The organism is Bacillus sp. JK74 (assembly GCF_053663395.1).
The window spans coordinates 460,189-517,859 of sequence record NZ_JBSJQB010000001.1; the positions used below are offsets into that span (position 1 = coordinate 460,189).

General features: G+C 46.4%; 53 protein-coding genes and 2 pseudogenes (1 of these 55 running past the window's edge). 28 read left to right on the plus strand and 27 right to left on the minus strand.

The genetic code is table 11. The annotated features are described in order from the left end of the window. Positions 1-515 carry the start of a non-hydrolyzing UDP-N-acetylglucosamine 2-epimerase gene (gene wecB / locus ACWJJ5_RS02360; protein WP_015387618.1) on the minus strand. The gene continues 625 nt to the left of window position 1, outside the view, so the window shows 515 of its 1,140 coding nt (coding positions 1-515); its start codon is at positions 513-515; its stop codon lies off the left edge, out of view. A 228-nt stretch (positions 516-743) separates the two neighbouring features. On the opposite strand from wecB, the gene galU reads away from it, so the two are divergent. Then, a complete protein-coding gene (galU, locus tag ACWJJ5_RS02365; protein WP_025853545.1) occupies positions 744-1,628 on the plus strand; it encodes a UTP--glucose-1-phosphate uridylyltransferase GalU in 885 nt (294 codons plus the stop codon). Positions 1,629-1,666: 38 nt separating this feature from the next. On the opposite strand, the gene tagH is transcribed toward galU, so the two are convergent. The 5 genes from tagH to tagD all read right to left on the minus strand — a co-directional run bounded on the left by tagH (position 1,667) and on the right by tagD (position 8,534). Further along, positions 1,667-3,211: a teichoic acids export ABC transporter ATP-binding subunit TagH gene (gene tagH, locus ACWJJ5_RS02370; RefSeq protein ID WP_173612788.1), complete on the minus strand. Its 1,545-nt coding sequence runs from the start codon at positions 3,209-3,211 to the stop codon at positions 1,667-1,669. 20 nt (positions 3,212-3,231) lie between these two features. Continuing rightward, positions 3,232-4,059 (minus strand): ABC transporter permease, encoded by an 828-nt coding sequence (locus tag ACWJJ5_RS02375; RefSeq protein WP_003151365.1) that lies wholly within the window; start codon positions 4,057-4,059, stop codon positions 3,232-3,234. A 185-nt stretch (positions 4,060-4,244) separates the two neighbouring features. After that, a complete protein-coding gene (locus ACWJJ5_RS02380; protein WP_326355157.1) occupies positions 4,245-6,419 on the minus strand; it encodes a CDP-glycerol glycerophosphotransferase family protein in 2,175 nt (724 codons plus the stop codon). Positions 6,420-6,468: 49 nt separating this feature from the next. After that, complete coding sequence (locus ACWJJ5_RS02385; protein ID WP_014305939.1) at positions 6,469-8,007, minus strand: glycosyltransferase family 2 protein; 1,539 nt, start codon at positions 8,005-8,007, stop codon at positions 6,469-6,471. A gap of 137 nt (positions 8,008-8,144) precedes the next feature. Then, positions 8,145-8,534 (minus strand): glycerol-3-phosphate cytidylyltransferase, encoded by a 390-nt coding sequence (tagD, locus tag ACWJJ5_RS02390; protein WP_003151361.1) that lies wholly within the window; start codon positions 8,532-8,534, stop codon positions 8,145-8,147. A gap of 355 nt (positions 8,535-8,889) precedes the next feature. Here tagD and ACWJJ5_RS02395 point away from each other — a divergent pair, with 355 nt between their 5' ends. Both ACWJJ5_RS02395 and ACWJJ5_RS02400 read left to right on the plus strand, forming a co-directional pair. Further along, positions 8,890-9,660, plus strand: a complete 771-nt coding sequence (locus ACWJJ5_RS02395) for a WecB/TagA/CpsF family glycosyltransferase (protein ID WP_015387615.1) — start codon at positions 8,890-8,892, stop codon at positions 9,658-9,660. Positions 9,661-9,692: 32 nt separating this feature from the next. After that, positions 9,693-10,859: a CDP-glycerol glycerophosphotransferase family protein gene (locus ACWJJ5_RS02400; RefSeq protein WP_454021404.1), complete on the plus strand. Its 1,167-nt coding sequence runs from the start codon at positions 9,693-9,695 to the stop codon at positions 10,857-10,859. Between the two features lie 60 nt (positions 10,860-10,919). Here ACWJJ5_RS02400 and ACWJJ5_RS02405 read toward each other — a convergent pair whose 3' ends face one another. Both ACWJJ5_RS02405 and manA read right to left on the minus strand, forming a co-directional pair. Beyond that, positions 10,920-13,565 carry an N-acetylglucosaminidase gene (locus ACWJJ5_RS02405; RefSeq protein WP_454022164.1) on the minus strand — a complete coding sequence of 882 codons (2,646 nt, stop codon included), beginning with the start codon at positions 13,563-13,565 and terminating at the stop codon, positions 10,920-10,922. A 140-nt stretch (positions 13,566-13,705) separates the two neighbouring features. Then, positions 13,706-14,656, minus strand: a complete 951-nt coding sequence (manA, locus tag ACWJJ5_RS02410; RefSeq protein WP_077723181.1) for a mannose-6-phosphate isomerase, class I — start codon at positions 14,654-14,656, stop codon at positions 13,706-13,708. Positions 14,657-14,874: 218 nt separating this feature from the next. Between manA and ACWJJ5_RS02415 the strand changes: the two genes are divergently transcribed. From ACWJJ5_RS02415 to ACWJJ5_RS02425, 3 genes are read left to right on the plus strand one after another with little or no spacing between them, the layout of a single operon-like run. Continuing rightward, positions 14,875-16,326 carry a spore germination protein gene (locus tag ACWJJ5_RS02415; protein ID WP_003151354.1) on the plus strand — a complete coding sequence of 484 codons (1,452 nt, stop codon included), beginning with the start codon at positions 14,875-14,877 and terminating at the stop codon, positions 16,324-16,326. A 5-nt stretch (positions 16,327-16,331) separates the two neighbouring features. After that, positions 16,332-17,438, plus strand: coding sequence for a GerAB/ArcD/ProY family transporter (locus ACWJJ5_RS02420; RefSeq protein ID WP_025853554.1), 1,107 nt, complete (start codon positions 16,332-16,334; stop codon positions 17,436-17,438). After that, positions 17,435-18,565: a Ger(x)C family spore germination protein gene (locus ACWJJ5_RS02425; RefSeq protein WP_025853555.1), complete on the plus strand. Its 1,131-nt coding sequence runs from the start codon at positions 17,435-17,437 to the stop codon at positions 18,563-18,565. Before ACWJJ5_RS02420 ends, ACWJJ5_RS02425 begins: the two co-directional genes overlap by 4 nt. A 3-nt stretch (positions 18,566-18,568) precedes the next feature. On the opposite strand, the gene ACWJJ5_RS02430 is transcribed toward ACWJJ5_RS02425, so the two are convergent. Both ACWJJ5_RS02430 and ACWJJ5_RS02435 read right to left on the minus strand, forming a co-directional pair. Beyond that, entirely contained in the window at positions 18,569-19,981 is a 1,413-nt protein-coding gene (locus ACWJJ5_RS02430; RefSeq protein WP_454022165.1) for a glycosyltransferase, read from the minus strand. A gap of 93 nt (positions 19,982-20,074) precedes the next feature. Continuing rightward, a complete protein-coding gene (locus tag ACWJJ5_RS02435) occupies positions 20,075-21,451 on the minus strand; it encodes a sugar porter family MFS transporter (protein WP_094247445.1) in 1,377 nt (458 codons plus the stop codon). Between the two features lie 304 nt (positions 21,452-21,755). Here ACWJJ5_RS02435 and ACWJJ5_RS02440 point away from each other — a divergent pair, with 304 nt between their 5' ends. The 3 genes from ACWJJ5_RS02440 (at position 21,756) to ACWJJ5_RS02450 (ending at position 24,586) form a co-directional block, all read left to right on the plus strand. Beyond that, entirely contained in the window at positions 21,756-22,742 is a 987-nt protein-coding gene (locus ACWJJ5_RS02440) for an LCP family protein (protein ID WP_003151348.1), read from the plus strand. Positions 22,743-22,896: 154 nt separating this feature from the next. Further along, positions 22,897-23,754 (plus strand): Cof-type HAD-IIB family hydrolase, encoded by an 858-nt coding sequence (locus tag ACWJJ5_RS02445; RefSeq protein WP_025853558.1) that lies wholly within the window; start codon positions 22,897-22,899, stop codon positions 23,752-23,754. 106 nt (positions 23,755-23,860) lie between these two features. Beyond that, a complete protein-coding gene (locus tag ACWJJ5_RS02450) occupies positions 23,861-24,586 on the plus strand; it encodes a sunset domain-containing protein (RefSeq protein WP_454022166.1) in 726 nt (241 codons plus the stop codon). Positions 24,587-24,624: 38 nt separating this feature from the next. Here the strand turns inward: ACWJJ5_RS02450 and ACWJJ5_RS02455 are convergent, their stop codons facing one another. From ACWJJ5_RS02455 to pgsB, 5 genes are all read right to left on the minus strand, one after another. Further along, the gene (locus ACWJJ5_RS02455) at positions 24,625-25,860 is read right to left on the minus strand and encodes a C40 family peptidase (protein WP_454022167.1); all 1,236 of its coding nucleotides are present in this window, start codon (positions 25,858-25,860) and stop codon (positions 24,625-24,627) included. 149 nt (positions 25,861-26,009) lie between these two features. Then, positions 26,010-26,171, minus strand: a complete 162-nt coding sequence (locus ACWJJ5_RS02460) for a hypothetical protein (RefSeq protein WP_003151344.1) — start codon at positions 26,169-26,171, stop codon at positions 26,010-26,012. Positions 26,172-26,178: 7 nt separating this feature from the next. After that, positions 26,179-27,327 carry a CapA family protein gene (locus ACWJJ5_RS02465; RefSeq protein WP_017418784.1) on the minus strand — a complete coding sequence of 383 codons (1,149 nt, stop codon included), beginning with the start codon at positions 27,325-27,327 and terminating at the stop codon, positions 26,179-26,181. 18 nt (positions 27,328-27,345) lie between these two features. Continuing rightward, positions 27,346-27,795: a poly-gamma-glutamate biosynthesis protein PgsC gene (gene pgsC / locus ACWJJ5_RS02470; protein WP_003151340.1), complete on the minus strand. Its 450-nt coding sequence runs from the start codon at positions 27,793-27,795 to the stop codon at positions 27,346-27,348. A 14-nt stretch (positions 27,796-27,809) separates the two neighbouring features. Continuing rightward, positions 27,810-28,991 (minus strand): poly-gamma-glutamate synthase PgsB, encoded by a 1,182-nt coding sequence (pgsB, locus tag ACWJJ5_RS02475; protein WP_003151337.1) that lies wholly within the window; start codon positions 28,989-28,991, stop codon positions 27,810-27,812. A gap of 730 nt (positions 28,992-29,721) precedes the next feature. Here pgsB and ACWJJ5_RS02480 point away from each other — a divergent pair. The 10 genes from ACWJJ5_RS02480 to ACWJJ5_RS02525 all read left to right on the plus strand — a co-directional run bounded on the left by ACWJJ5_RS02480 (position 29,722) and on the right by ACWJJ5_RS02525 (position 39,740). Further along, positions 29,722-31,191 carry a spore germination protein gene (locus ACWJJ5_RS02480; RefSeq protein WP_172615027.1) on the plus strand — a complete coding sequence of 490 codons (1,470 nt, stop codon included), beginning with the start codon at positions 29,722-29,724 and terminating at the stop codon, positions 31,189-31,191. After that, a complete protein-coding gene (locus tag ACWJJ5_RS02485) occupies positions 31,181-32,272 on the plus strand; it encodes a GerAB/ArcD/ProY family transporter (protein WP_071392385.1) in 1,092 nt (363 codons plus the stop codon). The genes ACWJJ5_RS02480 and ACWJJ5_RS02485 overlap by 11 nt, the downstream gene beginning before the upstream one ends. Next, positions 32,262-33,395, plus strand: a complete 1,134-nt coding sequence (locus ACWJJ5_RS02490; RefSeq protein ID WP_077722949.1) for a Ger(x)C family spore germination protein — start codon at positions 32,262-32,264, stop codon at positions 33,393-33,395. Before ACWJJ5_RS02485 ends, ACWJJ5_RS02490 begins: the two co-directional genes overlap by 11 nt. 93 nt (positions 33,396-33,488) lie before the next feature. Continuing rightward, a complete protein-coding gene (locus tag ACWJJ5_RS02495; RefSeq protein ID WP_003151331.1) occupies positions 33,489-34,478 on the plus strand; it encodes a LacI family DNA-binding transcriptional regulator in 990 nt (329 codons plus the stop codon). Next, on the plus strand, positions 34,471-35,352 hold the full coding sequence (gene rbsK / locus ACWJJ5_RS02500) for a ribokinase (protein WP_003151330.1): 882 nt from the start codon (positions 34,471-34,473) through the stop codon (positions 35,350-35,352). The genes ACWJJ5_RS02495 and rbsK overlap by 8 nt, the downstream gene beginning before the upstream one ends. Next, positions 35,349-35,744, plus strand: a complete 396-nt coding sequence (gene rbsD / locus ACWJJ5_RS02505; RefSeq protein WP_003151329.1) for a D-ribose pyranase — start codon at positions 35,349-35,351, stop codon at positions 35,742-35,744. The genes rbsK and rbsD overlap by 4 nt, the downstream gene beginning before the upstream one ends. A 16-nt stretch (positions 35,745-35,760) precedes the next feature. Further along, positions 35,761-37,254, plus strand: a complete 1,494-nt coding sequence (locus tag ACWJJ5_RS02510; RefSeq protein WP_014305956.1) for a sugar ABC transporter ATP-binding protein — start codon at positions 35,761-35,763, stop codon at positions 37,252-37,254. Continuing rightward, positions 37,244-38,215 (plus strand): ribose ABC transporter permease RbsC, encoded by a 972-nt coding sequence (gene rbsC / locus ACWJJ5_RS02515; RefSeq protein ID WP_454022168.1) that lies wholly within the window; start codon positions 37,244-37,246, stop codon positions 38,213-38,215. The genes ACWJJ5_RS02510 and rbsC overlap by 11 nt, the downstream gene beginning before the upstream one ends. 13 nt (positions 38,216-38,228) lie before the next feature. Next, entirely contained in the window at positions 38,229-39,146 is a 918-nt protein-coding gene (gene rbsB, locus ACWJJ5_RS02520) for a ribose ABC transporter substrate-binding protein RbsB (protein WP_454022169.1), read from the plus strand. A gap of 60 nt (positions 39,147-39,206) precedes the next feature. Then, positions 39,207-39,740: an SH3 domain-containing protein gene (locus tag ACWJJ5_RS02525; protein ID WP_070082485.1), complete on the plus strand. Its 534-nt coding sequence runs from the start codon at positions 39,207-39,209 to the stop codon at positions 39,738-39,740. A 124-nt stretch (positions 39,741-39,864) separates the two neighbouring features. On the opposite strand, the gene ACWJJ5_RS02530 is transcribed toward ACWJJ5_RS02525, so the two are convergent. The 3 genes from ACWJJ5_RS02530 to alsS form a co-directional block, all read right to left on the minus strand. After that, entirely contained in the window at positions 39,865-40,389 is a 525-nt protein-coding gene (locus ACWJJ5_RS02530) for an NAD(P)H-dependent oxidoreductase (RefSeq protein WP_003151320.1), read from the minus strand. 102 nt (positions 40,390-40,491) lie between these two features. After that, the gene (gene budA, locus ACWJJ5_RS02535) at positions 40,492-41,259 is read right to left on the minus strand and encodes an acetolactate decarboxylase (RefSeq protein WP_003151318.1); all 768 of its coding nucleotides are present in this window, start codon (positions 41,257-41,259) and stop codon (positions 40,492-40,494) included. A 60-nt stretch (positions 41,260-41,319) separates the two neighbouring features. Next, the gene (alsS, locus tag ACWJJ5_RS02540; RefSeq protein WP_176283576.1) at positions 41,320-43,032 is read right to left on the minus strand and encodes an acetolactate synthase AlsS; all 1,713 of its coding nucleotides are present in this window, start codon (positions 43,030-43,032) and stop codon (positions 41,320-41,322) included. A gap of 156 nt (positions 43,033-43,188) precedes the next feature. Here alsS and alsR point away from each other — a divergent pair, with 156 nt between their 5' ends. After that, complete coding sequence (gene alsR / locus ACWJJ5_RS02545) at positions 43,189-44,097, plus strand: acetoin biosynthesis transcriptional regulator AlsR (RefSeq protein WP_007407528.1); 909 nt, start codon at positions 43,189-43,191, stop codon at positions 44,095-44,097. A gap of 194 nt (positions 44,098-44,291) precedes the next feature. Further along, on the plus strand, positions 44,292-45,623 hold the full coding sequence (locus tag ACWJJ5_RS02550) for an arsenic transporter (protein WP_070082487.1): 1,332 nt from the start codon (positions 44,292-44,294) through the stop codon (positions 45,621-45,623). Between the two features lie 48 nt (positions 45,624-45,671). On the opposite strand, the gene ACWJJ5_RS02555 is transcribed toward ACWJJ5_RS02550, so the two are convergent. The 3 genes from ACWJJ5_RS02555 to ACWJJ5_RS02565 all read right to left on the minus strand — a co-directional run bounded on the left by ACWJJ5_RS02555 (position 45,672) and on the right by ACWJJ5_RS02565 (position 48,498). Then, on the minus strand, positions 45,672-46,346 hold the full coding sequence (locus tag ACWJJ5_RS02555; RefSeq protein ID WP_007407530.1) for a hypothetical protein: 675 nt from the start codon (positions 46,344-46,346) through the stop codon (positions 45,672-45,674). A gap of 41 nt (positions 46,347-46,387) precedes the next feature. After that, positions 46,388-47,281 (minus strand): hypothetical protein, encoded by an 894-nt coding sequence (locus tag ACWJJ5_RS02560; protein WP_025853571.1) that lies wholly within the window; start codon positions 47,279-47,281, stop codon positions 46,388-46,390. Between the two features lie 122 nt (positions 47,282-47,403). After that, positions 47,404-48,498: a CotH kinase family protein gene (locus tag ACWJJ5_RS02565; protein ID WP_015387604.1), complete on the minus strand. Its 1,095-nt coding sequence runs from the start codon at positions 48,496-48,498 to the stop codon at positions 47,404-47,406. Positions 48,499-48,638: 140 nt separating this feature from the next. On the opposite strand from ACWJJ5_RS02565, the gene cotG reads away from it, so the two are divergent. The 3 genes from cotG (at position 48,639) to ACWJJ5_RS02580 (ending at position 50,491) form a co-directional block, all read left to right on the plus strand. Beyond that, positions 48,639-49,205, plus strand: a complete 567-nt coding sequence (cotG, locus tag ACWJJ5_RS02570) for a spore coat protein CotG (protein ID WP_096034907.1) — start codon at positions 48,639-48,641, stop codon at positions 49,203-49,205. 156 nt (positions 49,206-49,361) lie between these two features. Beyond that, positions 49,362-49,982 carry a flavin reductase family protein gene (locus tag ACWJJ5_RS02575; RefSeq protein WP_014419051.1) on the plus strand — a complete coding sequence of 207 codons (621 nt, stop codon included), beginning with the start codon at positions 49,362-49,364 and terminating at the stop codon, positions 49,980-49,982. A gap of 164 nt (positions 49,983-50,146) precedes the next feature. Further along, positions 50,147-50,491 carry a DUF4181 domain-containing protein gene (locus ACWJJ5_RS02580; protein WP_414094064.1) on the plus strand — a complete coding sequence of 115 codons (345 nt, stop codon included), beginning with the start codon at positions 50,147-50,149 and terminating at the stop codon, positions 50,489-50,491. An 11-nt stretch (positions 50,492-50,502) separates the two neighbouring features. Here ACWJJ5_RS02580 and ggt read toward each other — a convergent pair whose 3' ends face one another. Then, the gene (gene ggt / locus ACWJJ5_RS02585; RefSeq protein ID WP_454022170.1) at positions 50,503-52,080 is read right to left on the minus strand and encodes a gamma-glutamyltransferase; all 1,578 of its coding nucleotides are present in this window, start codon (positions 52,078-52,080) and stop codon (positions 50,503-50,505) included. Positions 52,081-52,287: 207 nt separating this feature from the next. Here ggt and ACWJJ5_RS02590 point away from each other — a divergent pair, with 207 nt between their 5' ends. From ACWJJ5_RS02590 to chrA, 3 genes are read left to right on the plus strand one after another with little or no spacing between them, the layout of a single operon-like run. Further along, complete coding sequence (locus ACWJJ5_RS02590) at positions 52,288-52,764, plus strand: Lrp/AsnC family transcriptional regulator (protein ID WP_003151298.1); 477 nt, start codon at positions 52,288-52,290, stop codon at positions 52,762-52,764. 13 nt (positions 52,765-52,777) lie between these two features. Next, positions 52,778-53,368, plus strand: coding sequence for a chromate efflux transporter subunit ChrB (chrB, locus tag ACWJJ5_RS02595; RefSeq protein WP_025853576.1), 591 nt, complete (start codon positions 52,778-52,780; stop codon positions 53,366-53,368). Next, positions 53,365-53,901: a chromate resistance efflux protein ChrA gene (chrA, locus tag ACWJJ5_RS02600; RefSeq protein WP_025853577.1), complete on the plus strand. Its 537-nt coding sequence runs from the start codon at positions 53,365-53,367 to the stop codon at positions 53,899-53,901. The genes chrB and chrA overlap by 4 nt, the downstream gene beginning before the upstream one ends. A gap of 26 nt (positions 53,902-53,927) precedes the next feature. Here chrA and ACWJJ5_RS02605 read toward each other — a convergent pair whose 3' ends face one another. Further along, positions 53,928-54,146: a hypothetical protein gene (locus tag ACWJJ5_RS02605; RefSeq protein ID WP_025853578.1), complete on the minus strand. Its 219-nt coding sequence runs from the start codon at positions 54,144-54,146 to the stop codon at positions 53,928-53,930. Further along, positions 54,143-54,688 carry a flavodoxin family protein gene (locus ACWJJ5_RS02610; protein ID WP_101562507.1) on the minus strand — a complete coding sequence of 182 codons (546 nt, stop codon included), beginning with the start codon at positions 54,686-54,688 and terminating at the stop codon, positions 54,143-54,145. Before ACWJJ5_RS02610 ends, ACWJJ5_RS02605 begins: the two co-directional genes overlap by 4 nt. A 122-nt stretch (positions 54,689-54,810) precedes the next feature. Here ACWJJ5_RS02610 and ACWJJ5_RS02615 point away from each other — a divergent pair, with 122 nt between their 5' ends. Next, positions 54,811-55,692, plus strand: a complete 882-nt coding sequence (locus ACWJJ5_RS02615) for a LysR family transcriptional regulator (RefSeq protein ID WP_077722959.1) — start codon at positions 54,811-54,813, stop codon at positions 55,690-55,692. A gap of 86 nt (positions 55,693-55,778) precedes the next feature. Here the strand turns inward: ACWJJ5_RS02615 and ACWJJ5_RS02620 are convergent. The 3 genes and pseudogenes from ACWJJ5_RS02620 to ACWJJ5_RS02630 all read right to left on the minus strand — a co-directional run. Beyond that, a pseudogene (locus tag ACWJJ5_RS02620) lies at positions 55,779-55,841 on the minus strand (endonuclease V); the annotation flags it as partial. After that, positions 55,834-56,265, minus strand: a pseudogene (locus ACWJJ5_RS02625) (DUF1963 domain-containing protein); the annotation flags it as partial. The pseudogenes ACWJJ5_RS02625 and ACWJJ5_RS02620, both read right to left, overlap by 8 nt. Before the next feature lie 63 nt (positions 56,266-56,328). Then, positions 56,329-57,654 carry a UDP-glucose dehydrogenase family protein gene (locus ACWJJ5_RS02630; protein WP_077722963.1) on the minus strand — a complete coding sequence of 442 codons (1,326 nt, stop codon included), beginning with the start codon at positions 57,652-57,654 and terminating at the stop codon, positions 56,329-56,331. Between the last annotated feature and the right edge of the window lie 17 nt (positions 57,655-57,671).

The window sequence follows — 57,671 nt, forward strand, 5'->3', positions numbered from 1 at the left end:
GTGATAAATATAGAATCCGGCTTTTTATTTTCAGCAAGCAGATTCTGTTCTGCCTGGCTTGTCGGCGCAAAATTCACATCAGCGATCACGCCCGTCATCTGCCGGTTGATTTCTTCAGGGAAAGGAGAGTATTTATTTTGCGTACGCAGACCGGCTTCCACATGGCCGACGGCGATTTGATGATAAAAGGCGGCAAGGCTTCCGGCGAACGTTGTCGTCGTATCTCCGTGGACCAAAACGATATCTGGTTTTACTTCTTGAAACAGCTTGTCCAGTTTCAGCAAAGCATGAGATGTAATTTCTGAAAGCGTTTGACGCTCTTTCATAATATTCAAATCAAAATCAGGCGTAATGCTGAATGCTTCAAGCACTTGATCCAGCATCTGTCTGTGCTGTGCGGTTACAGTCACCAGCGAATCAATTTCCTGATATTTTTCAAGCTCTAATACGAGCGGAGCCATTTTAATTGCTTCAGGTCTTGTACCGAATACGGTCATTACTTTTAGTTTTTTCAACGGTTTGTCTGCACCTCGTTTTATATGTCGGATATCCCTTCATGTTAACATATTTATGCCGTTTCTTAGATATTGTAAAGCTTAATGGCAGACAAAGCAAAAACCCTTATAAGACTCTTTGAAAGCGGATTAAAAGGTGTGAATTTTAATCAATTGTGGTAAAGTGGAAAAAGACTAGGTTATAGTTCTGAAAAAAAGATTTTGCAGAAACAAGGATGGTGTTATTCAGTGAAGAAAGTACGCAAAGCCATTATTCCGGCAGCAGGTTTAGGCACTCGTTTTTTGCCGGCTACAAAAGCAATGCCTAAAGAAATGCTTCCAATCGTTGATAAGCCGACAATTCAGTATATTATCGAAGAAGCTGTCGAATCCGGAATCGAAGATATTATTATCGTAACCGGAAAAGGAAAAAGAGCAATAGAAGACCATTTCGACAATGCCCCTGAACTGGAACGCAATTTAGAAGAAAAAGGGAAAATCGAACTGCTTCAAAAAGTGAAAAAATCGTCAAATATTGCGGATATCCACTATATTCGCCAAAAAGAGCCAAAAGGACTCGGTCATGCCGTTTGGTGCGCACGCAACTTCATCGGCGATGAACCTTTCGCCGTTCTTCTCGGCGATGATATTGTCCAGGCTGAAAAACCGGGACTTCGTCAGCTGATGGATGAATACGAAAAAACATTGTCTTCAATCATCGGTGTTCAGCAAGTTCCTGAAAGCGACACACACCGCTACGGAATTATCGATCCGTTAACAAATGAAGGCCGCCGTTACCAGGTCAAAAATTTTGTAGAGAAGCCTGAACCGGGCACAGCTCCTTCCAACTTGGCTATTTTAGGAAGATACGTTTTCACTCCTGAAATTTTCATGTACCTTGAACAGCAGGAAGTCGGTGCAGGAGGAGAAATTCAATTAACGGACGCCATCCAAAAGCTCAATGACATTCAGCGTGTCTTCGCTTATGATTTCGAAGGAAAACGTTACGATGTCGGTGAAAAACTCGGATTTATCGAGACTACGCTAGAATTTGCCTTACAAGATCAGGATATCCGCCATAAATTAATTCCGTTCATGAAGGATCTTCTTGAAAAAGAAGAAGCTGGCGAATAGAAAAAGCTGCCGAATCCGGCAGCTTTTTTATGTGTTTTTTACTTTTCAGACGTTACCGTCAGTGTTTTATCAGCATTGTTCACAGAAAAAGTATATTCCTGGTTTTTAAGCATGAGCAAATTCTGATTGATTTTGCTGCCGCCTTTTTCACTTAAAGCTGAGATGTCTGCGGGGCGCGATAAATGAAAAACCACTTCGGAGACTGTATCATTGTCAATCACTACATCCGTTTTTGCATCGGATGCTTTTAATACGTTCCGTCCGTCAGCCGTTTGTCCCGCAGCTGGATTTTTCAATTTACGCTGCACATCGTCCCGGCTTTTATTGAGATATGAGAGAAACTCTTCTGCTGTTTGGCTTGATAAACTGCCGCTGAAATCGCTGAGCTGAACATCCGTCTTTTTTAAAGCGTTCACTTTATGCAAATCAGTCTTTTTCATAAAGTACTCTTTATCGTCTAATTTCACTTTAGCCGCCTGGTTATTCTCGGCTTCTATCTGCACCTTCGTGCCGAAACTTACACTTGCGGAGGCTTTTCCTTTTATATCTTTTTCAGTGTAAAGGTCCGCCTTTTCAGCTTTTACCAAAGCAGGTTTATTCACAGACTCATAAAGGCCGGCATCGCTCTGTTTGACGTCACCGAAAGATGTGATCGCACGCAGAGGCTTGTCTGAAAACATCGAAGCGCCTGCACCGACAGCCAGCAATGCAAGCAGCGTAATCTGTATCGTATTGGCAATGAATTTAGGCTTCGCTTTCTTTTGCTGCGCCTGAGTGATTTTCTGTTCCTCGGCTGCCCGCGTTCTGCCTTCAATCTGCTCGTTTTGATATTTCTTTTTTTCTTTCTTTGAAAGCTTGTTGAACCAATCCACAAAAGCTTTATATTCTTTTACAACGGCTTTCGTTTCGTCGAACATACGCATTTCGCCGTAATGCATCCAAGCCACCCGGTCACACATTTTCTCAATCTGTCCGATGGAATGACTGACGAAAAAGATCGTTTTGCCGCGTTCTTTAAATTCCGTAATGCGGTCCACACATTTCTGATAGAAAGTCTGGTCCCCTACTGAGAGCGCCTCATCAATAATAAGGATGTCAGGGTCCATGTGCGCCGATATGGCAAAACCGAGACGGGATTTCATACCGCTTGAATAGCTTTTAACAGGCTGATCTATAAAGTCGCCGATATCCGCGAATTCAACGATTTTTTCATAAAGCTCGTCTATCTGCCGATTGTTGAGACCCATCATCAAGCATTTTAAACGGATGTTGTCCTTGCCGCTTAATTGATTGTTTAATCCGGCAGAAATCGCGATTAAAGACGGCTGCCCGTTCATATCAATCTCACCGCTTGTCGGCGGAATGATCTTTGCAAGCAGATTGGACATCGTTGATTTTCCCGAGCCGTTGATACCTACGAATCCGATCGTTTCCCCTTCATAGACGTCAAAAGAAACATTTCGGACAGCGAAAAAACCTTTTTGATTTCTGTTTGGGAAAAACAATCCTTTAATTTTGTCAGACTGTTTTTTATATAGAAAATACTGTTTTGAAACATTTCTGAACGAAACTTTTAGTTTCATCGTATAATCTCCTTACTATATTAAAGAAAGTCAACAAACTTATCTCTGAATTTCATATGAAGAAGTGAACCGACTGTTAACAGCAGCAGTGTGACGAACCAGAAATACAGCGTGTATTTCACATCATGGAAAAACCACTGCCCTTCCATAAAGCTGTCTCTGAAGCCCTCGATAATATAGAATAGAGGGTTTAACTTCAAGATGGTCAAAACTTCAGGTCTGTTTCCAAATTTCTCCGCAATGTCCCAGAAAATCGGCAGAAGAAAAAAGAGAAGCCTTGTGACGGCTTGAAGCAAAAACTGATAGTCCCTGATTAATACGCTGATGGTTGAATTAAACAGGCCGAAAGCAAACATAAAACTGATCATGCAAAACAAGTAATAAATATATTGCAGCCAGTGAAGCGTCGGAAACAGTCCGTTGCTCAGCAGCACAATAATATAAATCGCCATCATCACAAAGTAACTGAATAAATTCGATGCTATCACTACAGAAGGCAGTGAACTGATCGGAAAGTTCATTTTCGACACTAAATTTATCCGTTTAAAAACGCTGTTAGATGCATCCAGTATCGTCGGACTGATAAAGAACCAAGGAATTAAGCCGGCCAGCATCCAGACGATGAACGGTACGCTGTCTCCATTTCCAAGCACCATATCATGTCCGCCGCGAATCCCGAGACCAAATACGAACCAGTAAGCCAGCATTTGAATCATAGGGTTGAGAAACTGCCACAATATACCCAAATAGTTCACTTGATACTTTGATTTCGTTTCGTACACTGCAAGCCGCATAATCAGCGGAAATGAGTTGAATTGCTCTTTCAGAATTTTTACCAATGCATTCATTCTAATCTTCCTTAGTCGTAAGTTTTAGGTAATAGCTTTGACTTACAAAAGCACCGCTCATAATTGTAACAGATTACGATGTATTTTTCACTTCATAACAAGCCTGAGTCCCATGAGCGCAACATGCCGTCACTTAAGCAAAAAAGCATAATTAACGTGGTTAAATTATGCTTTTTTACACTTATTTACTTGTCCCCGAAAATCACTTTTACGGCTTTTTCAGACGATTCTCCGGTTTCTAAATAACAGAACTTCTCGTAAAAAGGTCCGAACGAATCCGGAAGCTTATAATCATCTGATTCCGTTTCATTGACCCATTTGATAACGTCACCTGTTTCTTTGACAAGCGGGCCGGGCGCTTCTTTTTCAAAGTCAAAGTAAAACCCTCTGAGTTTATCCCGGTACGTTTCGATATCAGGCACATAAAACAGCATCGGTCTTTTCAGATTCGCATAGTCAAAAAAGACAGAGGAATAGTCCGTTATGAGTAAATCAGAGACCATATACAGCTCACGGATATCTTCGTAGCTGGAGAAATCATACGCAAATCCTTCATACGGTCCGAGATCAAAGTTTTCCGCCACGAGATAATGCATCCGTAAAATAATGACATAACGGTCGCCGATCGCTTCTCTCAATTGGTGAAGGTCTAAATCAAGGTCAAACTTGTATTTTCCCTTCTTATAAAATTGGTCATCCCGCCATGTCGGTGCGTAGATAATCACTTTTTTATCTTGCGGAAGATTCATTTTTTCTTTCAGCGCTTTAATGACAGAAGGGCTGTTATCCGTTTGAAGGAAGTCATTCCGCGGATATCCCGATTCAATCATGGTTTTATTAAACTGAAACGCCCGGGCGAATATTTCGGTTGAATATGCGTTCGGTGAAATCAGGTAATCCCACTTTGAAGCCTCTGTCGTAAAGTTGCGCTTATATTTTTCAGTGTTTGTTCCGGGCATATGCACTTCATCCATATCTACGGCAAGGCGCTTTAAAGGCGTGCCGTGCCATGTCTGGACATATGTCGTATGCTCAGGTTTCGGAATCCACAGCGGCATACGGCTGTTGACAACCCAGTACTCGGCTCTTGCCATGGCAAACAGCCATTTGAACGTAAAGCGTTCGATATAAGGAATTCCTTTATCTTTAAATGTCTGTGAGTAAGCGGGGTTTACACTCCAGCAGAGACGGTATTCCGGCATCTCTTTGCTCATGTATTCATAAATCGCCCGCGGGTTGCAGCTGTACTGTTTTCCGGCAAAGCTTTCAAACATGACAAGTTTCTGTTTGACAGGCAGTTTTCCTGCAAATCTGAATCCTGCTTTGTAAGTGTTCTGTATTCTTTTCTCAATGAACTTTTTCAGCTTATTCTTTCTCCTGCGTACAAAGGAAGCGCCCCGTTTCAGCTTTCCTTTCACAAAATACTCCACGCGGGTGCTGAAGCTGTAATCGTTCATTCTCAGGTGGAGATTTTTCGTTTTCTTTTTCGTGAAAACGTGAAATCTGGCAGGCCCTTTTTCCGTTTTCAGAATCGTGAATTGGTTAGGGTTTACATGTTCAGATTTCAGAACCTTTAACGGTTTGCTGTTGGTGATAATCTCTTCAGCTGTCCCGGCATCTTCAAAAATGAATTGAATATGGAATTGAAAGATGAGCTGCTGATTCAATTCTTTATAAACGGCATTCAAATCAATTTTTGTATCAAAGCCTATCGTGTCAAGCATCGTTGTGTCCTGAACATATTCATCAAGGTCGTGTCTCGGCACGTCGTGAAGCGGATACTTCAGAATGAGAGGCTCCTCTTCTTTTCCTTTTTTCATTTTCAGAATCAGGTTTTTTTCTTTTATCTTTAAGGTTTCTGCCGCATTCAGCCGGAATGCAAAACCTTTCAGATGTAAGCTGCCGTCAGATTCGAGCTCCATTTCATCAATCCGCGTGACGAACTTTTTCTGCAGCAGCTTTAAGGAGAAATTCCCTTTCTTCGTCGTGTAAGGGAAAAAGTACATATGATGAGCCTCATCTTTATAAGAAGACAGTTCAATAGGTTCAAGGCTGGATTTTAACCGTTTTTTACTGATATCACTGTCATCATTGATAAAGGAGACATAGAAATCCAGACATCCTTTGCCGTCCGTATGGTCAGAAAGCAGATCCGTGCTCATGACAGCATGGTACTCTCCGCCCTCTCCGGCCAACCGTTTCAGAGGGACGGAAAGTTCCGCTTTTGTTTTACGATTTATAATCTGAAGAGAAGGCTCTTCCCCTGCAGTGACATTTTCACAGGATATCGTAATGCTGAATGTCTCTTCCTTTATGTTAAGATGTTTTAACTTGTATCTGACAGGATTTTCTATACCCATAAAATAAGTCTACTCCTCTGTTTCAATTAAACATATCCAATCACAATCATCATTTTGTTACTTTCAGTGAAAGGTTCTCCTTCACCGTCCGGTAGAATTGATATTGCAGTCCGTTCGCTTCTGCCGTCACCTTTTCACCGTCTTCTCTGTTTAACATGACACGTTCATAATCGTTATAAATGACATACATAATATAACCGCCAAGTCCGACTTTTTCAATGTCACTTAACGGGATTTCAAGGACGTACCGCCCGTCTCCCAGTGACTGAACCGGAAACTGGTGGTGTACTTTCATGTTATCTCTGTGCTGAAACTGAATATATTGGGCATTATTTCTGTCCTGTCCGAACAAGCGGAACGTAACGGTGAATTTATGATCGGCGAACACCGCGCTTTCCGTTTCTCCGTGCATGCGAAGTTCGACCAGTTTATTTTCTTCATCCGTCAGCGGGCTTTCTAAATAAGCCAGTCCGTCTTTCGTCACGATGTTTTTATCGGGCTCTTTTTTGGACCAGCGGAACAGCTTTTCGACCTCATCATACCGTTTTTGAGTCAGCAGACGGTAGGCTGTTTTATGAATCGGATGAAAAAATGTCTCGGAAATATCGTATTTCGTCTTCTTTAACACATTCAGAATTTCATTGAATTTATTGTAGTAGGCTTCTTTGTTTTCGCTTTTCAGGAAGTGCATCCGATCGAAAAGCCGCGTAATGGAATCGAATTCGATCAGGCGGTTCATCGCCATCTTCTCTTTTTCAGTATCTAATTTTTTGTTCAGAATATACTTCATTACGGCTATGTTCGTGTCGGTTTTTTCCATTATATTGGTCTGCTTTGTCAGCGACTCATTATTGTCCATTCTGTTCAGATAATAGACCGGTTCGGTTGACGTTGAAATATCTCCGCACGCCAAAAGAACATCCATAAAAAATTGCTTATCTTCAGCAAATTTCATTTCCGGATATCTGATATCATTATCTTTTAGAAATTGTAAGTTCATCATTCTTGCCCGCGGTCCCAGATGATAGAAAATATGCCGGATTGAAAAAGGCGATACCTTCGCTCTGTTCAGCGAAGACTCATGTTTCCCGATCGTTTTTTGACCGTTCACCTGCATTTCGATCGTTTTTCCGACCGCATAATTTACATGATCTCTTTCAAGCATGTCGAATAAGATTTTAACTCCGTTCGGCGCAAACCAATCATCCGCATCCAAAAATGTAATGTACTTCGCATTTGCCAGCTCAATTCCCAAGTTTCTCGGATAAGCCGGAGTTCCCGTGTTGTCTTTCAAAAAGACGACTGTAATATTTTCATACAATTCGGCGTACTCAGTCAGGATGTTTCTGGAATCATCGGTAGAGCAATCATCGACCAGAATTAAAGAAATATGCTGAAAGCCGATGTTTTGAAGGATCACAGAATCAACTGTTTTCCTTACATATTCTTCTGCATTATAAACAGGAACGACTACCGCTACCTTCTTCTCTTCCGCCAATGCTTCTTTGTTTAAAATGGTATATTCGCGTTCTTCTATGGACGGCTTGGACTCTTTTTTATTCAACTTAAAAAAGTTACTAAGATTCATCTTTAAATTCTCCTCTTATTGTCTAGCTTTTTTTCAAAAGCGCATAACAAATATAGCGAAAATAACCTTATATTACAAGAAGTACTCCCTATCCGGAGGGAGTACTTCTTTATCATCTGTATATCCGAATGTTTCAATTACACCCCGGCAATTTCTTTTTTAATCTGTGTGGTGGAAATGCCTTCGGTTCTAGGGAGATAGATGACTTCGCATTGATCTTTAAGGAAATCGAATTTGCCTTCCCAATCGTCTCCCATCACGAACACGTCGATGTTGTGATCTGCTACGTCACGTACTTTTTGATCCCAGCTGTTTTCCGGAATGACTTCGTCGACATAACGGATCGTTTCCAGAATCAGCTTTCTGTGTTCATAGCTGTGGTAGGCCTTTTTTTGTTTTTGCAGGTTGAACTCGTCTGTTGAGATGGCAACAACTAGGTAATCTCCAAGCTGCTTTGCGCGCTCAAGCAGTTTAATATGACCCCAATGCAGTAAATCAAACGTTCCGTAAGTAATGACCTTCTTCATGAAACAAAAGCTCCTTTCTATCATCATACGTATAACAAGCAACTGCCCTGAAATGCTGCGCAGCTGTATCCTTAATCACTAAAGTGCCAATTTCGTACTCATGGAACCTCATTATATCACATAGCCCTGAAAAGGTTAAGCCAATGTAAAACGAAGTTAAATTCCACTTATTAACAAATGTTATTACAATAGGAGTTTAGCAGGGTTTTTGCGCGGTTGAATAAAGAAATTGTTATCTTATTTATATTTTTGTAAAACTATTGTTAAGTTTATCTGAAGGTATTATGTTAAAATAAAGCTTAGCCTAAGTCACGAAAAAATGAAAGAAAATCCCGTACAAAAAGGAGGACGGCAGATGCAGACTGAAATGGTGCACAACCTTTCTTATGTTAATGGAAATTTACAGGAGTTTATTTCATATTTAGACACTTATTATATCGCACAGAAGCAAGGAGCCGTCATTGCGACGGTCAACCCTGAGATCGGATACGCTGCGGCGAAAGACAAAGGTTATCATCAAGTCATTTCTTCCGCGGATTTCGTCCTGCCGGATGGTATCGGCGTCGTGTTAATGTCACGTTTGACGCAGCACCCGCTGAAATCAAGAATTGCGGGATTCGATGTATTTCTGTCGCTGCTTGGTCTCGCAAACCGGCAGTCTAAAAAAATATTTTTATACGGAGCTAAGCAAGACGTGCTTGACGCCGTTTTGGACCGGATCGGCAAAGAGTATCCGAATATTGAGGTTGTCGGAGCCAGCAACGGTTATGAAGCGGATAAACGCTTCGTCGCCAAACAGATTTCCCGGGCGAAACCCGATCTCGTGTTTGTCGCCTTAGGATATCCCCATCAGGAACAATTTATTTATGAATACAAACATCTTTTCCCTCAGGCTGTATCGATCGGTTTGGGCGGAAGCTTTGATGTGTTCAGCGGAACGGTGAAACGCGCCCCTGAATGGATGATCAAAACGAATCTGGAATGGCTGTACAGACTGGTGACGAATCCGTGGAGATGGAAAAGGATGCTGAACATTCCGAAGTATGCTTTTACCGTTTTGAGAAATAATAAATCAAATAAAAGCCTGTATTCCGAGCAGGCAGAAGATCAAACGAAACAGCTTTAAACAAATAAAACAGCAAAAGAGATTGGTAATCTATGAACTTGCGATCTTTATTCGCCGCTTTTTATTCTATATATCTGTCTGTTCTGGGCGTTTTGTTCAAGCCTGTAAAGCCCAAGAACCATCTGACCCTGCTGGTATCTTTTGAAGAGAATGCACAGGCTCTCATCCGTTCTTACAAAGCGCACGCTGAATCGCTTTCTTATGAAGTGACGGTTTTGTATACGAGACACGCCGTCAGTCTGAAAAAAGAGCTGGAAGGACTCGGCTCTTTTTATCTGAACGAAAAACATCCGCTGCATCTTTTGAAGGCGGTTTTGATCCTTTTTAAGAGCAAAGCGGTGATAACGGATAACTATTTCCTCATGACAAGCGTCTTAAACCGCCGGCCGCAAACGACATGTATTCAAGTGTGGCATGCGAACGGCTCTTTGAAAAAGTTCGGCCTTGAGGATGTGACGAATCAAAACCGTCCGGCATCAGACATCAGCCGTTTTAAAAAAGTGTACCGCTCGTTTGACTTTGTCACCGTCGGTTCAGACGCGATGGCTGACGTTTTTAAAAAGTCGTTCGGCATACGGGACAGCCAGCTGTTAAAAACGGGTGTCCCCCTGACTGACGTGTATTATGAAGAACACAAGCCCGAACTGAAGCACAAATGGCCGAAAAAAATCATCCTGTACGCACCGACATTCAGGGATTATGATATGCAGTCCTTTCGGCTGCCATTCACCGAAGAACAGCTTACAAACGCGTTAAACGGAGAGTATATGCTGCTTGTAAAGCTTCATCCTGCCGTTTTGCATCATATTTCGGCTTCGTTTGAAAGCGAATTGATCAAGAACGTGTCTGACATGCGTCTTCATGATCTCTTGAAAGCGGCTGATATTTTAATTACGGATTACTCTTCCGTGCCTTTTGAATTCGCGCTCTTAAATAAACCGATTTTCTTTTTCACGTATGATCTGGAGGAATATGATCGAAAACGCGGTTTAATCGACAATTATACTTCCGTCATTCCCGGAAAAGCTTGTCATGACAGCGAAGCTCTTCTGGAGGAAATGACGAAAAAGCCATTTCGTGCAGAAGAAATGAAGCGGTTCTCGGACAAATGGAATATGTATTCAGATGGGAATTCGAGTGAAGCGTTATTGAAATTTGCGGAAACAAAAATGAAAAATTGTGCTGAAGCACCTGCCTGAATCTGAGGCGGGTGTTTTTTGCATGAAGAAAGGGCTGAAGTATACACTTCAGCCCTTTTTTTATACTTTCATATACACGGGAACATCATAGTAAAGCGTATAGTCATCCAGCAGTGAGTATAAGCTGTACATGCGGTTTACCTGCTTATACGCCCAGCCGATGTCTGTCGCATACTGATGAGCCGCGGCTGGAGACCATCTCATTTTATACAGCGTATCCTGCTCGTATGAGGGATTGTGAATATAAGACGCACCGATAAATTGGGCTCCGCCGATAATCGCGGCTTCCGGAGTAAACCAGCCTTGCTTATATGCGTATTGTGCGCCGTAGTAATTCGGGTTGCTGTCATAAGCCCCGATGCCGTACATGTTGTAAACCTTTTTACCATTATACATAATGCCGTTCGCAAGCTCTGACGTGCCATTGCCCGTTTCAAGCAAAGCATGCGAAATCAAATACACTTCATTGATGCTGTATTTGCCGGCGGCTGTAATAAAGGCCTGGCCTTTCCCTGTCAGTATTCCTTTATTGACCAGCACTTTTTGATTCAGTTCCGATGCGTTCAGTCCGGCTGTCTGAGAGAGCTTCAGAAATTGAAAGTAATACTTGCTGTCTTGTGCGAAGTGAGCCGGATTGACGTACTGCCCGACTTCGTCACTGCTGGCGTTTCTCCAGCCCATGCTGAGTTTGGCCCAGCCGTTTGTCTGGCCTGTGATGCTGACTTTATCGCCTTTTTTCAACTGCCCGATAATATTGCCGGAGCTGACTTCCGGGGTTGACCGGACGTTCAGGACGTCGGCTGTGACCGTTCCGGAGGCCGTATTGATGTACGTAAGCGATGCATAAGCCGCGGCATCAGTCTGCGGGCTGACTGTCATTTGTTTTTTGACCATATCTGCCAGCGAGATGTTGTAATTGGTATTCATGATTTGCGGTCCGTTTTTTATTTTCAGAATAGCCATCGTCCATCCGTACAGCTTTTTCAGCTTTTGGGAGGCGGAGTCCGCTGACTGCGCTCCCGTGAATTGATTGCGAATGCGGAGTTCATAAACCGGATGGCTTTCACTCGTATAGCCGGCCTGTAATTGTTTGGCGCTGAAAAAGCTCATGCTTTTATTTAAAACGGTTTTACTGCTGAATTTTTCGGTTTTGATGACGTATTGTGCAGAGCCGGTTTTCCCCGTCTCCTTCACAGTGCCGGCCGCTTTGTTTTGCTTGAAAAAAGCAGTCACGCGGTCAATGTCTTCCTTCTTAAGCAGCGGTGCCGTTTCAATTCTGAATTGTGTATACGCCGCTTCACCTGTTTTCTGTGCGGAGGCGGATACTTTTTTCCCTTTAAAAAAATCCAGCGATTGATTGATCTTTGCCGTATCAAGCAGTGATTCGGTTGTGACTTGGTACGTTGTGTCCGTCTGCTTGGATATCGTTTTTGAAATGGCAGTCAGTTTATATCCCGCCAGCAGATTCAATCCTTTTTTTATCTTCGACTGGTCTGCCGTCTGCTGAGAAAGCAGCTGATATTCGTTTTCTGCTGTTTTTCCCGCCGCTGTTCTTGCCGTCTTTACATGCTGCTGGCGGAAAAACGCCTCCGTTTGTTCTGCCTTTGCAGCGGTAAGCTGCCCTGCCGTGATCCGGTAAACGGACACTGATGCTGTCTTTTTGACAGGCGATGCGTCGCAATGCCATTTTTTCTTTTTAAAGAAAGCTTGCACGCTTTGCAGCTGTTTAGCCGTCAGTCCGCTCATCGCGACCGTGTAATTATTCTTCTTGCCGGCTTTTTGATAGCTTCCGCTGACACCCGTATTCTTCTTGATTTGGGTGATAGCATTTTGTACGGCGCTTACTCCGTTAAAATATCCTGACTGCACGTTATACACGGTTGCTGTTTTGCTTTGGGCATACTTTTGAACGTTCCCTTTGACGCCTGTTTTCTGCTGCAGCTGTTTCGCTAAACCTGCCGCATCAGTTGCATTTGAAATGCCAGAGGCTGTCACGGTGATATTCGGACTGGCCTTTGCCGTGACTTTCAGCGACGACTGCAATCCTGTTTCCTTTTGAAAATCAGTTTGAATTTGAGCGGCTTTTTGATCGCCGGAGATTGTTCCCGATTGGATCTGAAACCGGGCTGTTTCCCGTTTGATCTGACGGTATGACGCTTTCACGCCCGTCTGCTTCGTCAACGCTTGCGAGAGCGCTTTTGCATCCGCATCGGCCGCCATCTCAGAAGTCACGACCTGCATATACGGCTGTTTTGTCCCCGCCGGCTTGACGGCGCCGGTCACGCCCGTTTTTTTCGTCAGTTCGGCAAGAAGATTTTTCGTCTGCCGCTCGTCTGATAGAACGCCTGATGTGACGGTCACGTACGGCTGTTTGCTTCCGCTTGCGCTGTAAGTGCCGGCCACGCCCGTCTGCTTCGTAAAGTCTTTCAGCACGGTTTTCGCATCCGTTTCATCGTGTAAGCCTGAAGCTGAGATTTGATAAGTGAGCGGCGCATTTCCGGCTTTCTTTGCGTCAGCCTGCCACCCCGTATCCTTTTTCAATTTCGCTGCCGCTTGAAGCGCCTCGTTCTCAGAAGCAAATTGCTGCTTCGTTTCCAGCTCGTAAACGGAGTAGTCGCTGTATGCGGCCTCGGCGTGCTGTGTAACGGTGCTAAAGACAAGGAAAACGGCGGACAATAACATAGGTGCAACGAATCTCTTTTTCATTCCTTCTCCTCTTTCTGATTCAATTGGTTTCTATCAAACTAGTTTATTTATCGGCCCGCTTTCTTCATTTTTACAGAGAGAAATCATCCAATTATCCAAATAAAAAAAACTTAATCCCAGAGCTGGGATTAAGTTTGGTTTTATATATGAGAAACGATGATCGTGCAATCTCCGTTTATCGTAAAGTCAGGCATCTGATCCGGCAGTATGAAATGCGCGCCTTTTTCAAGCTTGGCGGACTTGCCTTCAAAGATGATGGAGCCGCTTCCTTCTGTGACGCTGCACAGCATAAACGGAGCGTCCTGGGTCATTTCCGCCGTCCCGCTGATATCCCATTTGTATACAGAAAAATATTCTCCCTGCACAAAGGTTTTAATGGTGATGCCTTTTCTCGTTTCAGTTGATTCATCCAAAAATCCATCCACATGAGGAACGGTGGCGGCGTTGACGGCATCGCGGATATGCAGCTCACGCGCCCCGCCGTTTTGATCTGTACGCCCGTAATCATATATCCGGTAGGCGGCGTCTGAATTCTGCTGTATTTCCAGCACGAGCGCCCCGGCGCAAATGGCATGGATGGTTCCGCTCGGCACATAATAAAAATCGCCGGGTTTGATCTTCACGCGGCGCAGCAGGCCTTCCCAGTCACCGCTGTTAATCATGGTGACAAGTTCCGCTTTCGAACGGGCCGTATGACCATATATGATTTCCGCATTTTCTTTACAGTCAATAATGTACCAGCACTCAGATTTCCCCGTTTCGCCCTGTCCATGCTCCTCGGCGTCATAATCGTCAGGATGGACTTTAACGGACAGATGATGTTTGGCGTCCAGTATTTTCGTCAGCAGCGGAAACCGATCCCCTTCCGTTCCGCCGAATAATTCTCTATGCTGATCCCACAGTTCCATCAAGGTTTTCCCTTGATACGGACCGCTTTTGACCGTGCTCATTCCGTGCGGATGAGCTGATATCGCCCAGCATTCGCCGGTTGTTTCTGAAGGTATGTCATATCCGAATCGTTCGCGTAATAACGTGCCGCCCCATATTTTTTCTTTACATACAGGCTGTAGAAAAATCGGCTCTTGCGTCATGTTCGTTCCCCTCCCCTTAAAAAGCGGCTCATATCCCATTCCCCCTGTGTCTTTTTTAAAACACGGAGGGAGCCGCGGTTAAAAACAATATGTATAAAATGGCTGACCTGCTCATTATACCATTCGGATGGGGCGGAATGCTCAGTCATTTCCTATTCCAGAATAAAATGCCTTGTTTGTCGCAAATTAAAATAACTGATGGAAAGGGGGGGAACATTATGACGATACATGCGGAGCTCGGCAAAAACCTTGAAGCGCTGAAAAAACGGATCGGCCAAAGCGATGACATGATGTTTTATTCGTTTACGTACGGAAACGGCAAATGTGACGCCTGCCTTATATATATAGACGGACTGACCGACAATCAATTGCTTGCGGAATATATTATTTCGCCCGTGCAGGCGGCCGCCCTGCATCAAGAGGAACCGGCTGAAATACCGCCGTCATCCATCTCTTTCGGCTATCGTCACACCCGGCTTTCTTCACTTAAGGACGCGGAGGCAGACATTTTTTCCGGCAAATCGGTTTTGCTGGCGGAGGGATGGGAGGAAGCCCTTTCGTTTGAAACGGAAACATTTAAAATGCGTGATATTGAAGAACCGGCTTCAGAAGTGCTTGAACGGGGGCCGAGGATAGGTTTTGTCGAAAAGCTCCGAACGAACACGGCGCTTTTGCGCGAGCAGTCCGGTGATCCTAACCTCCAGATCAAAGAGATCACACTCGGCGAACGGACAAAAAAGCGGATCGCCGTTGCCTACATTCGGGATATTGCGCCTGATGATGTTGTAAAAGAAGTGATGAAAAGACTGGATTCGATCACCATTGATGACATTCCGGAATCAGGAACGATCGAGCAGCTTATTGAAGATAACACGTATTCCATTTTCCCGACCGTCTTGACGACCGAACGGCCCGACCGGGTTATGGGCGCTCTTTTGGAAGGAAGGGTCTCCATTCTTGTAGACGGAACGCCTTTTACCCTTTTGGTGCCGGCTACCATTGATGAATTTATCCACTCACCTGACGATTATAATCAGCGGTGGGTTCCGGTTAACTTTCTCAGGCTGCTTCGGTATACATGCATTTTAATCACGATTTATTTACCCGGCCTTTACATATCGCTCGTTACGTTTCACACGGGGCTTTTACCGACGAGAATGGCGGTGACGATTGCCGGAAGCAGATTGAATGTTCCGTTTCCCCCTTTTGTTGAAGCGTTTATTATGATTTTTACGATTGAGATGATCAGAGAAGCCGGACTCAGGCTGCCGAAGCCGATCGGACAGACGATCGGCCTGATCGGGGGCGTGGTGATCGGGCAGGCCGCCGTTCAGGCGAACATCGTCAGCGCGATGATGGTCATTATCGTATCCGTTACGGCATTGGCTTCTTTTACGGCGCCCTCCTATGCGTTCAATTTTCCGCTGAGACTCATCCGTATTTTTTCGATGATTTTGTCGGCGATATTAGGTTTATACGGACTGATCATGTGTTATCTGCTTGTCGTCGGCCATCTGATGCGCCTGAAAAGCTTCGGCCAGGACTATCTTATTCCGATCATGGCGCAGCCGGGACAGGACTTAAAAGATACGATTGTCAGACTGCCGACGCCTCTTTTGAAAAAACGGCCGACCAGAAAAGAGACGAAAGATAAAATCAAGCAAAGGTGATCACCATGAAAAAACCGGAAGACAAGCTGTCGTTTATGCAGACACTTCTCATGGTAAGCGGAACAATGATCGGAGCGGGCGTGTTAACACTGCCGCGCTCCGCCGCAGCAGCGGACAGTCCGAGCGGATGGATCATTATTCTTGTGCAGAGTCTCGTGTTTATCGGCATCGTCCTGCTCTTTATGCCGTTTTTGCAGAAAAACAGCGGGGAAACCATTTATGAGCTGAATCAAAGCATCATGGGACGCGCCATCGGTTCTCTTCTGAATTTATTCATCAGCTGTTATTTTGTCGTCACCGTCTGTTTTCAAGCCCGTTTTCTCGGTGAGGTCATCAATTACTTTTTACTGAAAAATACGCCGATGGGTGTCGTTATATTCATCTTTCTGGCGGTCGGCATCTACCATGTCACCGGCGGGGTCTATCCCATTTCAAAACTCTATGCTTATCTCTTTCCGATTGCGATCGTCATTCTGATTGTGCTGCTCATATTCAGCCTGAGACTGTTTAAGCTGGATTTCGTCCGCCCGGTCTTGGATGGGGGCTACAAAAGCTTTTTTGAGCTGTTTCCGCGGACCCTTCTGTACTTTTCAGGACTTGAGGTGATTCTTTATCTGGTGCCGTTTATGAAAAATCCGAAGCAGGCGAAAAAGGCTGCCGTCTTCGGCATCGCATGCGCAGGCTTATTTTACAGCTTTACGCTGCTTGTCGTAATCGGCTGTATGTCGATCGCTGAAGCCAAAACGGTGACATATCCGACCATTTCCCTGATTCACGCCTTGGAAATCCGCGGTATTTTCATCGAAAGGTTTGATATCTTTCTTTTAATTACGTGGACATGCCAGCAGTTCACCTGTATGCTCGGTTCTTTTAAAGGAGCGCATCTCGGATTAAACACCATTTTCAAACTGAAAAATAAAAACAATGCCTGGCTGCTGGGGGGCTTATTGGCAGTGACATTCGGCCTTTCAATGTACCCCGATGATATCAACAGTGTGTTTGCATTCGCGAATATTCTCGGATATGCGTTTTTTGCCGTCATTATGATTCCTTTTCTCATTTGGTTTGTCAGCTGGATGAAAAAAATAGCCGGGAGGAAACAGACGTCATGACACATTTCGTAAAATGGGCGGCGGCGCTTTTCATACTGATGACGCTTTCAGGGTGCTGGGACGCGAAGGAAGTCGAAAAGCTGTCTTTCGCCCGTGGGCTGGCGATAGACGAGACGAGTGACCGCCGATATAAATTAACCTATCAAAACCTGCTGCCCCAAAGTGAAAACAGCCAGGCTTCCGGCCGGCCCGTGTTTGTCAATGTGACGTCGCGGGGGGATACCATTCTTGAAGCCGTCAGTGAAGTCGCTTTAAAAGATCCGCCCGTTTACAGCGATCATTTAAAAGTGCTGATATTCAGCGACAAATTGCTGGCCGACCAAAATATACTGCAGATGATGAATCATTTTATCCGCGATGATGAATTAAGGCGGAGCAGCTATCTCTTCGCGGCAAGAGGCAAAGCGTCCGATATTCTGACGGAGCCGACGCCGAATCAGCAGCAGCCCATGCCCGCGGAAAAGCTGATCGACCTTACGAACAACGGCGGCTACAACGGGAAGATTTTAAAACCGCTCCGAATCGGGAGAGCTTCGATTTACTGCCATAATAAACTCAGTTTTCTCATTCAGGCCGTCAGCAATCAAAAAGGAAAAACGGTGTATGACGGAGCGGCCATTATCAAAAACGCAAAACAAAACAGATTGGCGGGCTTTCTGTCATCATACGAAGTACAGAGCCTGAATTGGCTGACGGGGACGATACGGGGCGGCGTGCTGCCCGCTTTGGATAAAGGGGGGCACCCGATTACCTTCGAGATCAAAAAATCAACATCCTCCATCACCCCCCTGCTGAAAAACGGGAAGCTGTCATTTCATGTAGCGGTGAAAACAAAAGGCCTTTTGTCAGAGGATCAATATGCCGGAGAAGATTCATTCGATCAGCACTATTTAAACGGGCTGGAAAAGATTTTCGAAAAAAAACTGAAAAGCGATATGAAAGAAGTCATCGATAAGCTGCAGAATCAATATGAAACGGACCCTGTATTCTTTTCTGACAGAGTCCGCATTCAATATCCCGACTATTGGAAGAAAGTGAAGCACCGCTGGGATGAGACCTTCTCCGAAGCGGCCTTTGACTATGATGTTTCCATTCAGATTACCAACTTCGGAACGATGGGACGGTAGCCTTCAGCGTGTTTTTTCGACACGAAGGAGAATTTGATAAATCCTGCTTTGTTCGGGCAGCTGTGTCACCGGAAATTGCATCGATTGCGCCATTCGTGTGATTTCCTGTAAAAACAGCTGCACCCGCTCATCCACGTGAACATACGTATAGGACTGCTTTTTCACGTCAAATGTCTCTTCCGGAAAGAGCGTGCGCACCGTCTGCGGCGTAAAAAACCGCAAGTGGGTGCGGTCGAGAATGCCGGCGTCTCTGTATGTCCAGTCCCCGAGCAGAAGCGGGAACAGCGCTTCGGCGTGGGAAATATTCGGAATGCTGCAAACGATTGATCCGGCAGGCGACAAATAGGATGAGTACGTTTCAATGACGCGCCACGGGTCTTTTAAGTGCTCAAGGATGTCCGCGAAAATGATGCAATCAAAAAAGCCTTCCGGATAAGGCAGCTTCACTTTTTCGACATCTTCCTGCAGCACCGCTTCATAATGACCTTTTGCCGCTTGCGCCGCCAGCGGGTGCAGTTCTATTCCGTACAGTTCGCAAGGCTGTCTGTTTTGAAGTTCCAGCCCCGTAGCTCCCGCACCGCAGCCGACATCAAGTATCCGTTTCGCCTCCCGGGGAACGAGCTCCGCAATTTCCGGTCTCGGATGAGTAAAGTACGTAAAATCAGTGCCCCATTTTTCCGTAAAACGCTGGCGGTTCTCCGAATATAACTGATTGATATTGATATCCTGATTAGCCGTAAACGTCGCATGCCCGTGGTGATGCACAAAGGCATCGAGAGCGATGTGCAGGCTGTAGCCTTTTTGCAGGGCGCGCAGACATAGGTCATCATCTTCAAAAGAACCGTATCCGAATTGCTCATCGAACTGGCCGATGTCTTCAATGACGCTTCTTTTCACCAGAAGACAGAAGCCGACAAGGCGCAGCACCCGCTTTGTATGATGCTTTTCCCGTGCGCAATATGCCTCCGCGAATGACTCCAGCTCATCAAGCGATTGATACGCGTCATGGATCATTTGCGCGCCGCTGACATAGTTGCTGACGGGCCCGACCATACCGGTTTTTTCAGATTGATACAGCACCCTCAGCATGGGGGTGAGCCAATTTTTCGTGACCATCGTATCGTTGTTCAGAAACAGCAGATTTTCTCCCCCTGCCGCTTCGATTCCCTGGTTGCACCCCTTGGCGAACCCGAGGTTTTTTTCATTAAGGACGACTTTGACGTCAGGTAGATTTGATATGTATTCTCTCGTTCCGTCTGAGGAACCGTTGTCAACTATAATCAGTTCAATCTTATCTTTGTCGGTGTATCGTTCAATGCTGGCCAGACATTTTTTCGTCAGCTCAAGTTCATTATATGTAAGGATAATAATACTCGTTTTCACCGGCATCCCCGCCTTTATCGTGACTTTATACAACGTATGACATATCCCCGTCATTTATGTGACCGGGCGCCCGCTCGGCATCCGTTTTGAGGGGCCGGTGAATAACCGCCCCCCTAAAACTGAATATTACGGATGAACTGTCCGCCGATTTGATTCTGATCCCGAGCCTCCGTTACGGCTTTTCAGATCCTGCTCAATTTCTTCAAGGCTTTTCCCCTTCGTCTCGGTCACTTTAAACCGGACGAACAGGAATGCCAGTATCCCGATCACGGCATAAATGAGAAATAAATAGCTGATGCCGACTGCTTCCATTAACATCGGATAGGTTAATGAGACAATCAATGTTCCGGCATGCAGCATCAAAGTGGAGACACCCGTCCCGATACCCCGGACATGCAGCGGGAATAATTCAGGAAGCATGACCCACACGGCAGGCCCCCAGCTGACCGCAAACACAATGATAAACAGGCCTAAACAAATCACCGTTGTCCATGATGCGGCTGCTGAATGTTCAAAGAAAAGATTGACCGCAGCCAATACGAGCAGACTGATGACCATGCCCGCATTTCCGGCCAGCAGCAGCGGCTTCCGGCCGATCTTATCAATGACTTTAATAGCCGCAAGCGTCATGATGACATTGACGGCGCCGATTCCGACCGTTCCCAATATAGACGCGGAATTGCCGAACCCGACACTGGTAAATGTTTTCGGTGCGTAATAAATAATTGTATTTGTCCCGATGAATTGCTGCAAAAAGGCAAGTCCGAGGCCGGCAATCAGCGCGGGTCTCACCCACGGCTCAAACAATTCTTTCAAGCCGCCTTCGTTTTCCTTTTCCGCTTCTTTCATCTGATCAATCTCATCATCAATATTCTTCGTTCCCCGCAATGATGAAAGGATTTCTCTTGCTTTCTCTTCTTTGCCGATCGTAAACAGCCAGCGCGGGCTTTCCGGCATAAATAAGATTCCGATCAGCAGAATAACTGACGGCACAACCGCAAGTCCAAGCATCCAGCGCCAAGCCCCTGCATCGGCAAATATATAGTTCACGATATAAGAAACGAGGATTCCGACCGTAATCATCAGCTGATTCAGCGAAGAAAGCGCCCCCCGTTTATGCTTCGGAGCCAGCTCCGATAAATAGAGCGGGACGATCGTTGTAGATGTTCCGACAGCCAGTCCGAGAATAATCCGGAAAAGAACCATCACCCCTGTATTCGGGGCAAAAGCGACTCCTAATCCGCCTATACAAAACAGCAGCGCCGCTCCCATGATGGCCTTTCGTCTGCCGAACCGGTCGGTCAGTTTGCCGGCGAATCCCGATCCGAGAATCGCCCCCGCCAATAACGAACTGACGACGAGGCCTTCTGTAAAGGCGTTCAGTCCCAGTTCTTTTTTCATAAATAAAATAGCTCCGGAAATGACTCCGGTATCATATCCGTATAACGCGCCGCCGAGTGCGCCGAAAAAATAGAGCCATTTATTCGAGTGTATGCTTTTCATGTTATATAGACTCCCTTCATCCAACGCTGTATCCGCGCGGAATTGTTCTACTGCTTCTTTTGCCTGTTTCCGATCGTTTCAAACCTTCCGCACCGTTAACATCCATTATTTTACTGATTATTTTTTACAAAGCGCCGAAACATTTCCCGCTTCCTGCCGTCCAATATAATGTGAACCTGATGCAAAAATAACAGTAGATGTTGTCGAAATAGAGAGAAAGATTTAGAATTTTCTCATTTGCAGAGTTGCTCCAAGTCAACAATTATGGTACGCTTCACAAAGAATAGAAACGAGAGGTAATGATATGGAAGAACGATCTCAACGCAGAAAAAAGAAAAGACGCCTCAGAAAATGGGTGAAATTTGTACTGGTATTCGCCGCTTTCTTATTGGTGATCGCCGGTTCCGTCGGCACCTACGCATTTGTGAAATTGAATAATGCGACCAAAGAAGCGCACGTCAGCCTTGACCGCGGCGACCAGTCCGTAAAACGGATCAAAGAATTTGACCCGAAGAAGGATTCTTTCACCGTGTTGCTTTTAGGAATAGACGCCCGTGACAATAAGGGCGAATCAGTAGATGACGCAAGAAGTGACGCCAATGTGCTCGTCACCTTCAACCGGAAAAAGAAAACAGCGACGATGCTCAGCATTCCGCGGGATTCCTATGTCAACATTCCGGGTCACGGCTATGACAAATTCGCGCACGCACATGCTTACGGCGGTTATAATTTAACTTATAAAACAGTAGAAAACATGTTTGATATTCCGGTAGATTATGTGGTTGAGAGCAACTTCGACGCGTTCCGCGATGTCGTCAATGAGTTGAACGGCGTTACGGTAAACGTGAAAAGCCAGAAAATTGCCGATCGTATTAAAGTCGATACAAAAGGAAAAGTCGTGCTGAAGCCGGGCGTCCAGACGCTTGACGGTGAGCAGGCACTGGCTTATGTAAGAACACGCAAAGCGGACACCGATCTGATGCGCGGACAAAGACAGATGGAAGTGCTGAGCGCCATTATTAAAAAATCTAAATCGTTAAGCTCGATCCCATCGTATGACGATATCGTCGACAGCTTAGGGAAAAACTTGAAAATGAACTTATCTCTTAATGACGCCATCGGTCTGTTCCCGTTTATCACATCGCTGAAATCGGTGAATTCTTTGCAGCTGACAGGTTCAGACAGCTACATTTACACTCCTCAGTACGGCAAAAATATTTATTACTTCAAGCTGAATGAGGAAAACCTTCAAGAAGTAAAAACGAAATTAAAAAATGATTTAGACGCGTAAGATGTCACGGCGGGATTAGCAAATCCCGCCGTTTTTCTGTTGAAAAAAAGGACATGAAGGTATAGCCTTTTAACTGACGGCTTTCTGCTGATTTCGCACAAAGCTGAACATACTACATGAAGCAGCTTTATTTTTAAGGAGGGCATCCATACATATGAAATTGATAGCCATTGACTTAGACGGCACATTACTGAATTCGGACAGTGTGATTTCTCCGGAAAACAGAGCGGCTTTACAAAGAGCGGATGAAGCGGGCATTCTCGTGGCCATCTGCACGGGCAGAGCCACGTTTGATGTAAAAGCGCTCTTAAAGGATTTGGATATTCCGATCATTGCGGCAAACGGCGGGACAGTCCATGACAAAGGATACCGCCTCGTCAGCCGCCTCTTAATGGATCAGCAGGCCGGAAAGGATATCGCCGCTTATTTAACGAACAAAGACATTTACTTTGAGGTCTATACAGATGATCATCTGCTGTCCCCGTTTGACGGCGAGTCCAAACTGCAGGCAGAACTGGACATTCTGAAAAGCGCCAATCCCAAGGAAGATATTCAGACATTATGGGAGGGCGCAAAGACGCAGTTCAAACAATTCGGCATTAAACCCGTACAGGATATACAGGCGATTTTTAACGGAGACGAACATGTTTACAAGCTTCTTTGTTTCTCTTTTGATATGGAAAAACTGAGAAACGCCAAAGAAGAAATTACACATCATCCGAAATTATCCCAGACATCTTCCGGAAAACACATTATCGAAATCCTCCCTGCCGGTTCCGGAAAGGGACGTGCTCTGACGGAGCTTGCCTCACTGTACGGAATTGAAAAACAGGATATTTACGCCATCGGCGACAGCCCGAATGATTTCTCCATGTTTGAAGCGGCGGGAAACCGCATCGCCATGGGCAATGCGATTGATGAACTGAAAGAAAAAAGCACGTATATTACAAAAAGCAACGATGAAAACGGCGTCGCATATTTCATCAACCGGCTTCTCGACAACGGGCAATAAAAGGTAAAAGCCAGGTCTTTCACGGCCTGGCTTTTTCATGTTTTCTAAAAAAGAAATTTCCAAAATTGAAAATAAATTGTAAGATAAAGAAAAAAGGAGTTTCATGATGTCGAATGCAATCGCTATTATAGGATTTTTAGCTTTTCTCTGCGCAGTCGGATACGGAATGTTTCATCTCATATGCAAAGCGGCAAAAAAAGAAAAACATTTTTCAAAAAAGCTGTTTTGGCCTCTTCTCATCGGCGGATTTATCCTGCTTCTGACCGGTGCATCCCTCGCAGAGCCGGACGCCTCGGCCGTGAAGGCAGAGGAGAAATACAGCACCCTTGATACCGCTTATCAAAAATTGACGAAGGAACACCAGGCGCTTGAGAAAAAATATGAAAGCATCAGTGCCGCGGCCGAAAAGGAGAAATCCGAAGCTGAAGCTGGCAACGAAGAAAAACTCAGCAAACTCAGCCAAGAGATAAGCAAGCTGAAAAAAACAAACAAATCACTCAAACAAGACAATGAGAAATTAAAAAATTCACAAAAGAAGCTCGAAAAGACCGCTGAAACGCTTCAGTCAGAAAATAAAACTTTAAAGCGGCAGAAAGCAGAAACAAAAATATCCGAAAATGCGGAAACGGCGCAAAACAACGCCCCTTCCTCCGGAGGACATGCCGAAACGAAAGCAGCCGGCACCTCACAGGGATGCGACATTAAAGGCAGCCGGAACGGCATTTATCACACACCGGGAAGTACATACTATGACCGGACGACAGATCCCGCGGAAATGTTCAGTTCTGTAGAGGATGCGGTAGCGGCCGGATACAGAGCGCCGAAACGGTAAAAGAAAAAGACGTCAGAGACACTCTCTGACGTCTTTTTTTACGGAAGCCGGATGCCGCCCGCATATTTGTCCTTCCAATAAGCGCTTGTGTTCATATTTGTTATGGTAACGCCTGCGGACACGGTGACATGAATCACTTGTCCGTTCCCGATATAAATGGCCGGATTCAGGCTTTCCGCTTTAAAGAAGACCAGATCGCCGGGCTTCAGATCTTGTTTATCGACCGGAACGCCCGCCTGCATCTGCTTGTCGGCATAACGCGGCAGGCTGATTCCTTTCGCTTTTTGATAGATGTATTTAACAAATCCCGCCGTATCAAAGCCGGTTTCCGGTGAAGCGCCGCCTTTCAGATAAGAAATTCCGATATGATCGGCCGCTGTGGACACAACGGGGTTGTCTTTAGAAATGGCTAAATTGCTGAATCGGCGCACCCCTGTGAAATGTTTTTTCCAATAATCTTCCGCCAAGTAAGAAATGGTGACTTTTTCGGAGCGGCTTGCTTGGATGAACCTTCCCTCTCCCGCATAAATGCCCGCATGGGAAATTCCTTTTTTATACGTATCGCTGAAATAAATCACGTCCCCGGGCTTTATGTCGCTCAGCTTGATTTTCTCACCGACCAGCCACTGCTGTTCCGCAGATCTCGGCAGGTAAATGTGAAGCTTGTTTTCAAAAACATATTGGACCAGACCCGAACAGTCGAATCCCGCCTCGGGCGTGCTTCCGCCGAATACATACGGAATGTCGAGGTAACGGGCTGCCTCCTGAACGATCGGATCATCAGCCAGTTCCGGATCTTTTGTCATCCGCTTTGCGCCAAGATATAAATTCATCCAATAACTGCTTTTTTGAAAGCGTGTGACGGTTACGCCTTCTGACGGAGAACTGTGTATCATCTCTCCGTTTCCGATATACAGACCGTCATGGACAGGCGTATTTTGTGTTGAATCCGACTTTTTGAAAAACACAAGATCTCCCGGTAAAAGGTCATTTTCTTTGACGGCGGCTCCGACTTTCCATTGATCACTGACCGTTCTCGGCAGATGGATGTTCTGCCTGCTGAAAAGATAATGCATCAATCCGGACGGATCAAAACCGTCCTCAGGCTCTTCGCCTCCGTAAACATATTTATTTCCGACAAGTTTTTGCGCGTCTGAAACGATCAGGACAGAAACTTGAGAATCCGCTTCGGCAATTTCCGTTCTCGTTACTGCAGGTGCCACAAGACAAATCATAAGGCCGGCAAGGATGTACTTCCTCCAGCTTGTGAGCATGTTTTCTATTCACTCTCCTCATTTTTAGTAGTTTTTACATCGGTAACTTTTAACAAATGTTTAGGAGAGCACAAAAAAAAGAATGCCCGATATGGGCATTCTTTACTGGATTCGGAACAAACAATATGCCGGCAAGCGGAATCATGAGCTTATTTTGCGCCCGCTGTGTCCTCTTGCTGAATTTTTTGCATTTCCGTGTCAATTTTTTGTTTTTCCTGATCTGTGAGCTGATCATTGTATTTAAACGCAGACATAAACATAAATACCATAATGATCGCGGCAAACGGCCATCCCGCTTTAATGATTTTCATTTGTTTTTCACTCCGCTTTCTTTTTTAAGATATCGCTGTGATCCACATCAAACGTTAATTTTCCATCCTTGACGCTCCACTTGAAATTCGATTCTTTCGTCAGTTCACGTACGATCGTTTTATGATTGATGCTGCCTTTTTTAACCGGTGCAGGCGTTGCTTCATGAATGTTCATCGGCGTGACTTCAAAGCGTCCCGTGCCGTTTTTCTGCAGATGATATTGAACAAGCGCCGTGTCTCTCGTTCTTGTCCACCCTTGGTCAAATACGAAGTTGCCCAGGCTGTAGAAAATAACGGTGCCGTGGTACATTTCGATCGGTTCCAGCACGTGCGGATGGTGTCCGACGATAATATCCGCTCCGGCATCTGACATTGCTCTTGCCAATTGGCGCTGTCTGTCATTCGGATCATTATCGTATTCCTGTCCCCAGTGTGTTTGAACAATGACAAGATCGGCTTTCTTTTTGGCTTTAGAAATCATCGGAATAAACAGCTCTGGATCGGCCGGAAGCACACCCGGCGCATTTCGTTTAGCTGCAAAACCTTTTCCGGAAACATCAGTGAAACCCAGTGTTGCGATTTTGATTCCGTTTACATCTTGATAAGAAATGTTCTGCTCGGCTTCCTTCAGCGTGAGGCCCGCTCCGACAAGTTCAAGATTTTGCTTTGAAAACTCTTCAACCGTATCCCGCATTCCTTGAGGGCCGTAATCCATCGCATGGTTGTTGGCTGCCGTGAGAACGGTGAAATTCATGTCCTTCAATACTTTTACGGCATCTTTGTTTGACTGAAGGTGGATATTTTTTTCTGCTTCTTTGTAGTTCTTTTTATATGTAACCGGGTTTTCAAAGTTCCCCGACACATAGTCGGATGCTTCGAAGAATGGCTTTGCGTAACGGAAGACACTCTCCGTGCCTTTATGCTTTGTCACTTTCTCGACATTCCGACCCATCATAATATCTCCGACGAATGAAGCTGATACAAGGTCATCGGCATTTCTTTTCACACTCGGCGTTTCCGCCTTCCCTGTCAGGATGCAGACGAACATCAGGCAAAAGACGATCGGCAGCGCGATAAAAACGTGAAGATTGGTCTTCTTTTTCTGCTGTTTGGTCAGCTTCAGCAGTTTTTCTTGAAAGCTTAATTGTTTTTTCATCGTTTGACACACCTTACATTAGATTAAGTAGTAAGCAAACATAATGGCAAAAGTTGCGCCGCTTAAGAACAGCGTGCTGGCGAATGTAATCGTTAATCCCTGTTTCTGAATGGTATTGGCGATCAGACCCGGTACGATGATACCGATTCCGCGGAATTCTGATATCTCAAACGGTACGATCGGGTAAAGAAAATCAAGGGCGATTTTTAAGCAGATTCCCGTTATCAGCATAGCTGCGAATTTTCTGCGTCCGTACAAAATCATAAATCTGGATAAACCGTATTTGACGATCACGTATGTAAGAAGACTCACTAACAATACGAGTAAAATAAAGACCGGCTGGTTAAAAACGAGCCCTAAATAACCCGGCACGACTAAACCGGCAGGTACGATACCTGTTTTTTCCGCGAAAATTAAACTGATTAACACGCCTAAAATAAGTGAAATGTATAAATCTGATCCGAACATTTATCCTTTTCCTCCTAGCTAACGAGCTGTTTCACCTTATACTCTTGGATTTTTTCAATTAATGGTTCCGCTGAACCGTGGATATTGCCGACGCCATATATGACACGGTTTTGCATTCTTGTTTTCAGCACGTCCATGATTTCGTCTGTTGATTTATATTCCAGATCGTGCAGTGTATCGGCAGGAATCTTGCCTTCTTCATAAGCTCTGACGATCGGTTCTGTCGTTTCGCCGATGAGTATGAGTTCCTTCGTTTTAATGTACGGAAGCACGTCGTTTGCGAACTGAATCGTTCTGTCCACACGGTCGGCGCGGCAGTTCATGATGACGATCGGTTCATCTGTCGGGTAGCCGATTTCCTTTACACGTTTCCATATATTCAAAGTAGAAGATGCATCATTTGCGGCAAAGCCGTTTACGAAATGACCGGGCTCCTTCGTGCTGAGCAGCGGCAGGATTCTCATGGCGCCAGGATCAGGCGGCGCGTTCAGCATTCCTTTAAACGCCGTTTCTTCATCTATCCCAAGAGCCTGGGCAACGCCGAGCGCCAGGGAAGCGTTATCAGGAAAGACCATATATTCAAATTTTCGAAGGTATTCATCTGTAATTTTAGAGTTATCCGCAATAATGACTTCGGTATTCCGCTCTGCGGCTTTTTCTTTAAAGAAGTCTGTGTATTCACTGTCTGTAATGACAAGGTGACCGTTATACGGTATCGTCGCGGTAAAAGCTTCAGCTATTTCATCAAGCGTCGGCCCCATGACATCCATATGGTCTTCAAGCACATTCACGATGACGCCGATGTTGGCTTGAAGGAGTTCTTCCTGAAAGATAATCTGATAATCCGGGTTTACCGCCATACATTCACTGACAATGGCATTGGCGCCCCGTTCTACGGTTTCCTTCATTACTTCTTTTTGCTCGCCGATATTCGGGCCCTGCGGTTTCCGTTTGATCGGTTTCTCCTCAGGTGTATCCCAATAGATCATCCTTGCATCTGTTCCCGTCGTTTTTCCGACTGTTTTGTAGCCCGCCTCCATCAGTATTCCGGTCGTCAGCCTCGTTACGGTTGACTTTCCGCGGATACCATTAATATTGACGCGTACTGGCAGAGCATCGATATTCTTCTGATGCCGCCTTTTTTCAATGATTCCGATGATTAGTACGGCAGCACAGGCTATAATGAGTAACCACATTGATTTTTGACATCTCCTTCTGTATTGATAAATTCATTCATCAGTATATAGCTTCACTATGAATTCTCAATCGGCATTATGTAACATAATCTTCCCGCTTTCACTGAGCCAAACTTCTCTATTAGTGACGCTATTCTTCCTATGATCGAATTGCTTTTTTTGGGAATAGGCAGGACTTAAACCTTACTTCAATTTTTCAAAAGAAAAATGTATGCGTTTACATTCCCACGCAGAAATTCATTTGGACCAATGGGACTATACGCGTTCCGGAAGAAAAAGATGTAATGATAATCCATCTTTTACAGCCTGTTATATCAGCGTTTTCCGCACTGCGCATACGTTTCGGGACTCTATGTCCGCTGTGTGCAGACTGCCTGTTTTGTTAAGGATAAGGTCTTAAAGTCATTCATTTTTCCCCCGTATCCTGCTTTCAGTCCCATTCCAAAATAACTAGCGGAATGACTGGTACGTGACAGAAAAAGACGGGTCCGGAGTGTTTACAAGAAATACACATTTTATATGCGGAAAGCCTATCTCCTTTCAAAGCATTTACAGGACATTTATCACTCTTTTGAAATAATTTTAATAAATCTTTATATTCGTTCAAGAAATATTCATCCATAATTGTGAAGTTCTTGGTAAAACATCGAGAAACTCCTCTATTTTATAAAATGCATAAAAAAGGAATACCCGCTGAAAACTACAGATAACCGGGAAAGGAGGCGGTCTGATGTCTGCGGATAAACAAAACAAACGGATTCCCGGCGATTTTGAATCGGCTGTACGGAAAATGCAGGAGCTGATGTGTGTTTGCGGCGATTTTAAAATACGAAGGATCAAACTGCAGGACCGTCATACCGCTTTCTTTTATATTGAACAAATGATAGAAGAACAGAAGCTGAATGAGTTTCTGTTAAGCGACACCCTGCAGAACGGTCCGCTTGAGGAAACGATGAATGCCGTCAGCAGTGCGGAAACGGATGAAACCAGAAAACTCATTGACGGGATTTTGGCAGGCCAGGTTGTTTTTCTCAGCGATGCGTCAAGGAAAGCGAAGCTGTTTTCCGTCGGGCAGAATCCGCTGCGTTCCATTATGGAACCCGAATCTGAAAGTATCGTCCGCGGCGCCCATGACGGGTTTGTGGAAAGTTTGGAAACGAACATTCATCAGCTGCGGTTTCACATACAGGACCGCCATCTCTCCGTTCATTATATGGATATCGGGGAAAGAGCCAAATCAAAGGTTGCGGTTATCTTTGTTGAGAATATCGCCAATCCGGAGATTGTGGAGGAAGTGAAGCGGCGCCTGTCATACCTGCGTATAGACAGCGTGCTTGCGCCCGGGATTATCGAGGAATCAATAGAAGATAATTCGTTTTCCATTTTTCCGCAGATCGTTCATACGGAACGGCCGGATAAAGCAAAAGCATGCGTGATGGAAGGCTGTGTGCTGATCATGATGGATGGGAGCCCGTCGGCCTTGATTGCCCCGATCACGTTCTTTTCTTTTTTTCAATCGCCGGATGACTACAGCACGAGGTGGATTTCCGCCAGTTTTTTGAGAGTGCTGAGATTTTCCGCCTTTATGATCGCGATTACGCTGCCCGCTTTTTATATCGCGCTGATTGCGTTTCATTTTGAAGTCATTCCCAACGATCTGATTATCACCATGAAAAATTCGATAGTTGATATTCCCTTCCCTCCGCTGATAGAAGCCATGATTATGGAGATTACCATTGAACTGATCCGCGAAGCCGGTATCAGGCTGCCGAAACCGATCAGTCAGACGATCGGCATTGTCGGCGGTCTCGTGATCGGTGACGCGGTCGTTCAGGCGGGACTCATTTCTAATATGATGATTATCGTCGTAGCCGTTACGGCTGTTTCTTCTTTTGTGCTTCCTTCATATGAAATGAGCACGTCCATTCGAACGCTCAGATTTCCGCTTATGTTTCTGGCATCCTCGTTCGGTTTTATCGGCATCGGACTCGGCTTCGGACTTATTCTGATGAACCTGTGCAAGCTTGAATCCCTCGGCGTTCCGTATTTATCATCTCTGACGCCGTTTCATTTCAGTGACTTGAAGGATGCATTTATCCGGCTGCCGGCTTGGTTTATTAAAAGAAGGCCTTTTTATTTGAGACCGCAAGACTCAAAGCAGATGAAACATGTTCGGGGGTGGAGAAAAGATGAAGCCTAAAAAAATAAGCCGGCTTCAAGGCGTGTTTTTCATTAATCAGACGCAGATCAGCATCGGCATTTTGGCGCTGCCCCATTTACTGATGATGAAATCGGGAAGCAGCGGGTGGATTTCCATTCTGCTTACCGGATTGCTCGTCCAGCTTACATTCAGCCTGTATATGATATTATTCCACCGGTTTCCGAAGCTGAACCTGTACGAAATGCTGGAAGAGGTGTTCGGAACACTTGCCGGCAAAGGGGTGCAGGTGCTGTATATTTTATATTTCGCGTTCCTCTGCACGCTCATTCTTTCTGTATTTACACGGATATTGGATATCTGGGTGCTCCCTCAGACTCCGAATTGGGTGATCAGCTTAATGCTGATCCTCGGTTCTGTCTATATCGCCCAAGCTCCGCTGAATGCGATCGCGAGGTTCAGCTTTATTTTAACGCCGTTTTTGCTGCTGATCTCTCTGCCGCTTTTATACACGCTGGGAAAAGCCGATATCACATACATTATGCCGATTTTTCACGGAACCGCAAAAGACATGCTGACCGGGGTGCAGCAAACACTTGTCAGCATTACCGGCTTTCAGGCGGCGCTTGTGATCGGGCCCCTAATCAACTGCACCGTCAGCCAGCGCTACAAAATACTGACGATTTCAAACGGCTTGATTATCCTTTATTACCTGTATATCACTCTTACTTGCTTTGTCACCATCAGCCCCGAAGAAATAAAAATGATCCCGGAGCCTGTGCTGTACCTGTTAAAAACCGTTTCATTCAGAATTATCGAACGGACGGATCTGCTCTTTTTGACGTTTTGGTTCGTGACCGTCTTTTCAACGCTGGCCAACGTGTTTTACTTGGCAAGCACCGGCATCGCCAAGCTGTTCAATCAAAAAGATCACAGCCGGTTTGTTTATCCGCCGGCCCTGCTCGTCTTCCTTCTGTCTATTTGGGCCACAAGCACAGATAAAACGATACAGCAGCTGGATCAGTTTTTCCGCATTTCCGATATTGTGTTTGTGTATTTGTTTCCGTTGTTTATGGTATTGATTGTCCTTGTACGCAAAAAGGGTGTCCGCCATGCGCATTAAAAAAGCGGTTCTTATCAGTCTCATGTGCGCAAGCCTGACACTTGCCGGCTGCTGGGATCAAAATTTGCTGAAAGATATTTCTCTCGTGCTGACCGCAAGCCTTGATGTTGATCAGGACGGTAAAAATAAAATCGCCATCACCTATCGGAAGGTTCAGTCCTCCCAGGCGGAACAGGAAACGGGCGGCTCATTCATTACGACGGTGCTCAGCGCTTCCGGGCACACCATCCGTGAAGCGCGGTTTCAATTGGATAAGCTTGTCGACCAGCGCATTGACACGTCCAAGCAAAGAGTCTTATTAATCGGTGAGAAAATGGCGGAAAAACCGCTTTTTCCTTATCTCGATGTCTTTTACAGAGATCCGAAAAGTCCGCTTCTCGCTCATCCGGCGGTTGTAAAAGACGGCGAGGCGATTGAAGTGCTGAAGCTGATCGTCCGGCAGAAATTGATCGTCAGCAAGTATTTAACGAATTTATTAACAAGCGCTAATGCGGAATCAAATATCAGCATGGAAAATTTGCAATCCATCCGTTCAAGCATGCTGACGGCTGATAAGGATTTCGCCCTTCCTTATTTATCGATTAACGGACAGACGATAAAGGTAGAGGGTTCTGCCCTGTTCAGCGGCCAGCGGAAAGTGACTGAGGTGCTCGGTCAGGATTCGACCCTCCTGACCCTTTTAAGCGGGCAATTTAATAAATCGGCTAATATTAATCTGAAGCTGTGGGACAAATACAAAATGGATATTGAAAATCATCTTTCTCTCGGCATCACGGATGCCACGCGAAAGATTGTATTTATAGATACAGATCCGCAGCATATAAAAGTGAAAATCCGTTTAAAGCTGAACGCACGCGTCTTGGAATATCCGAAGGACAAGCTGAATTCTTATACGGCAATCAACCAAATGAACAAACAAGCATCAGCAAATTTGAACAGCCAGGCCAGATCGGTGATCAGCCATATTCAGGAGCACAACTCGGATATCCTCGGCATCGGCCGGAAATATCAAACCCATTATTATGAGCGGGGCAAGCGGCTCAATTGGCGTGAGGTCTATCCTTCCATCGAAATCGTCCCTGATATCAAAGTGAATATCTCGCAAATCGGCATCGTGAACTAAAAGAGACCCCGGTCTCTTTTTTTGTTGCCAACCGAAATGATTCGTGTTACTCTTTTTGTGTAAACGGTTACATAAATGAAGGAGGAGTGTTTGTTGGCAACGATTAAAGATGTCGCAGGCGCTGCCGGCGTCTCTGTTGCCACGGTCTCGCGTGTCCTCAATGACAACGGCTACGTGCATGAAGATACACGAACGAAGGTCATGCTTGCCATGGAGAAGCTGAATTATTATCCGAATGAAGTTGCCCGCTCTCTTTATAAAAGAGAATCCAGACTGGTCGGGCTTTTGCTTCCGGATATTACGAACCCCTTTTTCCCGCAGCTTGCCCGCGGCGCTGAAGACGAGCTGCAGCGGGAAGGATACCGGCTGATCATCGGCAACAGCGATGAAGAATTGGAAAAAGAACTCGACTACCTGCAAACATTTAAACAAAATCAAGTTGCCGGTATTTTGGCGGCCACCCATTACCCCGACCTTCCCGAATACAGCGGCAGCCTTTACCCGGTCGTATTTCTGGACCGGACAAAAGAAGGCGCCCCATCCGTATTCAGTGACGGGCGGGCAGGCGGAAAACGGGCGGCTGAGGAAATGCTTCGCGGCAAAAGCACAAGCATCACGCTTGTCAAAGGCCCAGGCCACCTTCCGACCGCTCAGGAACGTTTTAACGGCGCACTTGATGTGCTGCAAAAAGCGGGCGCGCAGTTCAATGTCATCTCCGCCGCTTCATTTTCCATCAAGGATGCCGCCGTTTTAGCAGAAGAATTGTTTGCAGCATACCCGGAAACCGACGGAGTCATTGCCAGCAACGATATTGCGGCGGCTGCCGTCCTCCATGAGGCGCTGCGGCTCGGCAAAAAAGTTCCGGAGGAGATTCAGATCATCGGATACGACGATATTCCGCAGAGCAGGCTTTTGTTTCCGCCGCTTTCAACCATCCGCCAGCCTGCATATGAGATGGGAAAACAAGCGGCAAACCTGCTGTTGCAATTGATAAAGAAAGAGCCGCCGAAAGAGACGGCCATTCAAATGCCCGTGACTTATATAAGAAGACAAACGACGAGAAAGGATGATCACCATGAGTGAAATTTGTGTTATCGGAAGCTGTTCTATGGATCTGGTCGTCACATCCGAACGGCGTCCGAAAGCCGGGGAAACCGTACTGGGCACAGACTTTCAAACCGTGCCCGGGGGAAAAGGCGCAAACCAGGCCGTAGCCGCTTCCCGCCTTGGCGCGAACGTATATATGGTAGGAAAAGCTGGCAGTGACAGTTACGGAAAAGCGATTATTGAAAACCTGAAGGCAAACGGCGTCAATACGGACTATATGGAAACGGTTACACACAAAAAAAGCGGAACGGCTCATATTGTGCTCGCAGAAGGAGACAACAGCATCGTCGTCGTAAAAGGCGCAAACGATGACATCTCACCCAATTATGCCAAAAGCGCGCTGGAAAAACTTCCCAGCATTGATATCGTGCTGATCCAGCAGGAGATTCCTGAAGAAACCGTTGAAGAAGTGTGCAGCTACTGCCGCGCGCAGCAAATTCCGGTTATCCTGAATCCCGCGCCGGCCCGGCCGCTGAAACAATCGACGATTGAGAATGCCGCATATCTTACGCCGAACGAACATGAAGCATCCATTTTATTTCCTGACCGGACGAAAGAAGAAGCGCTCGCCGGCTATCCCGGCAAACTGTTCATTACCGAAGGAAAACAAGGGGTACGCTACTCAGACGGCACCGCGGAACGGCTTGTTCCCGGCTTCCCTGCAGAAGCGGTCGACACGACGGGAGCCGGCGATACCTTTAATGCGGCACTTGCCGTCGCACTCGCGGAAGGACGGGACATCGAGCAAGCGCTCCTGTTTGCCAACCGCGCCGCCTCCCTGTCCGTGCAGCACTTCGGCGCCCAAGGCGGGATGCCGGCCAGAAAAGAAGTTGAGGAGCTGCTGTCATGAAAAAACACGGAATGTTAAACAGCCACATTGCCAAAGTATTAGCCGATCTCGGGCATACAGACCTCATCGCAATCGCCGATGCGGGTCTCCCCGTCCCTGACGGCGTCCCTAAAATTGATTTGTCTTTAACGGCGGGCGTTCCCGCCTTTCGGGATGTGACCAGCCTGGTAGCCGGGGAGATGGCAGTCGAAAAGGTGATAGCCGCTTCCGAGATCAAAGACGAAAATCCTGAGAATGCAAGTTTCATAGAAAGCCATTTCTCAGCGCAGACGATCGAGTACATGCCCCACACGGAATTCAAACGGCTCACACAGAAAGCAAAAGCCGTCATCCGAACGGGTGAAATGACACCATACGCCAACTGCATCCTGCAGGCGGGTGTGATTTTCTAGAAAGAAGGGATCCAGCATGCACATCGGCATGACAGACATTCATAAAGCATTCGGCAAAAACCAAGTGCTATCCGGCGTCTCATTTGAGCTTCTGCCGGGAGAAATCCACGCTTTAATGGGAGAAAACGGAGCGGGCAAATCGACGTTAATGAATCTGCTCACCGGGCTCTACCGGCTCGACAAGGGAAACATTACGATAAACGGAACAAATATGAATTTCTCCAATCCAAAGGAAGCCGAAAAGCACGGAATCGCCTTTATCCATCAGGAACTGAATATATGGCCGGACATGACGGTGCTTGAAAACCTTTTTATCGGCAAAGAGCTGACGACGGCGTTCGGCGTTTTGGAAACGAAGAAAATGAAAGCGCTAGCAAAATCACAGCTTGAAAAACTGGGAGTCTCTCTTCCTCTTGACCGGGAAGCCGGACAATGTTCCGTCGGCCAGCAGCAAATGATTGAGATTGCCAAAGCGCTGATGACAAACGCTGAAGTCATTATTATGGACGAACCGACCGCGGCGCTGACCGAACGGGAAATCAGCAAACTGTTTGACGTGATGACGGCGTTAAAACGGGACGGCGTATCCATTGTCTATATTTCGCACCGAATGGAAGAGATATTTTCAATTTGCGACCGGATCACCATTATGCGGGACGGCCTCACTGTCGATACGGCGCATATGAAAGACACTCATTTTGATGAAGTGGTCAAAAAAATGGTCGGACGGGAGCTGACCGATCGGTATCCGACCCGCACGCCGTCACTCGGCGATAAGGTGCTCGAAGTGAAAAACGCCTCAAAAAAAGGAAGCTTTTCACAGATCAGTTTCCATGTGAGCGCCGGAGAAATCCTCGGCGTTTCCGGCTTAATGGGTGCCGGACGGACAGAAATCATGAGGGCGCTGTTCGGAATTGACCGGCTCGATTCCGGAGAGGTCTGGATTTCCGGCCGAAAAACCGGCATTCGGGGTCCGTACGATGCCATCCGCAAGGGACTCGGCCTGATTACGGAGAACCGCAAAGATGAAGGGCTGCTGCTGGATACGTCCATTCGTGAAAATATCTCATTGCCGAACCTGACCAGCTTCTCTCCGAAAGGCATCATTGACCGAAAACGCGAGGCGGAGTTCGTTGAGCTGCTCATCAAGCGTCTGACCATTAAGACTGCATCTCCGGAAACCGCCGCCCGGCATTTATCAGGAGGAAATCAGCAAAAAGTCGTCATCGCCAAATGGATCGGAATCGGCCCGAAAGTTCTCATCCTTGATGAACCGACAAGAGGCGTCGACGTAGGCGCGAAAAGGGAAATCTATTCATTAATGAATGAACTGACCGATCGCGGAGTCGCCATCATCATGGTGTCTTCCGAGCTGCCGGAAATTCTCGGCATGAGTGACAGAATCATCGTCGTCCACGAAGGGCGCATCAGCGGAGAAATCAATGCGGCAGACGCAACACAAGAACACATCATGACACTTGCCACGGGAGGGCAGCAGTATGAAAACTGAACCAATAACATCAACTGAACAAAAGCGATTTTCCATTCATACCTTCACGCAAAAACTCGGTCCGTTTCTCGGCTTACTGATTCTTGTGCTGATCGTTTCCGTTTTAAACCCGAGTTTTCTTGAACCTCTCAATATTCTCAATCTTCTTCGGCAGGTTGCGATTAACGCTCTGATTGCATTCGGAATGACGTTTGTCATTTTAACGGGAGGCATTGATCTCTCTGTCGGAGCCATCCTCGCCTTATCGAGCGCATTGGTCGCAGGTATGATGGTATCAGGCATCGACCCGATCTTAGCCGTCATCATCGGCTGCGTGATCGGCGCCGTACTCGGCATGATAAACGGATTATTAATCACAAAAGGAAAAATGGCGCCGTTCATCGCCACTTTGGCGACAATGACCGTCTTTCGCGGACTGACCCTCGTCTATACGGACGGAAATCCGATTACGGGGCTCGGTACAAATTACGCATTTCAATTATTCGGGCGCGGTTATTTTCTCGGCATCCCCGTACCTGCCATTACGATGCTGATTGCATTTGCGGCCCTGTGGGTTCTTCTGCACAAAACACCGTTCGGCCGCCGGACATACGCCATCGGCGGCAATGAGAAAGCGGCGCTGATATCGGGAATCAAAGTGCCCCGCATCAAGATCATGATCTATTCTCTGACAGGTTTATTATCGGCGCTGGCGGGAGCGATTCTGACATCACGCTTAAATTCCGCACAGCCGACGGCCGGGGAATCATACGAGCTGGACGCCATCGCAGCGGTCGTTCTCGGCGGAACGAGCCTGTCCGGCGGCCGAGGGCGCATCATCGGTACGCTGATCGGGGTTTTGATTATCGGAACGCTGAACAACGGCTTGAACCTTCTCGGCGTATCATCGTTTTATCAGCTTGTCGTCAAAGGAATCGTCATTTTAATCGCGGTGCTGCTGGACCGCAAAAAATCGGCATAGTAGGAGGACCATTATGAAGAAAGCCATCATCACGATCGCGGCATTATCACTGTTTTTGCTGTCCGCCTGTTCACTTGAACCGCCGCAATGGGCAAAACCGTCAAACACAAAACATAAAACAGAATTCACTATCGGGCTCTCCGTCTCCACATTAAACAATCCGTTCTTCGTTTCATTAAAAGAAGGCGTTGTAAAGGAAGCCAAAAAACGGGGCATGAAGGTCATTATTGTCGATGCCCAAAATGATTCATCTAAACAGTCAAATGACGTAGAAGATTTGATCCAGCAGGGAGTCGATGCGCTGCTGATCAATCCGACCGATTCATCAGCGATTTCAACAGCCGTCGAATCGGCAAATTCCCTCGGCATTCCCGTCATTGCGCTGGATCGTTCAGCCGAACACGGCAAAGTCGAAACGCTTGTTGCCTCTGACAATGTCAAAGGAGGAGAAATGGCGGCTGACTACCTCGCCGATCAGCTCGGAAAAGGCGCCAAAGTGGCTGAATTGCAAGGGGTGCCGGGCGCATCCGCGACACGGGAACGCGGAACGGGCTTTCATCATATTGCCGACAAAAAGCTGGATGTCGTAACAAAGCAAGCGGCAGATTTTGACCGCACAAAAGGATTGACCGTCATGGAAAACCTGCTGCAGGGACATCCGGATATCAAAGCCGTGTTCGCCCATAATGATGAAATGGCACTCGGGGCGCTCGAAGCGATTAACAGCTCGGGCAAACACATTTTGGTCGTCGGTTTCGACGGAAACAAAGATGCGATTTCTTCCATTAAAAACGGGAAGCTGACAGCCACGGTCGCCCAGCAGCCGGAGCTGATCGGAAAACTGGCGGCCGAAGCGGCGGAGCAGGTGCTCAAAGGAGAAAAAGTCAAAAAAACCATTGCCGCTCCATTGAAACTTCAAACACAAAAATAATCGGCCGATGTTTAGACTTCCGGTAAAACGTGAAAGGATGAAGTAAAAGGAGAGATACAGATGAAGAAAACAGCCAAAGCGGCATCCATTCTGACCCTTGCAGCGGGAATATCAGCGGCTTCAGCTGCCGGAATAACGCCTCTTCCGGAGACACACGCGCAAGAAGCGGTCAAAATTGACGATCTGTACAGCTACCCGCTTGACTCTTATCTCGTTTCCGCGGAAGCATTGAACGTCAGAACAAAAGCATCAGCAGCCAGTCCGAGAGCTGATACCCTTCATTTAGGCGACAGCTTAAAGATCGTTTCATTCCAGAACGCTGACTGGGCAAAAGTACATTATAAAAACAGAAAAACAGGATTTGTATCTACTCATTATATTGTTAAAGAAGCAACAACCGTAAAAACGACGGCAAAAACAAAAGTATATACAGACAAACAAGCGGTCAAAGCTTCCCTTGCCAAAAACACGAGCGTTTCTTTCCTCGGATGGAAAAAGACAGCCGGCGGCGGCATTGATTTCGGCTGGGCGCTTGTCGATTACGGGGGCGCAACGGGATATATCAGCACAAAAGATCTGCAAAAACTGACATAATATCAAAACGGATTTCGCAAATTCAGCGCGAAATCCGTTTTTTCTTTCTTGAGCAGTCAGAAACGTCTAAGGTTCGAAATATTTCTCAGGAAATATTGTCGGATGAAGATGAATGTATACGACTCTAAAATGGCTTCTTTATGTAATCCGCCAGGCGTTTGGCATTGTCACGGATAGCCGCAGCATCGGCGCTGCTAACCCCGTACATCGCGAAAGCCGGCAAATAGGTCATTCCCGTAAAATTAGCCATTGCCTGAAACGGCCTTAAGAGCTCGCTCAGTGAAAAATGGTTGGACCCGCCTGCCTGATATGCATCCTCTCCGGCACCTACAGAAACAGCCAGCAGCAATTCTTTGCCGTGCAGCGCCTTTCCTTTGGAACCGTAAGCCCAGCCATACGCCAGCACATGATCCATCCATGTTTTTAAAAGCGGAGGCGCACTGTACCAGTACAGCGGGAATTGAAATACGATCCGGTCATACTGTTCACACAGCTGCCGTTCCTTTTCCCCATCTATTTTCCCGTCCGGATATTCTTTATAAAGCTCACGGACCGTGATGTCATCATGATTTTTTAATTCTTCTGTCCACGCCTTATTGACCGCTGAGTTGTCCATGTCAGGATGAACCGCTAATACCAATACTTTCACAGCTACCACACCTTTCCCTTTTGACTGTATTTTACCTAATCTTTGCCGGTTCAGCCAAATAAAAAGAAAGCCCCCGAGAAAAATGAGGCTTTCTTTTTTATTTTATTCCGGGCTTCCTTCGGTTGTTTCGATATCCTTCGCAAAATTCGGATTATCTAAATTTGCGTTGAAAAAGTCCGCCGTATTCGGAAGCTTGAGGTTCATATTCATTTTTTGAGAAATGGTCACTTTACAATCTTTAATGACATAGTCAAACACGTGTCCCCCGGAATTGCGTCCTTCATCAATGAAGTGCAGGTGATATCCGGAAACAGCGATGCCGTTTGCGTAACCCGGCGTCCAGAAGCCGGCGATTGTACCCTGAATGTCGTCAAAGTTGAACACAGGCTGTGTTTTCACCGCTTCGATCATCGGAACGTACGGTTTCTCCTGGCGTTCTACCGTTCTTGTCTGCACCTTTTTAAATACGCCGTCTAAACGGATCGCATAAAATAAGTTTTTACTAGGCAGAAGGCTGGCGATTTCCTGCTCGAATTCTTCACGGGTCATTTCGCCGTCGATCGTATGCGTCATGTCCGGCGTGAAAAATGTGAATGAGCAGAATGGTGACAGGTCTCCGCCTTTAACAGGCGTAGCCGTTCCGTCGCCGCGCAGACGGTAAAATTCGCCGTCAAATCCGATTAATTCGCCGTCCAGTTTGTTGAACGTGCCGATTCCGAAATCACCGAACTTCGGAATGTCAGCCATATCAAAATCTCCGTCATATACTCCGTCCAGCAGAGATGTCATTGTGGATACTTGATAGATCTGATCCTCAGGTGAGCCTTTTTCTCCGCGGCTCATCATATGGATGTCGCTTGCGTTTTTCATATTCCCTTCACTCCTTTTAAATTGGGCTGTTTTAGAAAACAGGTCATGGTGCGCAGAGTGCTAGAGAGCTTTTGCTTTCATTTTTTCTTTGAATTGCTTCGGAAGCATGTCGCTTGATAAATGGACATTGTCACTGTAATCGACAGGAATGTCAATGATGACAGGGCCTTCTGTGTTCAAGCCTTTTTGCAGCACGTCTGCCAGCTGTTCCGGTGACTCAACGCGCAAGCCGGTGGCGCCGAAGCTTTCTGCATATTTTACGATATCAATGTTTCCGAAATCTACGCATGATGTACGGTTATATTTTTTCATTTGCTGGAATGCGACCATATCATATGTGCTGTCATTCCATACAAGGTGAACGATCGGCGCTTTTAAGCGGACTGCCGTTTCCAATTCCATTGCAGAGAACAAGAATCCTCCGTCTCCTGAAACGGATACGACTTTTTCACCCGGATTCACCAATGTGGCGGCAATCGCCCAAGGAAGCGCTACGCCCAATGTCTGCATGCCGTTGCTGATCAACAGTTTCAGCGGCTCATAAGCGCGGAAGTAGCGGGACATCCAGATCGCGTGAGAACCGATATCGCAAGTGACGGTTACGTCGTCATCAATTGCACTGCGCAGTTCTTGGACGATTTGCAGAGGATGCACTCTGTCGGATTTATGATCGCTTGGCGCCTTCTCGCTGTCTGTGAGCATCTGTTTTAACTCGCTCAGCACTTCTTTTTCACGGCTGCCCATATCAAATGTCACAGCGTCGTGTTCAATTTGTTTAACCGTAGCGGCGATATCGCCTAATAATTCTAATTCCGGCTGATAGGCATGATCGATGTCGGCCTGGATTTCGTCAAGATGGATAATAGCACGGTCACCGTTTACGTTCCAGAACTTCGGATCGTATTCAATCGGATCATAACCGATCGTTAATACGACATCCGCCTGTTCAAGCAGAAGATCGCCCGGCTGGTTGCGGAACAGTCCGATCCGGCCGAAATATTGGTCTTCCAGCTCTCTGGACAATGTGCCGGCCCCTTGGTACGTTTCTACGAAAGGCAGTTTTGTTTTGGCAAGCAGTTTGCGGATTTGTTTTACCGCTTCCGGTCTTCCGCCTTTCATGCCGACTAACAGAACGGGAAGTTTCGCCGTCTGGATTTTCGCGATAGCCGCGCTGACCGCTTCTTCCGGTGCAGGGCCTTGTTTCGGCGCCGGCACGCTGCGTACGTTTTTCACATTTGTGATTTCATTCACAACATCCTGCGGAAAGCTCACAAAAGCCGCGCCTGCCTGACCTGCTGACGCTGCCCTGAAGGCGTTTGTTACCGCTTCTGGTATATTCCCTGTTTCCTGTACTTCTACACTGTATTTTGTAATCGGCTGAAATAGCGCCGCATTGTCCAATGATTGGTGTGTCCGTTTTAACCGGTCTGCGCGAATTACGTTACCCGCCAGCGCCACTACCGGATCACCTTCTGTATTAGCCGTTAACAAGCCGGTCGCCAAGTTGGATGCCCCCGGGCCTGAAGTAACGAGACAAACGCCTGGTTTTCCAGTCAGTCTTCCGACAGCCGCAGCCATAAATGCAGCGTTCTGTTCGTGACGGCATAAAACCAGTTCAGGTCCTTTATCTTTTAACGCATCAAATACTGCATCAATTTTTGCACCCGGAATGCCAAAAACATGTGTGACACCTTGCTCCACTAAGCAATCAACAACAAGCTCCGCCCCCCGATTTTTTTCAGAGGTTTTTAGTTCATTTGTTGCTTTTGCCAACACCCTCACTCCTTATTATGCATATTAAATATAAAATTTTAAGTAATTTGTGATATTATTCACTATACACTCTTTGGAAATTGACCTCCAATATCAATTCGCCGTATGATTAATATGTTTCACGAATAATTAACAAAGAGAAAGGAATGGATAAGGATGGAGCTTCGCCATCTTCAATACTTTATTGCCGTTGCCGAAGAACTTCATTTCGGCAAAGCTGCGCTTCGGTTAAATATGACACAGCCGCCTCTCAGCCAGCAGATCAAACAGCTTGAGAAGGAAGTCGGCGTGACCTTATTAAAGCGCACGAAACGGGTTGTAGAGCTTTCAGCTGCCGGAGAAAGTTTTTTAAAACACAGCCGAAACGCGATCGAAGAAATAGACAAAGCGATTGAAATGGCGCAGAGAACGGCGCGGGGAGAGCTCGGCCGCCTTGTCGTCGGTTTTGTCGGCTCGGCCACATATGAATTTCTGCCGCCGATCATTCGGGAATTCCGCGAAAAATTCCCCTCCGTCAAGCTTGATCTGCGTGAAATTTCTTCTTTCAGACAGCAGGAAGAACTTCTGAAGGGGAACATTGATATCGGCATCCTTCATCCGCCTTTACAGCATTCCGCGTTACATATGGAAAAGGTGCAGAGCAGTCCGTGCATTCTGGCTTTGCCGAAGCAGCACCCGCTTACCGCTAAACAGACAATCGACATTCAGGATTTAAAAAATGAACCGATTATCACACTGTCGAAAGAAACATGGCCGACTTTATACCTAGAGTTTGTAAACTACTGCGAGCAGGCGGGCTTCAAACCGAAAATCGTTCAGGAAGCGACGGAGTATCAAATGGTGATCGGATTGGTTAGTGCCGGTATCGGTGTAACCTTCGTGCCTTCTTCTGCTAAAAAGCTGTTTAATCTCGAAGTCGCCTACCGCGGCATTAATCAGGTGCAGCTCACTGCCGAATGGGTCATTGCCTACCGCAAGGATAATCAAAATCCGATTCTGAAACATTTTCTGGATATTATGAATAAACGCCAGGCTTTATTGCAGGCGGATAAGGAAAATGCATAAAAAAGAGGGCCGCCGAAAGCAGCCTCTTTTTTTGTGCTTTTATGGATTTTTACTAAATTGGTAGAAACGCTCAGTACACCTTACGACCTGTACCCGTATACATACAGTACAACTGATCAGGAGGGATAAAAATAACGGGGCGGCAATGACCCATCTAAAAGGAGGCAGAACACATTACACATATTACCGTCATTTTGACCCTGATTTCTTTCTTTGTGACCATTATTTTTATATTTTGGAGACCCGGGGGATTAAATGAAGCCGTTCCGGCGTCGCTGGGCGCCATTCTCGTTTTGTTATGCGGAACCGTTTCCTTTCATGATTTGGGGGATATAGGGTCAAAAGTCACCGGAGCATCAATAACCATTATCTCCACAATGATTATGGCGATCGCGCTGGAAAGCTTCGGTTTTTTTAACTGGGCGGCGGCCAAACTGCTTCACCGCGCCAAGGGATCGGGCATCCGGCTTTTTTGGCTGACCAACCTGCTCTGTTTTTCAATGACGCTCTTTCTGAATAATGACGGGAGCGTATTAATCACCACTCCTATTTTACTATTGGTCTTACAATATCTCGGACTTAAAAGACATCAGAAAACACCGTATTTAATAAGCGGCGTATTAATTGCGACGGCGGCAAGCACCCCGATCGGCGTCAGTAATATCGTCAATTTAATTTCTCTCAAAATGATAGGCATGGACCTTTATTTGTACACCAATATGATGTTTATCCCCGGCACGCTGGGACTGGTGTTTATGGCCTTTCTGCTGTTTGCCGTTTTTTACCGCCGTTTGCCGAAACAGCTCCCCGATATTCCGGTTCATTTTGATTCGCTGGAACACAAACGATATCATCCGCTTCAGCCTCCGCCGGACTTGAGCCAAAACAGCCGTACGAACATCATGTTTTGTGTTTTGGTATTTGTATTGTTCGTCCGGATCAGCCTGTTTGCAGCTTCTTACAACGGCATATCCGTTTCGCTCGTGGCTGTCATCAGTTCAGTCATCCTGCTTTGCTGGAGATGGTTTTATTTAAAAATCGGACCGGCAGACTTATTAAGAAAAGCGCCTTGGCATATCTTTATTTTTGCCTTCACGATGTACATTATCATCTACGGACTGCATAATATCGGACTGACGGCGCTGCTTGTTCAGTCTATTGAGCCTTATGTCTCACAAAGCATTGCCCACGCCGCAACTATTATGGGCATTGCTACATCCGTCCTCTCTAATTTGTTCAATAACCATCCCGCCTTAATGATCAGCACTTTGACATTAACTGAAATGTCCATCGACCCATTAACCGTAAAAATCATTTATCTGGCTAATATTATCGGCAGTGATATCGGATCATTGCTTCTGCCGATCGGGACATTAGCCACGCTGATCTGGATGCATATCATCAGACAGCACGGCGAAAAAGTTTCTTGGTCAGAATATATCAAAACGACCATTGTCGTTGTCCCTCTCACCGTCGTGTTTACCATTACCGTTTTATATGTTTGGATCAGTTGGATTTACCTTTAGCTCCGATGAAAAAAACTGCCTGCTGTATAAGAGAGGCAGTTTTATCATTTATGGCAGGTGCATGGTTTTTAAATGATTCAATTTCCAAAAAACAGTATCGCCGTCTGCATTGGTCAATTCAAGAATATTATCTGAGACATCCTGTAACAGCCCCACTTTATTCGGTATATCTCCTAAATCCAGAATAATCAGCTTCCCGATATATCTTTTTAATTGCTCCTCAAAATTCCGGACAAGGGGCACATTAGCGGGAACAACCGGCAGCTCTGAACTGTTTAAAGTATACGGCGTCTGCTCATCGGAATAGGGTGTCAGCCATTTCAAATGATGCATCGAGATGAAAAGAGTCTTATAAACCGGAGAGAAGAAAACAAAATAATCATTTAAAACACTTGTCACATACCCATGGATGGAACGGTCTCCCGTGACGAAAATTTCTGTAAATCTGCCTTTTATATGCTGGAGGGTATTCCGGTAAGAAAATGAATGTTCCTGTTTTTCGGGATGCGGACTTTTTTTTCTTGCGTACGGTTCTTTATTCTCTTCGTCCGGGAGCGTCAATGTCATCCTCTGAAGATGCAGCAGCGGAATATAAAGAAACGTCCGGCCGTCATGAATCACAATGATATCCTGACCGATATCCAAAAGAGTTCCTGAAAATGTCGTATTCCCCGATATCTCAATATCGACTTGTTTATCCAGAAATCTGCTTAATCCAGCCATTTCATTCCCCCCTCTCCCGCGTTTACGGACAATCTTTCCAATCATTTACGGCCGTGTTTCCACCGATAATCTATTGTCCTTAATACAGTGGCGTAGCTATAAGAGTTCTCTTCCTCCCGTTTTGAGGATCGAACGGATCTTGATGATCTTTTCGACTTTTTAGAGGAAGTACGCTGCTCTTCGCGTGATTCTTCTTCATGTGACTTTTCTTCTTCGGCGCTCTCTTTCTCACCTTTATTCTCGTCGTCTTTATTCTCCTCTTTTTTAGCTGCTCCTTTTGCCCCTTCGCTGATGCTCTTGATATGAAAAGGATAGATCCGCAGCACTTCTTTATCTTTCACAAGAGTGTAGTGGCCGTCGGAATTATCCACAAGTATACCTTCAACGGCTTCAGGACCTCCGCGGTTGATGGATACCCATTTGTGGATCAGGCGTTTAAATATGCCGTGAAAATCATCAGCCATTTCAAATTCCGGGCGCTCCTCCTCTTGGCCGTCCTCTTCTTGTTCCGCGCTGATGCTTTTGACATGGTCGGCGTTAAAATATACGATTCCGTCATCTTCCGTTTCCAGCACGAGAAAATCATCCCCTGTTTCGTGAAGCTTTCCTCTTTTCGATTCGGGACCTCCCTGATTCAATTGCACCGTGCGATTGGTCATCCGGCTGATCAGGTCTTGAAAATCATCAGCTTTTTCACATTCTGCCGCTTCGGCCGGCGATACGGTTTCACTCGTATTTTCCGTCACACTTTTCACGTGTTTCCATTGATAATAAACGATTTTATTATCAACCTGAAGAGCGATATAATCCGATTGAATGTCTGCTAATCTCCCTGTCTTGGACTCCGGGCCTCCCCGGTAGACAGTAATTACTTTTCCTTCCATTGCATGCAAAAAGTTGTCATCAGACCGATGCCGCTTCGTATTGCGTTTCATCTATTATCCTCCTAGTCATTTTTCTCATAATGTAAAAAGCATAATGCATATATACGTATCACGATTATTTTCGGGAACTGATTCACCAGCCTATTTGTAAAAAATCTTTCTTCATTTCCAAATCAGATATTCCACCGCTCTAACTCACTGCTGATGAAGGCGGACCGCTCCTTAATGTATTCGCAAATCACATCAGGCTCCCGGTCAAAGCAATCAATCTCCTCTTTCTTATAAGGATCCTTTGCGACATGCGGCCTGATCTGCTCATACAGTGACATGACCTTCGGCTTCATATGTTCAATGGTAAACCGGGTCTGAAGCGTTTCTTCCAAAAGCTGTTTGTACGCTTTGCGGAAATACGGTTCATCCAGAAGCCTTGCAGTCAAGGTATTAAACCCTTGTATTCTGACATAATCGGCGTCCATCCGATCACCGTGAATGTCTCTTCCCCATGTCGCATCGTAATCCCACGGAATGACTTCAAAAAGTCCCGTTTCATGATTCCGGTACAAAGCGTAATTATGAACAAACCCATCGTAGTTTGAGGTAAACACGATGCCCGCAAGCCACCGCAAATACTTATCGGCGTCCAAGTGTTTGACGATCTCCCCCTTGAACTCTGACTTCGGCACGGTATTAATTTTATAGATCATGTCCTGCAAGTATAAATCGTCTTCTTTCGTTCCCGTTTTCTTTTCATAACCAAGTTCGAGCGATGTTTTTGTATCCCGCTCCAGATCACTGACGAGGGAGAAATTGGCGTCGTCATCAACCGCGTAAAAAACAGCCCCTTCCGCCAAATTCCGTTTCGCCAGAAAATATTCATCCACTGACTCCAGCTCAAGATACACCCCCTCATGTCTGCCATTGATTTGCAGGGTTACGAAATTCGCCTTTGGTGACAGCGTCCCAAGCTCCGCGAAGAAATCGAGAGACAGCTTATTCCTCATCATCGACGGATCTTTGTATTCAGCGTTTAAATGTATCTCTTTCGCCCTGCGAAATGTTTTCGGCGAATAAAAAGCGATGTGATACGATTTTTTCTTGAAATCTCTTATATGAGAGCCGCGGTACGCCAGATCAATGTCAAGCCGTTTTTGATTCACTCTCAGCACCGCGGGCACCGGATCATCATCCCAAATGTCTTTTTTCAGCTCCATTAAGTCTTTCGGGTGAATAAACAGCTGGTACAGAGGCAATGTTGATTGGTCTTTCATCAGTAACCCTCCCTGTATTAATTTAGGCTGTGCTTTTTATATAAAACTCAGCGAATCACACATACACTTTTTTCATTCATGCGTACTATGTGGTAGTAAGGATCGCATCCTTAAAACATATATCATGAGGAGGTTTCAAAATGGGCCACTATTCCCATTCTGATATCGAAGAAGCAGTAAAGTCCGCAAGCACCGAGGGATTGGAAGATTATTTGTACCAAGAACCAAAAAGCAGTAAGAAGAGAAAATCTCGCAGTCATAAAAAATCGTGCCGCTCTCACAAAAAATCTCGCAGCCATAAAAAATCGTGCCGCTCTCACAAAAAATCTCGCAGCCATAAAAAATCCCGTTCTCACAAAAAATCTCGCAGCCATAAAAAATCCCGTTCTCACAAAAAATCTCGCAGCCATAAAAAATCCCGTTCTCACAAAAAATCTCGCAGCCATAAAAAATCCCGTTCTCACAAAAAATCCCGCAGCCATAAAAAGTCCCGTTCTCACAAAAAATCTCGCAGCCGTAAAAAATCGTGCCGCTCTCACAAAAAATCTCGCAGCCACAAAAAATCATGCCGCCGCAAGAAAAAACGCACGCAGAAAAAACCTTATCGTCCTCATAAAAAAGACCCTTGCAAAAAAGACGATTACTGCAGCAAAACAGAGTACTGGAAAGACGGGAACATCTGGGTTGTAAAGAAAAACTACAAGTAACGCCATTTGTAAATAGGCTGCCGGCTAAACGGAAGCCTTTTTCCTCAATCAGATATATGCCACGTGATAAGATATGCAGCCGGTTTTCTTTTGTTGTGTTTCCGAATTTTCTTTCTGTATAATCAGGTCATACGATAAAGAAAGGCGGCCGAAATCATGCATATCTTACGAGCAGACGAACTGAACGCAAAAGACACTTACAAATTGCTTTCGGGCACAGTCGTTCCCCGGCCGATCGCATTTGTCACGACGCGGTCATCCATCAACGGCGCCGTAAACGCGGCGCCCTTCAGTTTCTATAACGTTGTCTCCGCAGAACCGCCGCTTCTGGCCATCTCTGTCAGCCGCGCGGACGGACGGCAGAAAGACACCGCGAGAAACGCAATCGCTCATCGGGAATTCGTGGTGCACGTCAGTGATGAGTCCATTATTGAAGACATTAACAAAACGGCGGCAAGGCTTGATCCTGATGTCAGTGAACTTGGCATGACAGACCTTTCTGTGACAGACAGCGCCTGCATCAGCGTACCCGGTATAAAAGAAGCAAAAGTCAGGTTTGAATGTATACTCGAACGCCATCTTCCGTTTCAAAATGACAGCGGAGAAACGACGACAGACCTCATCATCGGCAGAGTCGTTTGTTTTCATTTGAATGACCAAGTATATGACGCCGATAAAGGCTACATACGGACAGATGAGCTGAAGCCTGCGGCAAGGCTCGCGGGGAATGAATACGCCAGACTCGGGAAGACATATACGCTCGTCCGCCCGACCTGAAGCAGGAACTATTATAATAGAAGAAACTAGTCAAAAAGACCCCTTTCGAAAGGGGTCTTTTTGAGTCTTTTACCATTAAACTCCGCCTAATGTCTTATAGAATGCTGAAACTTGCAAGGCCCTCACCCGTATGAAACGAGTGACACATTTTTAGGAGGCAGACGATGGATTTCATTCAGTTACTGATTTTTTCAGCCGTATTTATTTTGCTCAGCCTTATGTTTCAAGTATTTGCCGTCAAAGTTCTCCATTTTCCAAATCCTGTTAAAAAGCAGAAGCCGATAAACAGCACATATCGATTAATCGAAATCACACTGCTTATTACGGGCATCGCAGCGGTGACTTTTTTCAATGAAATGTACGTATTTGCGGGAGTTGTTTTCATGCTATTTTGCTGCAGCGGCTTAATGGAATGGCGGCACCGGCGGGAGGAAAAGCAATATGTGTACGATTCGTTTTACGCAGGTCTTTCTGCCGCTCTTGGCGTGCTTATTTTTTTCATCAGTTAGCGTATCATGCTCTATACTCCTGCGGCCGCTCCGTCGCCGCGCGGGTCGGCCCCGCCTTGGAGAAAGCCTTCTTCATCAATGACGATCACTGCCGCATGGCCCATAAGCCCGTCAAAATCACCAACGGTCTCGACGCGGTGGCCGCTCTGCCTTAGGGCTTCTCTCGTTTCAGGGCTGATTCTGCTTTCAACCCTCAGCCCTTCATACTCCTCTCCCCATGTCCGTCCCCAGACCCAGCGAGGCTCATTGATCGCCTGCTGCGGGTCCATTTTGTAATCAATGATGCGCGTAATCATCGCTGTCTGAGTTTGCGGCTGGCCTTCTCCTCCCTGGGTTCCGTACAGGATGTGCGGCTTTCCTTCTTTACAGGCCATCGCCGGCATGAGGGTGTGGAACGTCCGCTTGCCGGGTTCGAGCGTATTGACATGGAATTCATCCAGCGAAAAAAATGACCCGCGGTTTTGCAGTAAAATACCTGTCTCCCCCGCCGTAACGGCAGATCCAAACTCGAAATAGAGGCTCTGTATAAAGGAAACGGCATTTCCTTCCGCATCTCTGACGGCGGCATAAGCAGTGTCGCTTCCGACCGGACGGCTTACCGCCGGCGCAGCCGTGTAACCGATTTCTTCCGCCAGCTGCTTTGCATACCGTTTATCAAGCAGCCGGTCCAGCGGAATATGAGAAAATGCCGGATCAGTCAGCACTTCATTCCGGTGCTGAAAACTCTTCTTCAGCGCCTCGATCAGCAGATGATAATATTCAAAGGAGCCGTGTTCAATCTGAGAAAAATCATAGTTTTCCAATATATTGAGCGTCATTAAGCCTGTAAAGCCCTGTGAATTCGGCGGAGCCTGATAGATGCGGTACCCGCGGTAATCAGAGGATACCGGGTTCGTCCACTCGCCGCGGTGGGCTTTAAAGTCATCAAGTGTCAGACGGCTGCCGTTGTTTTGCAGAAAGGATGTGATGCTTTGAGCGAGATCTCCTTCATAAAAAGCGCCTCTGCCTTTCTCGGCAAGCTGTTCCAAGCTGGCCGCCAGATCCTTCTGGACAAACCGTTCACCGGGCATGGGCGCTTTTTTGTTTCTCGTAAAAATGGCCGAGGTGTAAGGCGTCGAGGCTAAAAGAGCGAGATTGCGTTCTGTGTGGGCGCACTGGTCGGCGGACACTGGAAATCCGTTTGCCGCATAATCAAGAGCAGGCTTCAGCACCTCAGCGAGCGAAAGACGCCCGTACGCCGAAAGCACGGCATCCCAGCTGTCCGCCATTCCCGGAACGGTAATGGCGCTTTCTGGCCCGCGCAGAGGGATCGCTTCTCTGCCCCGATACAAGTCTCTCGTCACATGCTTCCCTGAACGGCCGCTCCCGTTATAAGCTTTGATTCGTCCCGTTTCTTTATGGTAAGTGAGCCAAAATGAATCCCCGCCAAGACCCGTCATATGCGGATACACGACTGCCAGGCAGGCGCTGACCGCCACTGCCGCGTCAAACGCGTTTCCGCCCTTTTCCAGAATGCCGGCCCCCGCCTGAGAAGCAAGATAATGCGGACTGACGACCATTTGTTTCGTTCCGATGGTTGAAGTATTCATGGCAAGCCCCTTTACAAATTTTCTCAAGTATAAAAAGCGGCATCGCCGGCATCCACTTTCCTGAAAGAAAAGCTCACACACTATTTACTTTCCGATAAGAAATAATCCTTAATCATTACGTAACGAAAACATTAAAAAAATTTCTCCTTCATACCGTAACATTTCATGATACAATAATATCCACCAAATGAAGGAAGGTGAAGCCGGTTGGAACATGAGTACAGCATTCCGAATCTTGTCCTTGATGAAACGGATAAACAGATTCTCTCGATTTTGCACGAGGAAGGGAGGATTTCCTATACAGACTTAGGAAAGCGGGTTAACCTGTCGCGAGTGGCGGTTCAGCACCGCATTCAGCATTTACTGGATGCCGGTGTGATTGAAAAATTCACCGCTGTCATCAACCCGGCGAAAATCGGCCGTCATGTGTCCGTGTTTTTTAACGTGGAGGTGGAGCCGCAGTATTTGGAGGAAACCGCATTAAAGCTTGAAAAGGAGCCGGCGGTGACAAGCCTTTATCATATGACCGGACCGAGCAAGCTGCATATGCACGGCATTTTCGCAAATGATCAGGAGATGGAAGAGTTTTTGACAAAACGGCTCTATACGCAAAAAGGCGTCGTCAGCGTCGACTGCCAAATGCTGATTAAACGGTATAAAAGCAGAACGGGCATGAAGCTGTAAGGAGGACATAGCCATGAAACATCCCTATTGGGACATTACGGCGGCGATGGTCCGAACGGGCATTCTCGGATTCGGAGGCGGCCCGTCGGTGATCCCGCTCATCCGCCATGAAGCCGTCAATAAATACAAATGGATAGATGATGATGAATTCGGAGAAATATTAGCGATCGCTAATGCGCTTCCCGGACCGATTGCCACAAAAATGGCGGCGTATCTGGGCTTCAAGCTGAAAGGCACGTTAGGCGCAATCGCGGCAACCCTCGCACATATTCTGCCTACATGTCTCGCTATGGCGGGCTTGTTTGCGGCTGTCAATGTCTTAAGCCGCTCAGCAATCGTTGCCGGCATGATTGGCGCCGTAACACCGGTGATCGCCGTCATGCTCGGCATCATGGCGTACGAGTTTGGCCAAAAAGCGCTTAAAGGTTTCGGCTGGGTCACGGGCATCCTGTTTTTTATCATCGCTTTTATCGGCCTGCAAACGTTACAGATCAATCCCGGCTTTGTCATTATCATTTTCTTAGCGTACGGCGCGTTTCATTTTAAATTAAAGGACAAAATCACAAATAAACGTTCAAAAGATAAAGGAATGTCTGCCTCATGATCTTGATTTATGTATTTATGGCGTTTTTTGTCGCAAACGTACTCGGATATGGAGGCGGACCGGCGTCGATCCCGCTGATGTTTGAAGAAGTCGTCAACAGATACAGGTGGCTCTCAAACGATCAATTCTCAAATATGCTCGCACTTGCGAACGCATTGCCGGGCCCGATCGCAACCAAAATCGCGGCGTATGTCGGCTACAGCGCAGGCGGGTGGCCCGGGTTCCTGATTGCGCTGATCGCCACCGTCGTACCGTCGGCGCTCGCATTGATCGTCCTCTTGCGCATCATTCAGCGCTTCCGCCAATCCCCCGTCATCAAAGGTATGACGCTGTCCGTCCAGCCTGTCATCGCCGTCATGATGCTCATTCTTACCTGGCAAATCGGCGCAGACGGCATCAAAGCGATCGGCTGGGTTCAAGCGATAGTGATTGCGGGGATCTCCCTCCTTGCCTTGACAAAATTCAAGATGCATCCGGCCTTCCTGATTATCGCGGCGTTTTTGTATGGAGGGCTTGTGATCCCTCATTTATAAAGAAAAGCACCTGGACAGGTGCTTTTTTATTTTGGCCCGGAAATACCGTTTGATATGACAACTGTTTCTTCTCCTGCATCACTCTTGATGATTTGCTTGACTTGCAGCGTTGCGCCTGCCATTCTCACAGATTGCTGAACCTGAGGCGAATTGGTTTCAGCCTGTACCCAAACAGAAGTCGGCGCTTTCCAAGCTAGAAAGAGTGCAAGAATCAATATACCAGAGATAACCAGCAGCAGCTTCATATCGCATCACTTCTTTTCAATAAACGGCTCGCAGCAGACAAAGCCTGATGATCATGAAGAATATCACCGGGACGATTGCCTTCTCCCAGCACATAGCCTTTAAAGGACATCCCCATAAAATGAAAAATATGTTCAAATTGCTGAATCAGCGGCAGCCCTTTTAGTTTAGGATTGTCCCCTCCCACTGCTGTTACATATGCCTGCTTCGCTGACATTTGCTGTTTAAAATCAGGAAACCTCGGATCTCTCAGCGTCTGTGACCAGCGATCAATAAACAGCTTTAATGTCCCTGACATGCCAAACCAATAAATTGGGGTGGCAAATACAAGAATATCGCACGGCAAAATCCGCTCAATAATAGAATCGCAGTCATCTTGAACAGGGCGAAAGCCGCCTTGGGCGTGACGCAGATCTTCAACTGGCCGTATCCGATATTTCCGCAAATGAATGTGCTCCGCATCGAATCCTTGAACAGCCTTCTCCGCAAGAATATCCGTATTTCCGCCAGACCGGGTTCCGCCATTAATAACCGCAATTTTCATGATGCATCTGCTCCTTTGTTTACGAATGATTTTCTTCATCATATAATGGATTCATCAATCAATACAGATGATTATTTCGATTGTTTCAATCGATAAAACCGATTTAGAAAGGGCGAGATCCAATGGAATTGAAGCAGCTGATCACCTTTATTACCGCAGCAGAACACGTAAACTTCACCCTAACGGCCAAGATGCTTAACTATGCACAATCAAGCGTTACCTCTCAGATCAAATCACTGGAAGAAGAAATCGGGACTCCTTTATTTGAACGGCTCGGCAAGCGGCTTTTCCTGACAGAAGCCGGCAAAACGTTCAAATCCTATGCGGAGAAGATCATTGCGTTAACAGAAGAAGCAAAAATGGCCGCAAATCAAGCAAGAGAAACAACCGGAACCTTGAAAATCGGCGCGACGGAAAGCCAGTGCACATACCGCCTTCCGCCTATCATAAAAGAATTCAAACAGGCTTTTCCTCAAGTAAAGCTCATATTCAAACCGTATATTTCCAACGAACAAGCGAAAGAACAGCTCTTGCAGGGCCAGCTTGATATCACTTTCATTTTGGATGTGAACCGAACGGAAGACGCACTGCACGTTGAATCTCTGATTCAGGATGAAATCAAAATGGTAGCCGCCAATGACCATCCTTTTCCAGCAGATTCACCAGCAACATTGAAGGATCTTCAAAACGAAACCCTTCTGCTGACAGAGGACGGCTGTTCATATCGCACGCTCTTTGAGAACACTTTACATGACGCCGGAGTCTACCCTAATAAATTAGAATTCGTCAGCATAGAAGCCATCAAACAATGCGTGATGGCCGGACTCGGAATTGGACTATTGCCTGAAATGACAGTAAAAGACGATATTGCCGAAGGACGGATGAAAGAACTCAACTGGCAGAATGAATGCCCCGTTTTTACTCAATTAGCATGGCATAAGGACAAGTGGATGTCTGCACCATTAAAGGCATTTATCGATTTGACGCGAAAAACATTTAAATAAAAACCTGCTGCAAGGACGACAAAGTTTTTAATAAAGCGGACACCAGGCATACAAAAAAAACACTTGGTGGCTTAAAGCCCCAAGTGTTACACGTGATTTTTCCGATAAAACGTTCGCAAAACATGCGTTTCAAGGTCAGCCAGACGGACTCGGAAAATCGTACTCCTCTTCAACCTGAACGAAAGAAAAATCATCCATGAGCTCCTCTTCCCGATCTGTCACGTGCTCAAAATATTTGACGCAGAAACCCGTTTGCGCGCACCCGTCGTCAAAATTCAAACCGTATACGTCATCACTGACCGATATGTAAAACTGAAGAATGCCGGTGTCCGGAAAATCAGGTAGTCCGGGCATATCCGCAAAATTGATTTGGGCGAGAAGCTTCATCGGCCTGCCGCTTTCATCTTCAGGGTATGGTTCATGTTTCGGAAAATAGGGGTCTCCGGCAATTTTACTGTCATACCGTCCCGTTTCAGCTTTTTTGACGTGCAGTTTGATAAAGGGCCGTGCTGACGTTTCCAGCAGACCGCGGGATGATTCCATTTGCTTCGGCAATTTCCATGTGTTTTCCACGATTAATATCTCCTTCGTCTCTAATGATTGTATGATAAAAGGCCGGCGCGGACCGCCGGCCTTTCAAGTGACAGAATCAGTCTGAGGCACGACGGCTCTTCTTCCGATTGAGATATATTCCACGCCCGCCTGTTCCGCTTCCTCAAGCGAGTGGCAGTTTCTCCCGTCGAAAATAACCGGGGTTTCCATCAGCTCTTTGTACGCTTCAAGCGGGAAGTGTTTAATTTGTTCCCAATCTGTCAGAATCAGGACGGCATCCGCTCCCCTGACGGCTTCTTCTATGGACTCCCGATAGGAAACCGCAGCCGGAAGCAGCCCGGAAGCCCGGAATGAAGCGATCGGATCGTACGCTGTCATCCGGGCGTCAAGAGCCGCCAGACGATCCGCAATGACAATGGACGGGGCATCCCGCATATCATCTGTATTCGGCTTAAAAGACAGTCCTAATAACGCGATGGTTTTCCCCGTCACACCGCCCAGCCTGTTCAGCACTTTATCAACCAGCATGGACTGCTGGTTATTGTTGACTTTAATGACGGACTTCAGCAATTCAAAATCATGCTCCACATGTCCCGCGATCTGCACGAGGGCGTTTGTATCCTTCGGAAAACAGGAACCGCCGTAACCGATGCCGGCTCTTAAGAATTGATTGCCGATCCGTTTATCCAATCCCATTCCGTGTGCGACTGATTCCACATCCGCACCGACTTTTTCACATATATGAGAAATTTCATTAATAAAACTGATTTTTGCCGCTAAAAATGCGTTTGACGCATATTTGATCATCTCAGCGCTTCTGATGTCCGTATGATATACCGGAATCGCAAGCGGCGCGAAAACCCGGTCAAGCGTTTCCCGCGTCTGCCGGTCTTCCGTCCCGATCACGATGCGGTCGCCGTGAAAGGTATCGTGAATCGCCGAACCTTCACGGAGAAATTCCGGATTCGAGGCGATTGAAATGTTCACGTCCGCTCTCAGCCGTGAATGAATAACTTCGCTGATCCTGTCATTCGTTCCCACGGGAACCGTGCTTTTTGTCACGACGATCGCATCTTTAGAAATATGTTCGGCAATCCGTTCGGCGACATTTTCAATATAAGTAAGGTTTGCGTGCCCGTCTTCTTTTTGCGGCGTTCCGACCGCTATAAAAATAACGTCCGCTTCCGCAAGCCCTTTTTCGTAGCTCGTTTCAAATGCCAGCCGATGCCGGCCGATATTTCGTTTCATCATATCTTCAAGGCCCGGTTCAAAGATAGGGGACAATCCCTTTCTCATCTGCTCAACCTTACGTTCGTCAATATCTATGCATGTTACGTCATGGCCGATTTCTGAAAGAGACACTCCTGTCACAAGACCGACGTAGCCTGTTCCGATCACTGTTATTTTCATCGTGTTCCCCCAACCGT

Excerpts from the sequence above, each read along its gene's own strand:
- tagD (WP_003151361.1), bottom strand. The coding sequence starts at position 8,534 with ATGAAGAAGGTCATTACTTACGGAACGTTTGATTTACTGCATTGGGGT.
- ACWJJ5_RS02395 (WP_015387615.1), top strand. The coding sequence starts at position 8,890 with ATGCAGACTGAAATGGTGCACAACCTTTCTTATGTTAATGGAAATTTA.
- ggt (WP_454022170.1), bottom strand. The coding sequence starts at position 52,080 with ATGAATACTTCAACCATCGGAACGAAACAAATGGTCGTCAGTCCGCAT.
- budA (WP_003151318.1), bottom strand. The coding sequence starts at position 41,259 with ATGAAAAACGCAAGCGACATCCATATGATGAGCCGCGGAGAAAAAGGC.
- ACWJJ5_RS02385 (WP_014305939.1), bottom strand. The coding sequence starts at position 8,007 with ATGAATCTTAGTAACTTTTTTAAGTTGAATAAAAAAGAGTCCAAGCCG.
- ACWJJ5_RS02565 (WP_015387604.1), bottom strand. The coding sequence starts at position 48,498 with ATGAAAGACCAATCAACATTGCCTCTGTACCAGCTGTTTATTCACCCG.
- ACWJJ5_RS02415 (WP_003151354.1), top strand. The coding sequence starts at position 14,875 with ATGACGATACATGCGGAGCTCGGCAAAAACCTTGAAGCGCTGAAAAAA.
- manA (WP_077723181.1), bottom strand. The coding sequence starts at position 14,656 with ATGACGCAAGAGCCGATTTTTCTACAGCCTGTATGTAAAGAAAAAATA.
- ACWJJ5_RS02405 (WP_454022164.1), bottom strand. The coding sequence starts at position 13,565 with ATGAAAAAGAGATTCGTTGCACCTATGTTATTGTCCGCCGTTTTCCTT.
- rbsC (WP_454022168.1), top strand. The coding sequence starts at position 37,244 with ATGAAAACTGAACCAATAACATCAACTGAACAAAAGCGATTTTCCATT.
- cotG (WP_096034907.1), top strand. The coding sequence starts at position 48,639 with ATGGGCCACTATTCCCATTCTGATATCGAAGAAGCAGTAAAGTCCGCA.
- ACWJJ5_RS02380 (WP_326355157.1), bottom strand. The coding sequence starts at position 6,419 with ATGGGTATAGAAAATCCTGTCAGATACAAGTTAAAACATCTTAACATA.
- chrB (WP_025853576.1), top strand. The coding sequence starts at position 52,778 with ATGAAACATCCCTATTGGGACATTACGGCGGCGATGGTCCGAACGGGC.
- ACWJJ5_RS02555 (WP_007407530.1), bottom strand. The coding sequence starts at position 46,346 with ATGGCTGGATTAAGCAGATTTCTGGATAAACAAGTCGATATTGAGATA.
- ACWJJ5_RS02445 (WP_025853558.1), top strand. The coding sequence starts at position 22,897 with ATGAAATTGATAGCCATTGACTTAGACGGCACATTACTGAATTCGGAC.
- ACWJJ5_RS02400 (WP_454021404.1), top strand. The coding sequence starts at position 9,693 with ATGAACTTGCGATCTTTATTCGCCGCTTTTTATTCTATATATCTGTCT.
- ACWJJ5_RS02525 (WP_070082485.1), top strand. The coding sequence starts at position 39,207 with ATGAAGAAAACAGCCAAAGCGGCATCCATTCTGACCCTTGCAGCGGGA.
- ACWJJ5_RS02560 (WP_025853571.1), bottom strand. The coding sequence starts at position 47,281 with ATGAAACGCAATACGAAGCGGCATCGGTCTGATGACAACTTTTTGCAT.
- ACWJJ5_RS02615 (WP_077722959.1), top strand. The coding sequence starts at position 54,811 with ATGGAATTGAAGCAGCTGATCACCTTTATTACCGCAGCAGAACACGTA.
- chrA (WP_025853577.1), top strand. The coding sequence starts at position 53,365 with ATGATCTTGATTTATGTATTTATGGCGTTTTTTGTCGCAAACGTACTC.
- ACWJJ5_RS02425 (WP_025853555.1), top strand. The coding sequence starts at position 17,435 with ATGACACATTTCGTAAAATGGGCGGCGGCGCTTTTCATACTGATGACG.
- pgsB (WP_003151337.1), bottom strand. The coding sequence starts at position 28,991 with ATGTGGTTACTCATTATAGCCTGTGCTGCCGTACTAATCATCGGAATC.
- ACWJJ5_RS02490 (WP_077722949.1), top strand. The coding sequence starts at position 32,262 with ATGCGCATTAAAAAAGCGGTTCTTATCAGTCTCATGTGCGCAAGCCTG.
- ACWJJ5_RS02450 (WP_454022166.1), top strand. The coding sequence starts at position 23,861 with ATGTCGAATGCAATCGCTATTATAGGATTTTTAGCTTTTCTCTGCGCA.
- ACWJJ5_RS02630 (WP_077722963.1), bottom strand. The coding sequence starts at position 57,654 with ATGAAAATAACAGTGATCGGAACAGGCTACGTCGGTCTTGTGACAGGA.
- ACWJJ5_RS02605 (WP_025853578.1), bottom strand. The coding sequence starts at position 54,146 with ATGAAGCTGCTGCTGGTTATCTCTGGTATATTGATTCTTGCACTCTTT.
- rbsD (WP_003151329.1), top strand. The coding sequence starts at position 35,349 with ATGAAAAAACACGGAATGTTAAACAGCCACATTGCCAAAGTATTAGCC.
- rbsB (WP_454022169.1), top strand. The coding sequence starts at position 38,229 with ATGAAGAAAGCCATCATCACGATCGCGGCATTATCACTGTTTTTGCTG.
- ACWJJ5_RS02465 (WP_017418784.1), bottom strand. The coding sequence starts at position 27,327 with ATGAAAAAACAATTAAGCTTTCAAGAAAAACTGCTGAAGCTGACCAAA.
- ACWJJ5_RS02575 (WP_014419051.1), top strand. The coding sequence starts at position 49,362 with ATGCATATCTTACGAGCAGACGAACTGAACGCAAAAGACACTTACAAA.
- ACWJJ5_RS02375 (WP_003151365.1), bottom strand. The coding sequence starts at position 4,059 with ATGAATGCATTGGTAAAAATTCTGAAAGAGCAATTCAACTCATTTCCG.
- ACWJJ5_RS02480 (WP_172615027.1), top strand. The coding sequence starts at position 29,722 with ATGTCTGCGGATAAACAAAACAAACGGATTCCCGGCGATTTTGAATCG.
- ACWJJ5_RS02455 (WP_454022167.1), bottom strand. The coding sequence starts at position 25,860 with ATGCTCACAAGCTGGAGGAAGTACATCCTTGCCGGCCTTATGATTTGT.
- ACWJJ5_RS02435 (WP_094247445.1), bottom strand. The coding sequence starts at position 21,451 with ATGAAAAGCATACACTCGAATAAATGGCTCTATTTTTTCGGCGCACTC.
- ACWJJ5_RS02440 (WP_003151348.1), top strand. The coding sequence starts at position 21,756 with ATGGAAGAACGATCTCAACGCAGAAAAAAGAAAAGACGCCTCAGAAAA.
- ACWJJ5_RS02580 (WP_414094064.1), top strand. The coding sequence starts at position 50,147 with ATGGATTTCATTCAGTTACTGATTTTTTCAGCCGTATTTATTTTGCTC.
- ACWJJ5_RS02610 (WP_101562507.1), bottom strand. The coding sequence starts at position 54,688 with ATGAAAATTGCGGTTATTAATGGCGGAACCCGGTCTGGCGGAAATACG.
- ACWJJ5_RS02460 (WP_003151344.1), bottom strand. The coding sequence starts at position 26,171 with ATGAAAATCATTAAAGCGGGATGGCCGTTTGCCGCGATCATTATGGTA.
- ACWJJ5_RS02485 (WP_071392385.1), top strand. The coding sequence starts at position 31,181 with ATGAAGCCTAAAAAAATAAGCCGGCTTCAAGGCGTGTTTTTCATTAAT.
- ACWJJ5_RS02420 (WP_025853554.1), top strand. The coding sequence starts at position 16,332 with ATGAAAAAACCGGAAGACAAGCTGTCGTTTATGCAGACACTTCTCATG.
- alsR (WP_007407528.1), top strand. The coding sequence starts at position 43,189 with ATGGAGCTTCGCCATCTTCAATACTTTATTGCCGTTGCCGAAGAACTT.
- rbsK (WP_003151330.1), top strand. The coding sequence starts at position 34,471 with ATGAGTGAAATTTGTGTTATCGGAAGCTGTTCTATGGATCTGGTCGTC.
- ACWJJ5_RS02510 (WP_014305956.1), top strand. The coding sequence starts at position 35,761 with ATGCACATCGGCATGACAGACATTCATAAAGCATTCGGCAAAAACCAA.
- pgsC (WP_003151340.1), bottom strand. The coding sequence starts at position 27,795 with ATGTTCGGATCAGATTTATACATTTCACTTATTTTAGGCGTGTTAATC.
- tagH (WP_173612788.1), bottom strand. The coding sequence starts at position 3,211 with ATGAAACTAAAAGTTTCGTTCAGAAATGTTTCAAAACAGTATTTTCTA.